Source organism: Planctobacterium marinum (assembly GCF_020687805.1).
Classification (GTDB): Bacteria; Pseudomonadota; Gammaproteobacteria; order Enterobacterales; family Alteromonadaceae; genus Planctobacterium; species Planctobacterium marinum.
In genome coordinates this window covers 1-57671 of record NZ_JAJEWQ010000005.1, presented here as the reverse complement: position 1 = coordinate 57671, position 57671 = coordinate 1, and the positions used below count along the sequence as shown (strand labels likewise).

At 46.2% G+C, this 57671-nt stretch carries 40 protein-coding genes (1 of these 40 running past the window's edge); 18 read left to right on the top strand and 22 right to left on the bottom strand.

The genetic code is table 11. The annotated features are described in order from the left end of the window. Positions 1 to 726 carry the 3' portion of an alpha/beta hydrolase-fold protein gene (locus LJ740_RS16495; protein ID WP_229530225.1) on the top strand. It extends 579 nt beyond the left edge of the window, so only the last 726 of its 1305 coding nucleotides appear in the window; its start codon lies beyond the left edge, outside the window; it ends in the stop codon at positions 724 to 726. Positions 727 to 1336: 610 nt separating this feature from the next. Then, on the top strand, positions 1337 to 3133 hold the full coding sequence (locus tag LJ740_RS16490) for a cation:proton antiporter (protein ID WP_229530224.1): 1797 nt from the start codon (positions 1337 to 1339) through the stop codon (positions 3131 to 3133). Between the two features lie 41 nt (positions 3134 to 3174). Here the strand turns inward: LJ740_RS16490 and LJ740_RS16485 are convergent, their stop codons facing one another. From LJ740_RS16485 to LJ740_RS16450, 8 genes are all read right to left on the bottom strand, one after another. Next, positions 3175 to 3828, bottom strand: a complete 654-nt coding sequence (locus LJ740_RS16485) for a TVP38/TMEM64 family protein (protein WP_229530223.1) — start codon at positions 3826 to 3828, stop codon at positions 3175 to 3177. After that, a complete protein-coding gene (locus LJ740_RS16480) occupies positions 3825 to 4574 on the bottom strand; it encodes a gamma-glutamyl-gamma-aminobutyrate hydrolase family protein (RefSeq protein WP_229530222.1) in 750 nt (249 codons plus the stop codon). Before LJ740_RS16480 ends, LJ740_RS16485 begins: the two co-directional genes overlap by 4 nt. A 306-nt stretch (positions 4575 to 4880) precedes the next feature. After that, the gene (locus LJ740_RS16475; RefSeq protein WP_229530221.1) at positions 4881 to 5024 is read right to left on the bottom strand and encodes an entericidin A/B family lipoprotein; all 144 of its coding nucleotides are present in this window, start codon (positions 5022 to 5024) and stop codon (positions 4881 to 4883) included. 59 nt (positions 5025 to 5083) lie between these two features. Continuing rightward, on the bottom strand, positions 5084 to 5641 hold the full coding sequence (locus tag LJ740_RS16470; protein ID WP_229530220.1) for a BON domain-containing protein: 558 nt from the start codon (positions 5639 to 5641) through the stop codon (positions 5084 to 5086). A gap of 70 nt (positions 5642 to 5711) precedes the next feature. After that, positions 5712 to 5906, bottom strand: coding sequence for a hypothetical protein (locus LJ740_RS16465; RefSeq protein ID WP_229530219.1), 195 nt, complete (start codon positions 5904 to 5906; stop codon positions 5712 to 5714). Positions 5907 to 5941: 35 nt separating this feature from the next. Further along, positions 5942 to 6118, bottom strand: a complete 177-nt coding sequence (locus LJ740_RS16460; RefSeq protein WP_229530218.1) for a DUF1328 domain-containing protein — start codon at positions 6116 to 6118, stop codon at positions 5942 to 5944. 161 nt (positions 6119 to 6279) lie between these two features. Next, entirely contained in the window at positions 6280 to 7293 is a 1014-nt protein-coding gene (locus LJ740_RS16455) for an AraC family transcriptional regulator (protein ID WP_229530217.1), read from the bottom strand. Beyond that, a complete protein-coding gene (locus LJ740_RS16450; RefSeq protein WP_229530216.1) occupies positions 7290 to 8216 on the bottom strand; it encodes a GGDEF domain-containing protein in 927 nt (308 codons plus the stop codon). Before LJ740_RS16450 ends, LJ740_RS16455 begins: the two co-directional genes overlap by 4 nt. Positions 8217 to 8568: 352 nt before the next feature. On the opposite strand from LJ740_RS16450, the gene LJ740_RS16445 reads away from it, so the two are divergent. The 3 genes from LJ740_RS16445 to LJ740_RS16435 all read left to right on the top strand — a co-directional run bounded on the left by LJ740_RS16445 (position 8569) and on the right by LJ740_RS16435 (position 15171). After that, the gene (locus tag LJ740_RS16445) at positions 8569 to 11343 is read left to right on the top strand and encodes a TonB-dependent receptor (RefSeq protein WP_229530215.1); all 2775 of its coding nucleotides are present in this window, start codon (positions 8569 to 8571) and stop codon (positions 11341 to 11343) included. Between the two features lie 65 nt (positions 11344 to 11408). Further along, on the top strand, positions 11409 to 13241 hold the full coding sequence (locus LJ740_RS16440; RefSeq protein WP_229530214.1) for a phytase: 1833 nt from the start codon (positions 11409 to 11411) through the stop codon (positions 13239 to 13241). A gap of 16 nt (positions 13242 to 13257) precedes the next feature. Beyond that, positions 13258 to 15171: a PhoX family protein gene (locus LJ740_RS16435; protein WP_229530213.1), complete on the top strand. Its 1914-nt coding sequence runs from the start codon at positions 13258 to 13260 to the stop codon at positions 15169 to 15171. A gap of 2 nt (positions 15172 to 15173) precedes the next feature. Here the strand turns inward: LJ740_RS16435 and LJ740_RS16430 are convergent, their stop codons facing one another. After that, the gene (locus LJ740_RS16430) at positions 15174 to 16112 is read right to left on the bottom strand and encodes a LysR substrate-binding domain-containing protein (protein ID WP_229530212.1); all 939 of its coding nucleotides are present in this window, start codon (positions 16110 to 16112) and stop codon (positions 15174 to 15176) included. Between the two features lie 120 nt (positions 16113 to 16232). On the opposite strand from LJ740_RS16430, the gene LJ740_RS16425 reads away from it, so the two are divergent. Both LJ740_RS16425 and LJ740_RS16420 read left to right on the top strand, forming a co-directional pair. Further along, a complete protein-coding gene (locus LJ740_RS16425) occupies positions 16233 to 17135 on the top strand; it encodes a pirin family protein (RefSeq protein ID WP_229530211.1) in 903 nt (300 codons plus the stop codon). Positions 17136 to 17176: 41 nt separating this feature from the next. Then, positions 17177 to 17707, top strand: a complete 531-nt coding sequence (locus LJ740_RS16420; RefSeq protein ID WP_229530210.1) for an NADPH-dependent FMN reductase — start codon at positions 17177 to 17179, stop codon at positions 17705 to 17707. Here the strand turns inward: LJ740_RS16420 and LJ740_RS16415 are convergent. Then, positions 17673 to 18380, bottom strand: a complete 708-nt coding sequence (locus tag LJ740_RS16415; RefSeq protein ID WP_229530209.1) for an FMN-dependent NADH-azoreductase — start codon at positions 18378 to 18380, stop codon at positions 17673 to 17675. The genes LJ740_RS16420 and LJ740_RS16415 overlap by 35 nt on opposite strands. A gap of 139 nt (positions 18381 to 18519) precedes the next feature. Here LJ740_RS16415 and LJ740_RS16410 point away from each other — a divergent pair, with 139 nt between their 5' ends. After that, on the top strand, positions 18520 to 19371 hold the full coding sequence (locus LJ740_RS16410) for a LysR family transcriptional regulator (protein ID WP_229530208.1): 852 nt from the start codon (positions 18520 to 18522) through the stop codon (positions 19369 to 19371). A gap of 24 nt (positions 19372 to 19395) precedes the next feature. Here the strand turns inward: LJ740_RS16410 and LJ740_RS16405 are convergent, their stop codons facing one another. Continuing rightward, on the bottom strand, positions 19396 to 19707 hold the full coding sequence (locus LJ740_RS16405; protein ID WP_229530207.1) for a DUF2218 domain-containing protein: 312 nt from the start codon (positions 19705 to 19707) through the stop codon (positions 19396 to 19398). 329 nt (positions 19708 to 20036) lie between these two features. Here LJ740_RS16405 and LJ740_RS16400 point away from each other — a divergent pair, with 329 nt between their 5' ends. The 7 genes from LJ740_RS16400 to LJ740_RS16370 all read left to right on the top strand — a co-directional run bounded on the left by LJ740_RS16400 (position 20037) and on the right by LJ740_RS16370 (position 29813). Next, a complete protein-coding gene (locus tag LJ740_RS16400) occupies positions 20037 to 21407 on the top strand; it encodes an MATE family efflux transporter (protein ID WP_229530206.1) in 1371 nt (456 codons plus the stop codon). 93 nt (positions 21408 to 21500) lie between these two features. Continuing rightward, positions 21501 to 23369 carry an IucA/IucC family protein gene (locus LJ740_RS16395; protein ID WP_229530205.1) on the top strand — a complete coding sequence of 623 codons (1869 nt, stop codon included), beginning with the start codon at positions 21501 to 21503 and terminating at the stop codon, positions 23367 to 23369. Next, positions 23356 to 25152 (top strand): IucA/IucC family protein, encoded by a 1797-nt coding sequence (locus LJ740_RS16390; RefSeq protein ID WP_229530204.1) that lies wholly within the window; start codon positions 23356 to 23358, stop codon positions 25150 to 25152. The genes LJ740_RS16395 and LJ740_RS16390 overlap by 14 nt, the downstream gene beginning before the upstream one ends. Before the next feature lies 1 nt (position 25153). Then, on the top strand, positions 25154 to 26482 hold the full coding sequence (locus tag LJ740_RS16385; protein WP_229530203.1) for an AMP-binding protein: 1329 nt from the start codon (positions 25154 to 25156) through the stop codon (positions 26480 to 26482). Between the two features lie 15 nt (positions 26483 to 26497). Further along, positions 26498 to 27817 (top strand): DUF6005 family protein, encoded by a 1320-nt coding sequence (locus tag LJ740_RS16380; RefSeq protein ID WP_229530202.1) that lies wholly within the window; start codon positions 26498 to 26500, stop codon positions 27815 to 27817. After that, complete coding sequence (locus LJ740_RS16375; RefSeq protein WP_229530201.1) at positions 27814 to 28671, top strand: sugar phosphate isomerase/epimerase family protein; 858 nt, start codon at positions 27814 to 27816, stop codon at positions 28669 to 28671. Before LJ740_RS16380 ends, LJ740_RS16375 begins: the two co-directional genes overlap by 4 nt. 32 nt (positions 28672 to 28703) lie before the next feature. Further along, the gene (locus LJ740_RS16370) at positions 28704 to 29813 is read left to right on the top strand and encodes a heparan-alpha-glucosaminide N-acetyltransferase domain-containing protein (RefSeq protein WP_229530200.1); all 1110 of its coding nucleotides are present in this window, start codon (positions 28704 to 28706) and stop codon (positions 29811 to 29813) included. On the opposite strand, the gene LJ740_RS16365 is transcribed toward LJ740_RS16370, so the two are convergent. From LJ740_RS16365 to LJ740_RS16320, 10 genes are all read right to left on the bottom strand, one after another. Beyond that, positions 29788 to 31197 carry a sensor histidine kinase gene (locus LJ740_RS16365; protein ID WP_229530199.1) on the bottom strand — a complete coding sequence of 470 codons (1410 nt, stop codon included), beginning with the start codon at positions 31195 to 31197 and terminating at the stop codon, positions 29788 to 29790. The genes LJ740_RS16370 and LJ740_RS16365 overlap by 26 nt on opposite strands. After that, a complete protein-coding gene (locus LJ740_RS16360) occupies positions 31194 to 31883 on the bottom strand; it encodes a response regulator transcription factor (protein WP_229530198.1) in 690 nt (229 codons plus the stop codon). The genes LJ740_RS16365 and LJ740_RS16360 overlap by 4 nt, the downstream gene beginning before the upstream one ends. A 434-nt stretch (positions 31884 to 32317) precedes the next feature. Beyond that, positions 32318 to 32944 carry a DsbA family protein gene (locus LJ740_RS16355; RefSeq protein WP_229530197.1) on the bottom strand — a complete coding sequence of 209 codons (627 nt, stop codon included), beginning with the start codon at positions 32942 to 32944 and terminating at the stop codon, positions 32318 to 32320. A 117-nt stretch (positions 32945 to 33061) separates the two neighbouring features. Further along, on the bottom strand, positions 33062 to 34486 hold the full coding sequence (locus LJ740_RS16350; protein WP_229530196.1) for a hypothetical protein: 1425 nt from the start codon (positions 34484 to 34486) through the stop codon (positions 33062 to 33064). Between the two features lie 71 nt (positions 34487 to 34557). After that, the gene (locus LJ740_RS16345) at positions 34558 to 35535 is read right to left on the bottom strand and encodes a TauD/TfdA family dioxygenase (protein ID WP_229530195.1); all 978 of its coding nucleotides are present in this window, start codon (positions 35533 to 35535) and stop codon (positions 34558 to 34560) included. Between the two features lie 61 nt (positions 35536 to 35596). Beyond that, positions 35597 to 45118 carry a non-ribosomal peptide synthetase gene (locus LJ740_RS16340; RefSeq protein ID WP_229530194.1) on the bottom strand — a complete coding sequence of 3174 codons (9522 nt, stop codon included), beginning with the start codon at positions 45116 to 45118 and terminating at the stop codon, positions 35597 to 35599. Next, a complete protein-coding gene (locus tag LJ740_RS16335) occupies positions 45099 to 46811 on the bottom strand; it encodes a cyclic peptide export ABC transporter (RefSeq protein ID WP_229530193.1) in 1713 nt (570 codons plus the stop codon). The genes LJ740_RS16340 and LJ740_RS16335 overlap by 20 nt, the downstream gene beginning before the upstream one ends. Positions 46812 to 46824: 13 nt before the next feature. Next, the gene (locus LJ740_RS16330; RefSeq protein WP_229530192.1) at positions 46825 to 49035 is read right to left on the bottom strand and encodes a penicillin acylase family protein; all 2211 of its coding nucleotides are present in this window, start codon (positions 49033 to 49035) and stop codon (positions 46825 to 46827) included. Between the two features lie 1029 nt (positions 49036 to 50064). Next, on the bottom strand, positions 50065 to 50682 hold the full coding sequence (gene cysE / locus LJ740_RS16325) for a serine O-acetyltransferase (RefSeq protein WP_267498337.1): 618 nt from the start codon (positions 50680 to 50682) through the stop codon (positions 50065 to 50067). Then, complete coding sequence (locus LJ740_RS16320) at positions 50591 to 50815, bottom strand: serine O-acetyltransferase (RefSeq protein WP_267498336.1); 225 nt, start codon at positions 50813 to 50815, stop codon at positions 50591 to 50593. Before LJ740_RS16320 ends, cysE begins: the two co-directional genes overlap by 92 nt. Positions 50816 to 51140: 325 nt before the next feature. Here LJ740_RS16320 and LJ740_RS16315 point away from each other — a divergent pair, with 325 nt between their 5' ends. Next, positions 51141 to 52211, top strand: coding sequence for a ParB/RepB/Spo0J family partition protein (locus tag LJ740_RS16315; protein ID WP_229530191.1), 1071 nt, complete (start codon positions 51141 to 51143; stop codon positions 52209 to 52211). Positions 52212 to 52853: 642 nt separating this feature from the next. Here the strand turns inward: LJ740_RS16315 and LJ740_RS23340 are convergent. Continuing rightward, positions 52854 to 53066 (bottom strand): hypothetical protein, encoded by a 213-nt coding sequence (locus tag LJ740_RS23340; RefSeq protein ID WP_229530496.1) that lies wholly within the window; start codon positions 53064 to 53066, stop codon positions 52854 to 52856. Here LJ740_RS23340 and LJ740_RS16305 point away from each other — a divergent pair. After that, positions 53060 to 56188, top strand: coding sequence for a non-ribosomal peptide synthetase (locus tag LJ740_RS16305; protein ID WP_229530483.1), 3129 nt, complete (start codon positions 53060 to 53062; stop codon positions 56186 to 56188). The genes LJ740_RS23340 and LJ740_RS16305 overlap by 7 nt on opposite strands. After that, on the top strand, positions 56185 to 57671 hold a 1487-nt coding region (locus LJ740_RS16300; protein WP_229530190.1), incomplete at its 3' end, for a condensation domain-containing protein. The genes LJ740_RS16305 and LJ740_RS16300, both read left to right, overlap by 4 nt.

Genomic DNA, 57671 nt, shown 5'->3' with positions numbered 1-57671 from the left:
AATCTTTTCTCGGGCTATATCGCGGTCAACGGTGCTGACTTCAATGCTGCAGGGTACGAAGGTGAGAGTGTTTTCGAGAAAGTTGTAAAATCCGTTAAGCAACAAGAGCAAAACAAACGCTATTTGTATATTTCTATGCCGAAAGGTGGAGTTACCCGAAACCCACATATTTTAGAAAAATATAATGAGCTTTCAGATGAATTAACTCCCCACCTGAATAAACAAATAGAGTTCAAATGGGAAGTGATAGACAAAAAATCCTACGCCGCAGTGCTGCCCGCCATTATGTCGGGACTGAAACTGATATTTCCTGCTGAGGAATGGGACCCGTCTTACAATAATTTTATCGCCAAAGAACCCGGTCAGACACTTGCTAATATCAAAACCTATTATGCCACGCTCAGTGATAAGTATGGCTTTACGGCGCTTCCTAAAGGTGAACGATTTTACAATCGAAACCGTTTAAAACGCATTGTTTATGTGCTCATTAACGAACAACGCTATACAGAAGCCGAAGCGGTACTCAACTACTGGTTATCTCTCTACCCACAATCCGCGAATGCGTACGACACTTATGCGGATCTTTATCGGGCACAAGATAACGCAGGCGCTGAATTGGAGTACCGTGCAAAGGCTGTGAAAGTTGCGCAGAAAAATCAGGACTTAAGGGTAGCGTTATTTGAAAGTTCTTTACGCGAATTACAAGAAAGAAAACCTGCGCCTTAAAGTTCAGGTATTCATCTGACGGTTTTTCAGACTTAATTCTGCATAACATTGATAAAATAGCAGCGCGAAGATAGCGAACAAATATGGTTTAACCTCAGCGCATAAAAAGGCGCGACTACAGAAAACTTACGCGCTGGCGCTCTTAAATTTTTGCAGAGTGCGGCGTCAGGTGAATTATGGACAATCAAGTAAAGGCATTGGCTGCAATAAAACAAGCTTCCGGTACTGAAGTTGGTGAATACAGTATCGATGAATTCGTCTCTCACCACTGAGAAGAATTACCTTGTGCGTTTTGGGAAAGACATCTGGGAACATCTACCCCTGAGGCTGCTGGTGTAATTGATTTGCTCATTTTGAGCAGTAAAGGGGACGATTCAGAAGTGTATGATTTTACGTTGCCAGATGAAGTCACAAACTATGTAGTTAGTGTATCTCTCGATGATGATGGTGAAATAGAAGATATTACAATGGAGAGTTAAATTTACCTAAAGACATGATCAAGAAAACCTATGTCTGAAGATTGGCTCGATGTTCGTTGCCCACAAACTTTCATATCTCCCAGTGGATTTTCACACGGCTGCTATACTCAGCTACAAACATCAAAGGGAAGATGACTTTGGAACCTGTGATCATCCTGGTATTGATTGGCTTTTTTTCAATAATCAGCCAGTTAGTTGCCCATCAATTAAAATTACCCGCCATCTTATTTCTGCTGCTTACAGGCATCGCACTGGGGCCGGTTACCGGGGTTTTGCAACCTGATATCCTGTTTGGGGAGCTGTTATTTCCGATTGTTTCCCTGTCTGTGGCCATCATTCTGTTTGAAGGCGCACTGTCACTGAATTTTACCGAGCTGGGCGAGCACAGGCGCACTGTGTCGAGGCTTTGTACGATAGGTGCCATTGTGGGCTGGCTGGTAGTGGCACCCGCTGCCCACTACATTATGGGGCTGTCCTGGGAAATGGCCTTTTTGTTTAGCGCTATCGTCACTGTCACAGGTCCAACCGTGGTGATCCCCATGATCCGTGCTGTGCGTCCCACCAAAAATGTCGCACAAATTCTGAAGTGGGAAGGCATCATTATTGACCCTATCGGTGCGCTCCTGGCGGTGTTGGTGTTCGAGTACATAGTGGCCAGTCAGGACGCGATGGCCAATACCTTTTTGGTGTTTATCAAAACCGTATCGATTGGTGCGATAATTGGTTTGATAGCGGGCTATTTGCTGGGGCTGGCTATTAAAAAAGGTGTGATCCCGGAATATCTGATCAACACCACGGTACTCATTTCAGTGTTATTCAGCTTTGAGGTGGCCAACCTGATGTCTCATGAAGGTGGTTTGCTGACTGTCACTGTGATGGGGATTTACCTGGGGAATAAGCGTGACATTAAAGTGGATAACATCCTGGAGTTTAAGGAAACCCTTTCGGTGCTGCTTATTTCCGGGCTGTTTATTATTCTGGCGGCGCGAATTGAATTAGAAAAACTCGCCGCTATTGCGGTACCTGCAACCCTGATCCTGTGTGTGATGATTTTGGTGGCTCGGCCACTCAATATTTATCTATCGACTTTTAAATCCAGGTTGTCCTGGCAGGAAAAAGGCCTGATTTCCTGGATGGCGCCAAGGGGTATCGTGGCCGCTGCGGTTTCTGCTTTATTCGAGTTAAAACTCAATATGATTGGCTTTGAAGATTCAGGTGTATTGGTGACCCTGGTGTTTTTTGTGATTGTGTTCACCGTCACGCTGCAGAGTTTGACCACCACGCCACTGGCAACCTTATTGAAACAAAGAGAAAAGGAGCCGAAGGGCTTTTTGATTTTTGGGGGGATTGGCTTTGCCCGTATGATAGCCAAAGAGCTGATCTCTTTGGGGTACACAGTAAGATACGCCGATACCAATTGGGAGTCTATTTCTGCGGCGCGAATGGATGGTATTCCCACCTACTTTGGCAACCCGAGTTCAGAGCATGCGACGCGCACTATGGATCTGACCGGAATTGGTAATGTGCTGGTGATGTCGGCCAATAAGCAGCTAAACCCCATTGTTACTCAGCACTTTCAATATCTGTTTGGTGATAAACACGTGATGGGCATCAGCCTTAGTGCGCAAAAAGGCTACGAAGGACACCTGCCCAGTGAGCATTATATGCAATCGTTGGGGTTATTTAGTGACACCACTTACGCAAAACTGGCCAGTCAAACGGCAAAAGGAGCCGTGATAAAACGCACAACGTTAACCGCCTGGTTTACATTTGAAGATTACAAAAATAAATATAAGGAACAGTTCACGCCGCTGTTTTTTATTGATCCCAAAGGTAATCTGGTTGCGTTTCGCAGCGGTGAAGAGAAGCAGCCCGGCGAGGGTTGCCAGATTATCAGTCTGGTAACGCCTCAGGCGAGCGATGGGTAAGGCTGCGTTGTTGCCGGTTTGAAACCAGCTGTTGGCTACGGCTATTTGGCGTGGCGCTTTATCACAAAGAACACGCTGGTTAATACCACTGCCGCAATCAGCGTGGTGGCGGCCATACCGGAGGGTTCCTTCACCATTTCCAGTGCGCCGCGACCGAAAAATACCGCGCTTAATCCCAGCGGCATAATACCTAGCACCGAACCCACAATATATTTAGGGTAATCCACCTTTAACATGCCGCTGAGCATACTGGTGATGGTAAAAGGTGGCGTTGGCGCAATACGCAGCGCCATCACGGCGTATATCACCTGGTTTTCAAGCTTACTTTTTATTTTGTCGATGTGTTTGGTGACCGATTCTCCCCACAATGAATCATCCACAAACTGTCCCAGCAAATAGCCGCCGGTTGCGGCCAGCGCAAACCCAGGCAGTACTATCAAAACACTGAGCCAGGTGGGAAAAATCAGACTGACCGCCAGAGACATGAGTGGAATGGGAATTAGCAGGGCGCCACCGAAGAAAAACAGGAGTAAAAACGCCAGTGCGGTCACCCAACTGACGGGTACTTCTTCGGTTAAATGCACCACCTTATCTATGGTTAAAAACGATTTAAGTGGTGTCAGAAAATACACAGCAAGCAGAGTTGCTGCGATAGTAACGGCTATGGTCAGGTTAATCCATTTGCGATTTTTCATGATCTTGCTTCCTCAATTAGCCAGGCAAAAATATTACGTTGGGTTTGCAGGTAAAACAGGTATTCCGGGTGCCATTGCACACCCAGTACTTTGTCGTTATCGCAAAGTTCGATAGCCTGTACGATTTGGGCCTTTTCACGGGCGGAGACCTGCAACTGCTTACCGGGTTTGGCCACGGCCTGAGAGTGAATGGCATTCACCTTAATGGGCTCATCACCCACTATCTCTTCCAGCAGTGAATCTTCTTTGGCGTAAACCACTGTTTTTCTGGGAAACGGGCTGCGAATTCTGGGTTTATCACCCAATAGCGGTAAGGTAGAGGTATACATGGTGCCGCCTAAAACGGCGTTAAGCAGTTGATGACCGCGACAGATCCCCAAAATAGGGATTTGCTCATTTAAGGCATATTGAATGCAGTCTTTTTCCATTTCATCACGGGCCTTGTCATAGCTGCCCTTGGTAAAGCGCACCATAGCCTCCATCGGAAACAGCAGAGCTTCTTTGATGCGGGTGGCCAGACTGCGTTTTACTCTGGGAAGCGGCGCGCGGGTGCGATTGTCGGGATGAATATCTGAACCACCGCCAATAATGAGGCCGTCACAATGGGGCTTACTCTTGTATCGGGCCGGTGTCATGCGCACTGCTTTGCCGCCTGCCAGCCATACCCCAAGTGCGGTGAACCACCACGCCATCAGGCCACCACTATCTGGGCCGGTGACAATAATTATTGGTTTGCTATTCGCCATTTTTCCCTCCGATTTTCAGGCGCCTGGCTGAAAATAAGGATGATCAGCTGTTCCGGGAGCCCTTTTGAGTTTGTAACTAGCAATGACTAATAGGAAATTCGTGCCAGAGTTTTAAGAACATGTAACCCATTGACCAATAAGGATAAATTGGTTTTTCATAATGGTCTTTGGGGGGATTTCTGTGGGCGGTGTCGGGTAACGTGAAAATATTACAGGAAAGTCGTTGTAGGAATTATAAGGCCCGCAATTGTGCTGAGACATTGCGGGCACTACATGACAATTGTTGTGATGGCGATTGCAGCGGTGTTAATCGTTGGCTGCATCTTGTACCGCTTCGCCGGCTTTTTCCACATCCTTGCCGATACCTTCAATGGTGGCACAGGCCGACAGCGCGCTGATTGCGCAAACCATTAGCAGCCACTTTGTCATAGATTTCATTGTATTTTTCATGGTGATACTCCTGAAAGAACAAAGGGGCCAGACGGCCCCTGAAGTACAGTTCTGCGCTGCTATGAAGCTTCTGATGTGACGGTCAGATTACTCACAACTTTTTTCACATCATCGGTTTTTTGCGCAATGAGTACTGCGAGTTGTTCCTCGGCTTCTGAGGCGACTTCACCGTTCAGCGTCACCACGCCCTTTTCGGTGTCCACATCAATGCTGGTACCGGAAACGTCTGATTCAACCAACAAACGGGTTTTTACTACCGTGGTGATTTTCTTGTCGGTGAATTCTGAGTAGCTCTTTTCAGAGGGCTGTTTTTCCTGCTTTTGAACCACCACTAACTGGTTGTCCACCGACTTAACTCCCTCGATACTCAATGTCAGTTCTTCTGCCAGTGAGCTTTCTACTTCCCGGTCCACACTACCGGTGAGTATCACTTTGCCTTCTTTAACATCAGTGTTGATATCAAAGGAATTCAGTTCAGTGTTGAGCAGCAGGGTTGTTTCCACTTTGCCGTCAATCCAGGCGTCTTTTGCATCATCCTGCCAGTCCGCCGCGCTCACCTGAGCGACTAATAACGTTGAAAATGCAGTTGCAGTCAGGGTCTTTCTGAAAATAGTCATAATAGATCTCCTCTGTATGACGTTGGTTTATTCAGTAACAGTGTGTTTTAAAAGGTATGAGTCCGGATTATCAGCAATCCGTGTCTTCAGCTTTCACGCCTTCCTTAACTTCTTCACAGGCATCTTCGATAGCGTTACTTGCATCAGTGATGGCTTCATCGATTTCTTCACCGGCTTCTTCGGCGTTGTTGTCAGCGCAGCCTGCTGTGATCAGGGCCACAAAGAACAGGGATGCCAGTAGTTTGAATAACGTTGTTAACTTCATTGTTGATCTCCTTGTTAAAATCCAGTTCGGCGCATTTACGCCTTAGGGGACTTACCACGTAGTGCGTTGGAAAGCAGCGAAATGGCAAGTAATACCACGAACACGAAAAAGATAATTTTAGCGATACCGGCTGCAGCACCGGCAATGCCGGTAAAACCAAACAGGGCGGCAATAATGGCTACGATAAAAAAGGTTAATGCCCAACTTAACATGTGAACTCCTTACGGTGTTTGAACACAGTTGAGCTAAAGCCAGATCGGTGCCAACTTTTAAGTTGTTGTTAAATAAAGAAAAAATATTTTCAGGAGGACTGGGGCAGACAAGAATGGGTAAATTTTATCCGGCAGTGGGTAAATTTTACAATGTACTCCGTCTAGCCGGACTTTAATTGGCTGGGGGTCATACCGGTCCAGCGTTTTATGGCCCGGCGAAAGTTAGGCAGGTTGTTAAATCTGGAACTGCTTGCAGCCTGTTCGTTGCTCAGTTGTCTGACTTTTAAATCAAATAATGCGGTTTGAGACTTCACGCTGTCGTGAATTTGCTGAAAACTACAGCCGTGCTGTTTTAATTTGCGCTTAAGTGTTGCCTGGCTTATCGCCAGCGCATCAGCCAGTTCTTCCAGGTTGTTGATATTTTCGCGGGTCAGCAATTGTCGGGTGTATTGCAGTAATCCGATACGCTGCGGGGTTTTATGCAGTTGTGCGGAACACTGCAGGCGATGATGTTGTCTTGCCAGTGCACTGCTGTTGAGCAGTTTTTTGTTTAACCACTGGTTGTCTACCGCAATCATGTTTAACGGATAATTGAAGGTCAGACGGTGACCCAGGTTTTCTTCGTATTGATAGATATTGCGTGGTCGCTTTTGTCGGAAATAAAAATGCAGTGGTATCTGATGACCAATGTGCCATTTACAGGTGGCGTTGACAGCGGTGTAAAGCATTTCGTAAAAGAACAGTTGCTGCGCAGACTCTGCAATTGCATTGTCGACGATCAGCCATGTTTTGTCCTGATGTTGTCGTACTGTGATAAACAACCAGGGGAACATCAGATATTGATAACAGCGGCACAAGCGCAACAAGTCAGCTAATGATGTGGCATTGTAGATGAGTTCGCTAACATCGGGATTCTGATTGGGGAACAGGCGACGGCCCAACAGAAAGCTGAGATCGCTGCTGTTTACCTGTTTTTGTGCATTGCTTAACAGGGTTTCAATTTGAGCAAAGCTCAGGTAGTTCTGGCGACGATATAGATCTTCGTAAAAAATGCCTGTGCCGCGCAATAAAGGCTCGATATCCGCGCCGCGATTGCGACAAAGATCGATCAATTTGACCACCATGCTCTGGCAATCAAATTGTTTGTCTTTGTTCTCGAACCAGGCGCGTGTCATGCGGCTTGTGCTGCTCTTTTACTTAATTTTAGCGCTTCCATCTGGCTATTGAGTTGGCCGAGTAACTGATCGGCCTGGGTGGCCTGGCGCGCTTCGCTGACACAAATGCTGACCTGACAGTGAAATTCATTGTCTTCAGCCAAAGGATTAAAGTTGCGTTTGTGCAAGGCCTGCTCCAGTTGTCTGGCAATGGCTGTGGCGTCAGACTGACTGGTTTGCGGCAACATAATAATAAACCGATCACCGGCGTAACGACTGGCCAGATCCGTGGCGCGCAACTCTAACATGATGAATTCAGCTATTTCGCGTAAAAACTGATCACCGCGGGCATCGCCAAAACGGCGGTTAAATGCGTCAAAGTGGTCAATATCCAGCAGCAACAGGCTAAATGGTGCCGCACCGTTGTTCAGTGCGTTTAGCTCCTGCTCTATCTGATGCTTCATATATTCAGCGCTATACAGGCCGGTGATAAAATCCATCAGACCGTGTTCCCGGTAAATCCGCTCACGTCGGCGCAACTGTTCATTCACGGTAAGTTGTTCTTTGTGCCAGTGATACAGGCCTACGGTCATTAATATCATGCCGATAGGAGCCGGAATGGATTCATAGGCGGTCAGCCAGGCATGGTTATCCGGATACTGAAAAAACTCATCCAGTAAATCCAGTAACATACTGACATGCATAAACAGCAAGCCCACAATGAGTAACACTGTGACCTTTCCGGCGGGGCGACTAATAAGGGTGAAAAAAATCCAGGCCAGGGTCATCAGGGTGATACCCCCTTCACCCAGGGTATCCGTCCACTCGAATTCGGCGGCGGGTTTCAGGTCACCGATATTTGCTGCAAAGACCACGGTTACGCTGATAAATAACAATACCAATGCGATGAGTTTGCTGTGCAGCTTTAACAGTTTGAAGTTCATGGTTTGTGTTCCTGAATGAATTCGCGCGTATTTTAATCTAAGGCGGGGCGCGGCAATAGGGTCAAATTAGCTCACTGATTTGTGGTGGGGAATATTCGCCGCGCTGAAGTTAGCCGGGCAGGAGCTGTCTCAGGGCCGGATAAACGCCTGTTGAAATAACTTAACACTATGAAAATTAAAGATAATTATTAAAGAATCAAATCAGCTCAAAACGGTTGTCTGCACCCGGCTAAAGCCTGTTGAAGAGGCCCGGTTCCTGCAATTTGTCATAAATATGCAGCCTAAGTGTCATATTGCCTCATTACTTTGCGCCCAGTTTTTATCGTAAACACAACACATCATAGGCAATACGATGCAACACACAACATTTCGTAAAAGTATTCTTGGGCTGGCCTGTGGGCTGGTGCTGTCGGGCGCACCTGCACACGCCGAGGGCGATTTGTCCGGCAAGGTGACCAGTGCCGATACCAGCATTGTACTGGAAGGTGCATTAGTGGAAATTCCGGCGTTGAATCTCAAAGAGGTAACCTCGCGCGATGGTCGTTTTCGATTCCACAACCTGAAAGATGGCCTGTATCAGGTTCGCATTACCTACCTGGGTGCGGAAACCAAAACCTTTCCCATTGAAATCAAAAATGGTGAGAACCTCAATACCCAACTCGCCATGGGCGGGACTGAGGCAGCATTAGAAGAGTTATTGGTGGTGGGGCAACGCGCTTCTCAGGCCAGTGCGTTAAACCGGCAAAAAAATGCTAAGCGCGTAACGTCGATTGTTTCTGCTGATGCAATTGGTCAGTTTCCCGATCAAAATGTCGCGGAATCTTTGCAGCGTCTGCCGGGTATGTTTATTCAGCGCGATCAGGGTGAAGGCCGCTTTGTAGGTATTCGCGGCATCGATCCCAATCTGAATAACCTGACGATTAATGGGGTAAACATTCCGTCACCGGAAAGCGGCGTGCGCAGTGTTGCCATGGACGTGATCCCATCGGAATTGGTGGACAGCCTGGAAGTCAGCAAAACCGTGACACCTGATATGGATGCTGATGCCGTGGGTGGCTCGATTGAAGTAAAAAGCCTGAGCGGTTTAGACCGCCCGGCAAACTCCTTTAGTTTTACCGGGCAGTTGAGCCAAAGTCAGTTGCGTGATGAAACCAGTCCCAAATTGTCGGGCAGTTACAGTACCGCCTGGGATTTACAAGGTGGTAACCGCTTTGCGCTTGCCACTGCGGTTAGCTGGGCAGAACGCAAATTCGGCTCAGACAATATGGAAGTTGATGGTGGCTGGGGACACTACGATATCGAAGATGACACCAGCGGTGAAGAGGTTGAGATATTTTCTGCCGAAGAAATTGAACAGCGAGCCTACTGGATCAAGCGTGAGCGCACGGGACTGGCATTAAACCTGGATTATCAAACCGCTGACAGTGACTATTACCTGAGAACGCTGTACAGCGTGTTCTCTGATGATGAGTATCGTCTGCGCAACGAATACAAGCTGTCTGATGGCAATCTGCTGAGCTACAGTGACAATGCTGCCCAGTTTATTGATGCTGAGATGGATCGCGATACCAAAGATCGCTTCGAAGAACAGAAAATCTGGTCCAGTGTGCTAGGTGGCGAAACCCGGGTGGATAGCTGGACGCTGGAATACAGTGTCAGTTACGCTAAATCCAGCGAAGATGAGCCTGGAGCGGTTGAAGCGGACTTTAAAGGCGAAGAACTGCAACTGGGCTACACCGCACTGGGACAAACCCCAACCCTGACTCAGTCAGCTAATGCCCATGATCTGGCAAACTTTGAACTGGATGAAATTATCTGGACTAACAACCTCACCGAAGACGATGAAGTGAGCTTTAAGTTTGATGCCAGCCATGACTTTGTCTGGAACAACCACAATGCCACCTTTAAAACCGGGATGAAGTACCGCAGTCGCGAGAAGTTTCTGGAAGCCAATGTGACGGTGTTTGATGGCGGCTTTAATGATGCCACCGGCGCTGATTTTGCGTTAGCTGAGGTGGACTGGGGATTAGGCAGTTTTGGCCCGGGTATCAACCGGACGCCACTGCGCAACTTTTTCAACAGCAATCTGTCCGGATTTGAAATCAATGATCTGGATACCACTATCGAATCCAGTGGGGCATCTTATGAGTCTGGTGAGGATATCTTTGCGGCTTATGCCATGTTGGATCTGGACCTGGACAAATGGAACATCATTGTTGGTTTGCGTTACGAAGACACCCAGTTTACTACCTCGGGCAATCGGGTTGAATTAATCGTAGACGACGTAGCGGATATTGAGGAAGTGGTGGTGACGCCCTGGAATGTGGAAAAGGATTACGATCACCTGTTGCCCAGCCTGAATGTGCGCTACGACTTCAACGACAAGCTATTAGCCCGCTTTGCCTATACGCAAACCATTGCCCGGCCCAGCTTTGAAGATTCCGCGGCATTTCAGTTGATTGCCAACGAAACGGAAGAAGACGATGGCGAAATCGAAACCGTTGTTGAGGCCGAAGTGGGCAATCCGCACCTGGACCCGTATGAGTCGCAAAACCTGGATCTCTCAATTGAGTATTATCCCGGTCACATCGGTATTTTGTCTGCCGGTTTGTTTTACAAAGACATCGACAACTTTATCGTGCTGACCGAAGTTCAGGACAACGGTCAATGGGACGGATTTGACGAAGTTCTGCAGCCGGTGAATGGCGGCAGCGCCAGTATCACAGGTATTGAACTGGCCTGGGCAAAAACCTTTCAAAATGGCCTGTTATTCAGTGCCAATGCGACCTTTACCGATTCTGATGACGCCTTACCCAATCAGGCCGACAGGGTAGGGAACCTGGCGATAGGTTATGAAAACAATCAGCTCAGCGCCCGGCTGACCTGGAGTCATAAGAGTGAGTCTTTTCAGTTTGATGACCAGGACGCCCCCGTGTATGAGGATGTGCACAATCAGCTGGATTTAAACGTCAAATATTACATCAACGACAACATGCATCTGTATGTAAATGGCGTCAATCTCAATGATGAGCCGCTGTATCTGTATCACAACAACAGCCGTTATGCCTATCAGTATGAAACCTACGGCAGAACCTTTGAAATTGGGTTCAGCTGGAACAGTTTCTGAGTGGCATTGGGGGCTTTCAGGCCCCCAGGTTGAGCTTTTAGTTATCTCGTATTAAGTGGATTATCATGTTAATTAACAATTTAAATATCAAGCAAATTTTGTTGTGTCTGTCTTTGCTGGTGCTGTCTTTACAGAGTCTGGCGGTGGAGTTTTTATCAGGCTTACCGCAACAATACTGGCTTGTCAGCACAGCCCAGAACGGCCTGCAGGTTTTGGATACTGAACTTCGGATGGTGGCCCGGTTGCCGGGGCGATATGGGCAAACTGACGCCATCACCACCGCGGATGGCAAAGTTATTATTGCGGCACTAAACCAGAACGAAAACAGCCTGGATATTTTGCACTGGACAGGTACGCAATTAACCCTGTTGCAACGACAGCCTGAAACGCTGCTGGCGCTGGAAGGTGTGTGTCTGTATCAGCAAAATCAGAGCGCTGATGTGCATGCGTTTTTGTTGCTGGAGCACACCGAAATTGAGCAGCGAATTATCTATCATGCCGGTCAACAGCAGGTACTCAATCAGCCGGTCAGACATTTGCCTGTGCCCGACGCCGTGACGGCGTGCGCGGTGGATAGTCAACGGGACAGATTGTACTACGTAGAAGAAGGGGTTGGGGTCTGGCATATGAGTGCTCACCCGGAAAGCGATAAGGGACGGGAGGCAGTCGCCATGCAACAGCCTTTCGGGCATCTGAATGAATCAGTGGAAAGACTGCAACTGCTTGCAGACGGCAGCCTGGTACTGCCGCAAATTGAGGGTGGTAGTTTGCAAATCTACTCGCCTCAGGGGGAATGGCAAACACAATCAGTGGGTTTTTTGGCAGAAGCCCTTGCCCTGCAAATTGTGGCTGACAATTCCCTGCAATTGCTCACCGGTGACAATCTCAATGAGCTGGTGTTGAACAATATTGCTATGCGTCAAAACGAAATTCCGGTAGTGAGGGGGTTTCCACAAATAATGCCCTCTGCAGAAACCGATACGATGCAAAAATACGGTGATGCAGCGGATGATCCGGCTATCTGGTTTAACCCAAAAAATCCACAGGAAAGTCGGATACTGGGCACCGACAAAAAACGCGGTTTAGCCGTATTTGATCTAGCGGGCAATGAGTTACAGTTTCTGGAAGTTGGCCGTATCAATAATGTTGATTTACGTGCCGGCTTCGAATATCAGGGCATAACTCAGACGTTGGCGGCAGCCAGTCAGCGGGATAATAACAGTATCAGCCTGTTTTTTATTGATGCCGGCGGTCATGTCACCTCAGCCGGGGAAGTGATGACCAGTCTGGATGAAGTCTACGGTCTGTGTATGTATCAGGGCGAAGGACAACATTATGTGTTTATCAATGATAAGGACGGCCGTTATCAGCAGTATCAAATCAACCCGGATTTAGGCGGGAAACTGGTGCGCGAATTTAAACTGGACGGCCAGCCTGAAGGCTGTGTTGCCAACGATGCCAGCCACGAGTTGTTTGTGGGCATTGAAGACAGGGGGATTTGGTACAGTTCAGCCAGGGCTGATACCCGTCAGGCGCCACAGAACATCGTACAGGTGGGTGGACCCCTGCAGGACGATGTGGAAGGCATGGCTCTGTACCTGACCGAAAAGGCACACTATCTGGTGGTGTCCAGCCAGGGGAACAACAGTTATGCGCTGTATCATGCGCAGGCACCGTTTGATTATGTCGGTTCGTTTCAAATCGCAGCCAATGTCCTCGCGGGTATTGATGGTGCTTCAGAAACGGATGGACTGGATGTGTCCAGCGCCAACTTTGGCGGCGCCTATCAGGATGGCTTGCTGGTGGTACAGGATGGGCGCAATGTGATGCCTACTCAGCCGCAGAATTTTAAACTTGTGGCATTCAGTGACATTGTCGCTGGCCTGAAACTTCAGTAAATTGCAGGGAACCACGATGAAACCAGGTAGTCATGATAGCAGTCAAAATTTTCAGACTGTGTTGCAGGCGCGCTTTCCCCGGCGGACGTTTTTGCAATATGCCGCAGGAGCCGGTACCGCGACGTTGTGGGGAGCCCTGCCGGGGTGTTCTTCTGAGTTACAGCCGCATACTCATGACACCCTGTCAGGCGCTGCGCCTGCCTGGCAGTTCGACACTGTACCCCAGGGACTGGATACCCGGCTGACATTGCCTGATGGTTATGACTACCAGGTGTTGTTGCGCTGGGGCGATCCCTTGTTCCCTGACAGTGCCAAATTTGATCCCTTGCAACAAACCGGTGAAAAACAGGCGCGTCAGTTTGGTTTTAACAATGATTATGTGGGATTTTTACCCCTGCCACTGGGGTCTGACAACAGTGAACATGGGTTGCTGACCATTAATCATGAACATACCAAAGCCCGCCTGATGCATCCGGGAATTCGCAGTGAAGGTCAATTAGATCAGGAGCAAACCCGGGTAGATATCGCTGCCCATGGGTTGTCAGTCATTGAAGTTAAAAAGCAGCAATCCGGTTGGCAGGTGGTGAAAGGTTCGGACTACACCCGGCGCATAACCCCTGACACACCAATGCAGTTAACAGGCGCGGCAGCAGGACACCCCTGGTTGCAAACGCAACACTCCGAGGATGGCATTGCCACCCTGGGTACCTATGGCAACTGTGCGGGTGGGATAACGCCCTGGGGTACCATTCTCACCGCAGAGGAGAACTTTGATAAGTATTTCAGCGGAGATGTCGACAAATTAGCGCAAAAAGACAACTTCCGGCGCTACGGGTTTAGCGGCGAGCAGGAAAAAAACTGGAGCCAGTATGAGGAACGCTGGGATCTCAATAAACACCCAGGTGAAGCTTTTCACATGGGCTGGATTGTAGAGATAGATCCCTACGATCCCAACAGTGTACCGAAAAAACGCACCGGGTTAGGGCGTTTTAAACACGAAGGTGCGAATGTCACGATTGCCCCTGATGGTCGCGCTGTTGCATATAGCGGAGACGATGAAAAGTTTGAGTATGTGTATCGATTTGTCAGTCGGGATACCTATAAACCCGGCAACGACAATGCCAGCAGAGCCCACAATATGCAACTGCTGGAAAACGGGGTGTTGTCGGTAGCGAGGTTTTCTGAGAATGGCACCTTATCCTGGTTGCCACTGGTGCATGGCAAAGGCCCGTTAACGGTTAAAAACGGCTTCAACAACCAGGCCGAAGTACTCCTGAATACCCGAAAGGCAGCGGATTTACTGGGGGCAACGCCAATGGACAGGCCGGAAGATGTGGATATTAATCCGGTTAGCGGCAAGGTGTATGTGATGCTCACCAAAAACGACAGCCGCCAGCCGGATGCGCTTAACGGCCCAAATCCGCGGGCCTACAATCGCGGGGGACAAATTATTGAATTGTTGCCCCCTGAGAGTTCAGCCCAACAACGGGACCATTGTGCCGATGAATTTCGCTGGGAAGTGCTACTGCTGGCCGGGAAACCCGAGCCCCATAACGCACAAAACGTGACGTTTTATCATCCCGATACCGATGAAAACGGTTGGCTGGCCTGCCCGGATAATTGTGCGTTTGATACCCAGGGCAATATTTGGGTTACAACCGATGGCGCAGAGGATTTTGGCGTCGCTGACGGTGTGTGGTGGGTGGTGGCAGAAGGTGAAAAAAGAGGTTATGCCCAGCGATTTATGCGGGCGCCGGTTGGCGCTGAAGTGTGTGGCCCCTGCTTTACCCCGGATAACCGGAGTTTTTTCTGCGCTATCCAACACCCGGGTGGTGACTCCAATTTTGATCAGCCCGATACCCGTTGGCCCGATTATGCTGCGGAACTGCCGCCAAGACCGGCGCTGATCGTTGTTACCCAAACGCGATAACATCACAGTGAGGGGATTGCTGAGTCAGCTTGCTGGTCATCGCCGATGCTGGCGTTGACATGTTCAAACAGGTATTTGTGCAGTGCCTGCACCGGTGGAGTGGCAGACCGGCGGGAGGGGGTAATTAAACTCAGTTGTGCCTGACCGGTTTTCCAGTCGGGTAACACCCTGACCAGACTGCCTTCAGTGAAGGCCTGACGACAGGTATAAGCAGGCAAACTGACGATTCCCAATCCCTCTTGCGCCGCCTGAATCAGCGTATTCATATCATCACTGTAAAATTGCGGTTTAATGGGGATATTTATATTGCTCCCCTGATGATGGGTGAGTTGCCACTGATTGCGGGTAGGTTGCCAGCCCAGTTTCAGACTTTGATGTTGCTGCAAATCCAGCGGAACCCTGGGCATGCCATGCATTGCCAGATAGTCGGGGCTGGCCACCAGACACCAGGAAACCCTGGCCAGTTTGCGCTGAATATTGCTGGAGTCCGGCAGGGTTTCCATATGGCCCCGAATGGCCAGGTCAACGCCCGCTGCCACCAGATCGATGTTCTGGTTTGTTACCTGCTGCACCACTTCGATGCCGGGGTGTGCTTTCAGGAATTGCAGTAACAGATTTTTTATCGCGTATTGTGCCACACCAATAGAGCAACTCAGTACCACGCGACCGGTAAACAGTTGCTTCTTTCTGAGCATGGCAAATTCAGTGCTTTCGACTTTTTCTACGACAGATAAGGCGTGACGATAAAACTCCTCACCGGCGTCGGTAACACGAAATTGCCGGGAAGTTCGCTCTATGAGCTTGATGTCCAGCCGTTCTTCCAGTTTCGCCACATGACGACTCAGACGTGATTTGGGCATATTTAGTGCCAATGCCGCGGCACTAAATCCCTGTTTTTCCACCACATGCACAAAATAAAAGTAGTCATTGATATCGATCATCGGGCAAAACCATCCAGCCTATCGTTCTATAAATGAAACATAGTTTTCAGATTTTGGCTATAGAAGAATTTTTTGTTCTATTTATAGTGTTATTAACAAGGCCATCGGCAAGGAGATTTTATGATTTTACAAGCAGCCAATACCCTTAATACAGACCGCAGCCCACAACCAGCGCTGTCCACAACAGGCGTGAAAAATGGTAATCCTTTTGCCATTGGGGATGGATTCAGCGCACTGTCTTTCAGGGAGAAAGACTTTTCCAGGATGATGGACCCGTTAGTGATGGTGGACCACTATCGCATGACAGAATCGACATTCGGCATTCACCCTCATGCCGGATTATGCGCTTTGTCTATATTATTTGAAGACACACAGGGGGGGGTTCACAACCGGGACTCACTGGGCAACGATTTCGATTTGCTACCCGGTGATGTTTACTGGCTGAATTCAGGCTCAGGTGCCCTGCACGACGAAGCGCCAAGACCAGGCTCGGCCATTCATGGATTACAGGTTTTTGTAAATCTTCCGCAGTCCCGCAGAAGTGAACAACCCGCTTCTTTTTTGCTCAGAGCCGGAGATATTCCTGTTATCGAAGATGCTAACGCCCGGATAAGACTGCTCCAGGGGCAATATCAGGCAGTGCAGAATCCGGTAACGCCGGTGTTACCCATGACCATTTTAGAGGGAAAAGTGAATCCCTTACGGCACATTGATATTGATGTTGCCGCGGGCCAGAACGGCTGGTTGTATGTGGTATCCGGTGAGTTGCAACTGCAATCAGAACAGCACAATGGCGTTTTGCAGCAGGGGCAGGCAATGGCCATCAGTCTCAGTGATACAAGTGCAGAGTCGGCCATTCAACTGCACAACCTCGCTGACGAGAAATCCCATTTTGTGTTTTTTTCGGCCAGCCCCATCAACGAGCCCTTTGTTCAGAAAGGCCCCATCATTATGCAAACCCACGAACAAATTCTGCGCAAGGAGCAGGAATATGCTGCGGGTAAATTTGGCTCAGTTGGTTGATATCACACTGAGATTACTATGGTTTTAATCAGGAGAAAACAATGAAGGTATTAGCGTTTGCAGCAAGCAATAGTCGCAACTCAATCAATAAAGCGTTAATCAGTTACGCTGTGACACTGCTCCCTGAGCATGAAGTAGAAGTGCTGGATATTAATGATTACCCCTTACCCATCTTCAGCGTGGATCTGGAGCAGGAGCAGGGCATACCGGAAGTCGTTGGTGATTTCCTGGATAAAATAGCCGGTGCGGATGCGCTGTTGATATCCTTTGCAGAGCACAATGCAAACTATACAGTGGCCTACAAAAACCTGTTTGACTGGGCGACCCGAAAGCAATTAAAGGTGTACCAGGGCAAACCCATAATCATGCTGTCAACATCGCCGGGTAAAGGTGGGGCAGGAAATGTGCTGGCCATGGCCCGCACATCCGCGCCTTATTTTGGTGGTACTGTGGCCGGTGCTTTAGCGATCCCGGCTTTTTTCGATAACTTTGATACAAAGACCAATCGTTTGACGAATACCGAGCTGGATAAACAACTCAGGCAGACACTGCAACTGCCTGAACCTCAGTAACCTCTTGGGTTTGTTGAGCCAGTTGTTGGGCCAGTGTTGTCGCCGTTGCCAGTGCATTGTTAAGGGATGCGATGTGCCTCTCATCATTGAATTCCTGATATTCGGAGGCAATTTCGTGGATCTCTTCTACGCCGAGGTATTTGCTCAGGGTGCGTAAATGGGGGGTGAGATGGCTTTGAGCCTCTCTGATGCCGCCCTGTTCAAATCCAAATTCTCCGCTGGAGGTGATAATGATCAGGGTTTTACCCTGTAACAGAGGCTGTAACGGGAAGTCTCCTCTGGCCAAATCAAAATCAAAGGTTTTATTGATGCGCACTACCTGATCAAACCAGGCTTTTAGTTGTGCAGGCATACCGTAGTTGTACATAGGTGAAGAAATAACAATCACATCAGCCTGTGCCACTTCCTGAATTAACTGATCTGATAAAGCCAGCAACTGCTTTTGCTCCGGGCTTTTATCTTCATCCGCTGTAAACACTGCGGCAATCCATTCCTGAGTGATAAAGGCGGGCGGATTTACACCCACATCGCGATATGTATACTCATCTATGTGGCGAGTTTTTTGCCAGCTGTCAATGAATTGATGGGCGATCCTTTTGGATATGGAACTGTGTCGGTTTTGGTTCTGATCAAAACATCTTACGCTGGCATCGATATGCAGTAACTGGGTCATGGTGTTATCTCCCGGTGTTGATTTGTACCTGAACTATAAAATCAGCACCATTGGGCGACAAACGAATAAAATAAGATTATAGATGAGTTTAAATCATCTATAATAATGGCTTTGCGGAACCACAAACAGGCAGGTTGTGATGCAGGTATCGTTACAGGCGCTGAAAGCATTCGAAGCAGCGGCACGACACGGCAGTTTTAAAGCGGCGGCCGAAGAACTGTCACTGTCGCCTACAGCTATTTCTCACCATGTTCAGAACCTTGAAAGCAGGTTGAGTCTCTCGCTGTTTCATCGCAGTGTCAGAAAGATCCAACTGACACAGGCCGGAAAAAGGTTAGCTGACGCTGCCAGCCGGGGCTTCAGAACGATTGAACAGGCGCTGGAAGAGATCAGCCTGGCAGGCAGAAAGATTCAGGTTGCCACAACCACTTCTTTTGCCTCTTTGGTATTGATCCCCGCACTGGATGACTTCCAGCGACAATTCCCCAGTATTGCTGTGAAGGTCTCCAGCGGAGAAAGCATTGAAAATCAGCTCTACTCGTTGCCGATCCGTTTTGGCAATACTGAGAGCGTGGCTGCTGAGGATATTCTGTGTCGCGAAACATTTGATGTTTTTGGCGCACCATCGGCTGTGCCGGCATTGATGAGTAACAACGCGCTGCGAATTGCGTTAACCAGATGGAAAAACCCGGCACTGCAGGCGCCACCAATCGACAGCTGGTTGGCTAATAACTTCAACCTGAAACCCGATATTGAGTTTATCAGCCATGATCAGGAGCTGATCGGGATCCAGCAGGCCGTCATGGGCAAGTGCCTGGTGTTTTGCTCCGCAACACTGAGTAAACCTTTTGTGCAAGGCGGCCTGTTAACACCGGTCGGCAGCCATTCTGTAGACACAGGTTATTGTTATTATTGCCCCGACAAGTCGCACTACGACAGTAACAACAACCAACTTTTTTTGCATTGGCTACAGGCCCTGCTGGTGGCATAGCGTTGGCGTTGCAGCCTATCTGGTTTATCTCAGTGATTGTGAATGCCAAACCAGGTTGGGGGCTTCGGCTTTGGCAAAGCGGATAAAATGCCGATCAAGGGTATCGACTATTTCGGCCAGTTCCTGTTCGGAATCGGCCCGGCACACCATCTTCAAAGACCGGGCATCAGACCATAAGGTGCAGGTTCCCTCGGCAAAATTAACATTGCCCTGATGCTCGCTCCATTTGGCAGTGACCCTGTGGGCGAAATGTTTGCACAATCGCTGCAAATATTTACTGCCGTTGTGGGTTTGTACCTCGGCAGCGCGATGAAATTGAGATTGTTGTTCAGACATATATGGTTCCTGAATATTGGCATACAACGCAGACGGAAAAGCCATACGGGCTATAACAGGCCGGTGTTGCAGGTTGAACACTTAAATGATAATAATTATTATTTACGATGCATTATGGGAATTGAGGCCTCAAAGGAAATAAAAGTTACAACTGTTACATTTGTCTCCGGGAATTCTTCTGTCAGCGACTGGGGGCAGGAGTAGATATCGCGAACCTGTTTCGCCAAATGTCACAATTGTAACCTTGATTGCTGAACGCTCAGTGGCCGCGTAGCATCCCAAATCCTCAATAAATTTGTCGCCATCTGATACAGGGAAGTACCTCATTTATGAAATCACACCACACCAATCCTGCCCTTGATGGCCCGATTTTGCGCACCTTTTTTTATTATGTTGTGCCTTCGATGGTGGGTCTGGTGGCCCTGACTACGGCGAATCTGGTGGACGGTATCTTTGTGGGTAACTATGTGGGAGCCGAAGCGTTGGCGGTCATTAGTTTGCTGTTACCCTATTTTAGTCTGTTGATTGCTATTGCCCTGATGCTGGCCATCGGAGGGGCCGTAACGGTCGGAAAATACCTGGGACAGGGCGATGTGGCAATGGCTTGCGGGGTGTTCAGTAAAGTGCTGATAGTGACCGTACTGCTGAACAGTGTGTTTGCCATTGCCAGTTTTGTCGCTGAACCCTGGTTGTTGTGGCTGCTTAATGCGCCGGTTGATGTTCAGCCTCTGATGCGGGAATACCTGGCGGTGATCCGCTGGGTATTTATCGGACAGTTAACCACTATGGTCCTGTATTATTTTGTGCGTATGGACGGCCACCAGGTGTTAGGCACCTGGGCGCTGGTGGTGGGGGCCCTGACGAACATCGTTTGTGACGCCCTGTTGGTGGTGCATTGGCAAATGGGCCTGGCCGGGGCCGCTTATGCCACGGCAATTGCTCAGTTGTTGCAATTCGCGGTACTGTCAGGTTGGTTTTTCAGTCAGCGTCGAAGCCTGCGCTTTTCTCTTTTCCAGCAACAGTGGCGAACGCTGTGGCGCACCGCGTACAATGGTTTTTCTGAGTTCATTAATGAGATCTCAGTCGGGGTGTTGTTTCTGTTACTCAACTGGTTATTGGTCAGGCAATTAGGGACCTCGGGGGTAGCGGCCTTCAGTGTCGTGAACTACCTCATCTTCCTCAGTATTATGCTGAGCTACGGTGTGGCGGATGCGCTGCACCTGTTGGTCAGTCAAAATTTTGGTGCCGGTCATCGGCAGCGTATCGGTCAGTTTTTGACCTTGTCGTTGGCCACGGCCTGTGCCATTGGTGGTGCCCTGGTGTTAGCCGTGGTTTTCGCTCAGAGCACAGTTATCAGTTGGTTTTTGGATGCGGAAGCGGTGGCCGTGGCATCGTTATCCGGGAATATTATGCTACTGCTGTGGCCGTTGTTTCTGGTCAATGGTTGTAATATTTTGCTCAGTTGTTATCTGACCGCAGTGCATCAACCCGGGGTATCCGCGACGCTGGCTTCTTGTCGCAGCATCCTGTTGCCCGCCATGATGTTGTTGCTGTTTTATGGGGTTTTTTATCACACCAATTTATTCGGACCGACACCGTCAGATTGGCTATTTCTGCTGGGACTGCCGGTGGCAGAATGGTTAACCTTCTTGTTGGCATTGAGCTTTGCCTGGCGCTTTCGACCTGCACGCCTGTTCTGAGATGTAACAATTGTAAATTCAATTGAAGATGATAATGGTTATCATTAACCTGTTGGGCAGTTTAATAACCGGCGCAAGCTTCAGGAGTTATGCATGGCATTTCAGGCCAGGCAAGTGGCAGACGATGCTTCCTTTCAGGCGTTCGCAAACGCTTATCTCAGAGAAATTCAGCCAGGTGTCTGGCATCCTGCCGACCGATGGCAGCGGTGTTCGGGTCTGGAACCAGAGCAACAAACACAATTTATCAATGAACTACAGTTGGTCAAAACCGGACAGAGTCTGGCCATTGCCGTAACTTACCGTTCATTGGTGGGACGACACAAACTGGCTCAGTGCTATCAACTGCAACCCGGTAGTATGGACTGGCATCCCATTGATTCAATATCCGCCATTATGTTGTTGATTCAGGAGATTTATGCCCAACCGGACGGTGCGACACCAGTCAGTGATCAGCAACTGGAATTGACCTCCCGCACCCTGGAAAGCCATCAGATTATGGCGCACTATCTGCAAGCCAGACATGATGATGCGGCGTTGCAAAGTGGCCGGTTTATCGATACTGAGCAATCTATTTTATTTGGCCATTGGTTGCATCCCACCCCTAAGTCACGACAGGGTATGCACCAGTGGCAGCACGCCCGTTATGCCCCGGAACTCAAAGGGCGTTTTAAACTGCACTTTTTCGCAGTGGAAGCGGATTTAGTGATACAGAATTCGGTATTAGCGCACAGCGCTGAACACATAGTGGCAGATATCGCTAATCGCGAAGCGGATGAGGCACTGCGACAGTGTGCAGAACAGCAACGCGATCAGGGCAGAGTGTTGCTGGCTGTACACCCATTGCAGGCAGCCTGGTTGCTCAATCAGGATTACATTCAGCAACTTATTCACCAGCACAGATTGTTTGAAGTGGGTCCACTCGGCCCTTACTTTACTGCCACGTCGTCTGTACGGACCTTATATTGCGACGAACTGGACTATATGGTGAAGGTGTCGATACCGGTTAAAATCACCAATTCAATGCGTATTAACATGCGTCACGAACTGGCGGCCGGGGTTACGTTGGCCCGCCTAATGACTGACAATGGCTTCAGTCAGAGCCACCCTGATTTTAGTTTGATCCGCGACCCGGCTTATCTATCTCTGGATTTACCGCAGCGGCAGGAGAGTGGTTTTGAATTTATTATTCGCGATAACCCCTTTGCAGCACAGGCGGGTGATACCGGGCTGGCAGGTGTGCAATCACTGGCAGCTTTGCTGCAGGAGCCCATTCATCCCGGTGGGCTCTCCAGGCTGGCACAAATCATCACCAAACTGAGTTTGCAGCAAGGTAAATCACTGGCGCAAACCAGTATGGATTGGTTTAGCCGTTACTGGCAGTGCGCTATTGAGCCCGCCATTCAGTTGTTTGATCAGTTGGGGATCGCGCTGGAAGCACACCAGCAAAATTCAATATTGGCACTCAGCCGCGGCTACCCGGAACGCTATTATTATCGGGACAACCAGGGGTTTTACCTGGCTGAATCTCAGCGCGAAATCTTACTGGATATCGAACCCGGTCTTGAGCAATGCCCGGAGTTATTTTATGCCGACAGTATGATCTTCGACCGCTTCAGCTATTACCTGGTTATCAATCAGTTGTTTGCGGTTATCAATCGCTTCGGGTTGGATCAACTGCTCCCCGAATCGGTGCTGCTGGAAGAAACACGTAACCGGTTATTGCGTTTGTTGCCGCGTATGTCGGGCCGGGGTAGCGCGCTGATTGAGTCGATTTTGTATCGAAAAACAATTCCGTGCAAAGGCAACCTGCTGACCAGGGTGGAAGATGTTGATGAACTGCAGGCAGATAACGAACTGGCAGTTTACACTCAGATATACAACCCGTTGTATACCCGCACCAGCCTGCCCCACAATGCCGCTAATATTCTGACCGAAGCTGAGGTTGCGCTTGAGTCTGTCTGAGGCCGGTTTATCAGCGCCATTGAGCAGCACAGCACAAAGCGAAATGGTTTGCCGTCATCGGGCACGGGTGATACGACAATTGCTGGAAGCAGCATTGTTCGAAGGCCTGTTGCCTTATCACTTTGATGGCAACTGGTTTAGGTTTAACGGCAAAACGCTGAGCTATTGTGCCCGCGGCAACCTGTCCGGTTTTGGCCGGGTACGCCTGATACAGGAACAGATTTGGCAATGCCACGCCAGCGAGCTACATCCGGTGGATTTGGCTGAGTTGGTGGCAGCACTACCTGGGCAGGCAAAGGCGCGCCAACGCTTACTACAGGAATTGCAACAAACCATCGCGTTTTGTCGCTGGAACCAGGACAACCTCGTCAGCGCAGAGGATCGTCGAGGTCTGGATTACGTGGCGCTGGAATCCGCTATTCTCGAGGGACACCCCTACCATCCTTGTTTTAAAGCGCGCACCGGCTTTAGCTTTAATGATCATGCTCAATATGGCCCCGAAGCTGCTAACCGCTTTCAGCTTTGTTGGTTGGCGGTAAGGAGGTCGCTTCTGGCTATGCGTCTGGATTGTCATGACGAAGAGGCGTTTTGGCAGCGGGAACTGGGCAGCGAATGCTGGCAGCAACTTTGCGATGCGATGGATACTCAGGGTATCGGATCGGAGGAGTACACCTGGTTACCTATTCATCCCTGGCAACTTGCCAGGTTGCATACGTCGCTGGCACCCGCCATAGCAGAGCGCCATGTGCTTCTGCTGGGCAAGGCCGGTGATGAATATCAGGCCAGTATTTCGTTGCGTACTTTGTTGAATGTCAGTCACCCTGAAAAGGCCAACATCAAGGTGCCGCTTAATGTGGTGAACAGCTCATCGTTGCGCACCATTGAACCTCATTCGGTGTGCACCGCTCCGCTGTTAAGTCAGTGGTTGCACACAGTGATTGCGCAAGATCCCTGGTTTGCTGAGCACAGTGCGTTGCTGATTCAGCGTGAATACGCCGCGATGGTGCTGCAAGACGACAACAGAGTAAATCCGGATGCCAATACTGACCACCCGTGGCTGAAAATGCTTGCCCCCTCGTTGAGTGTCATCTTTCGCGACAGTATTGCCACGGTGGCGGATGGTTTTACTGCGACGCCTTTTGTGGCCTTGTCCCTGACAGAAGCCGATGGCGATGCCTTTATCGCCCCCTGGCTGCATCAGTACGGGATTGAAACATGGCTACGGCGTTTGTTGGAGGTGGTTGTCTGGCCAGTCTGGCATTTGCTGGTACGCCATGGCATTGCGCTGGAAACGCATGGGCAAAATATGACCTTACTGCACCACAATGGCTGGCCGCAGAAACTGGTGCTACGGGATTTTCATGAGAGCCTGGAATTTGTCAGTGAGTTTTTGGCGGCACCAGAGCTGCAACCGGATTTTGCCACATTGCACCCGGATTATGAGCATGCCGAAGCGGATCGCTTTTACTGGATGTCTTCGGTGGAGGCCCTGCGTGAGCTGCTGGTTGATGCCCTGTTTGTGTACAACCTGAGCGAGCTGGCGCAGTTGTTAGAGCTGCAATTTGATTATCCGGAAACGCAGTTTTGGCAGCAGGTTGATGCAGCGTTGCAGGGTTATGCCGCAACGGCACACAACTGGTCAGAGCGTCTGGCCCGGATTGATGTTTCCCGGCCGAAGATCCGGACTGAATCGTTGTTGCGCAAAAAGCTGAGTGGTCAATCAGACCGTGAATTTCACCATACCATACCTAACCCCGTTCAGCCGATTCGGGGTGGAGTCTAACATGCTATATATTGATGATACCTTCTACGCCCGTCAGGCGCTGGAGCAACAATTTGCAGAGTTTGCCGACCTGGCGCCGTTACAGGAGCCGGGTGGGCACATAGCTATCTGTGTACCTGATACCTTTTTGGGCCTGGCGATGTGCCTTTATGCCAGAGAACACAAGCTGTCTGTGTTGCCTATTCACGGCAATACTCCCGAAGCACTCGCAAAAAACTATGCCGTAAAGGCGGGTTGTGGATGGTTGTTTTATGGCGATATCAATAATCCGTTGAGCCTTACCGTGGCCGCCAGTGAACCCTCAGAAGCCGGGTTGATTCAGATGAGTTCCGGCACCACGGGTGCGTCAAAATGTATCAAGCGCAGTTGGTCGGATATCACCACAGAAATTGACAGTTACTGTCAGCATTTTCCCGAAGCCCGGCAGATGAATCCTGTGGTGGCCTGCCCGGTTACTCACTCTTATGGTTTGATTTGCGGTGTGCTGGTGGCGCTGGCCCGTGGTCAGATGCCCAGAGTCGTTACCAATATCAACCCTAAATTTTTGCTGAAGCTGCTTTTGGCCACCGACAAACCCTTGTTATATACCTCGCCCGCCATGCTCAGTACCCTCATTCAGTTTTGGCCGAAAGGCAGTCACCTGCATGCCGCGATGATTTCGGGCACGTTAATGTCAGAACCGGTGTTTAAGCGGGTGCGTTTGCAGGTGGCGAACCTGTTCCAGCAATATGGTTGCTCTGAAGTGGGCTGCATCAGCCTTAACCGGGATACCCAAAGTGCGAATGCGGTAGGCAGCATTTTACCTCACCTGCAAGCCAGCGCAGGAAACGAGCCGGGTGAGCCTCAGGAGATATGCGTCAGTCAACGTATGTCCGCCGATACCGCACCGGTACGCACTCAGGATTTGGGCTATTTTGCACCGGCGCTGAATGGCGAGTCACTACTGCATTTTGTCGCCCGACAGGACGACACCATCATTGTGGCGGGTATGAATATCTATCCGCAAGATGTTGAAGATGTGGTGTTGTCGCATCCGCAGGTGCGAGATGCCGTGTTATTCAAAATACCGGATGCACAGGCCGGTCAGCGGGCATGTTTGCAATTTTGCACAGACAACACGTTGCAGGTTGATGAGTTGCGCCGCTGGTGCGGCCAGCGACTGGCCGACTGGCAGGTGCCCCATCTGGTGGTGGCCGTGCCTGAAATCGGGCGCCTGGCGAACGGCAAGGTCAATCGCAAGCAACTGGCAGCAAGTTGGCTGGCTTCACAAGGCACTTCATCCGAAGGTCAGCCATGCCAGGAGAATGACCCCAGGTTGACAGCAGGCTAGTACAGGAATTCCAGCATGAACAAAGATAAAATTATTGCGGCGATCAGACAGGTGTTGCAGCAAGAATTGCAATGCCAGTACCTGGATCGCTTCAGTGCCAGTGCCCGTCTCAACGAAGATTTGTATCTGGACTCGGTGTTGCTAATGCAGTTGCTGTTGCACCTGGAATTATCACTCGGTGTCCCGGTGCCTGACAGTGCCCTGAATAAAGAGGATTTTGCCACGGTTGACAGTCTGGCGCAGTTTTTACTTCGTCAGTCCGCCGAAACAATGCCCTCAGGCACTGACTCAGCTGCGCCTCAGGAGGAATTCGAAGACATCAAGGTACACTGCTTTGTCAGTTGCCTGTGTGAGATCATTAAAGCCGATGAGCGGGTTGATCACCGGCCGTTTTACTTCGGGGTTTGGGATGCTGAGGTGCTGATTGATGAGCAGTGCCGCCTTGCGTATCACGCCCCCACGCTCAATCACGACTTCTTTCGCACCTGGTTCCAGCGTATTTACGGTGTGGCGGTGAATCCCTGGTATCGCCCTGACCTGAGTAAAACACAGAACCTGGAGATCATGCAGTCGCTGTTGCGGCAAAAAAGTGCCACTCAGCAACTGATGGTGATGCTGGATATGTATCTGCTACCGGAACGGGAAAATAAGTTTAATCAGAACCCCTTTCCCCATTATGTGATGTTGGCAGAAACGGACGATCCCTTGCAGTGGTTTATGTATGACCCTGATTTTCGGTGGGAAGGCGTTCAGGCCAAACAGCAGGTTCTTCAGGCGGTGGCGTCAGAAGCGGTAGCTGGTGGTTATATTTTTGATAGTAAGCAAATTAAACCTGCGCACAATCAGGTTATTGCGGACTATTTTCTGGCCTGTATCCGGCGCGACACCAATCCAATGACTGACCGGGTGCGACAGATTGTTAAGCGTCACGAAGCGCAGGCTACTGATGGGCCCGCGTTAAGTCACCTGGGCACGGCGTTGCAACAATTGCCGGTTCTGGCAATTCGCAAGTATGCCTATGAGCATGGATTCGCTTTTTTCTGGCTGGATATTGGGTTTCCTGAACCGGAGTTTGAATTTTGGTGTGAGGTCATCGAAGACCTGGTCAGTAGCTACAAAAAGATTCAATACCGGGCCATGAAACTGGCCAGCGGACAACTGTCTGTTACTCAACAGGCGCAATTGTTTGCCGAAATTCATCAGTTGCTGAATGAACAGGACGACAGGGAGTTTCGCATTAAAACGCGATTGTGGGAAGTGTTTGAACAGTGGCGACTCAAGCACCAATTGAGCTCGGTTGAGCCATTGGCCGATGCCCGGGAGGTGAACCTGTGAACTTATCAGTTTGTACTATTACCTTTCGTCATCAATTAATTTCTATTGCTGAGATCGCCAGTTGGGCGCAGCGCAATCATTTTCAGGGTATCGAATTATGGGGCGCTCATGCTAAAAACCTCGTGGAGCAGGCGCAGTATGATCAGCACTGGTTAGCGGATTTTGGTCTGAAAACCAGTATGTTGAGTGATTACTTGCCGTTACTGGCGGAGGAGCGTGTGCTGTATCACAAGGTACAGTTGCTGGCGCGTCTGGCACGTCACTGGGGCAGTCGAAAATTACGCACCTTTGCCGGTTCTGACGGTAGTGCTGATCTGAATGAACAACAGCGGGATCAACTCTTTGCGCGCCTGCAGTTGGTGTGTGACTGGCTGGAACCTCATGGTATTAATCTGGTGATAGAAACGCACCCGAAAACCTATGCAGACTCGGTCGCGGCGACTCAGGAATTATTCGCCGGTGTAGACCGAAACAATATGCAACTGAATTTTGATGTACTGCATGTATGGGAGTCGGGGGCGGAGATAATACCGGCACTGGAAGCCCTGCTGCCGCTGATCAATCACTTTCATTTTAAAAATATCAGTGACGCCGCCCACCTGAGTGTCTTTGCCCCAGATAATGTTTATGCGGCAGCCGGTACCAGAGAGGGCATGGTACCCATCTTTGAAGGAGCAGTTGACTACGCCGGCTTTATTGATTACCTGCAGCAACACCCCAATCCCAGATTGCACCATATGGACGCTTCTCTGGAATGGTTTGGCAATCATTGTAAAAAGGTACTGGGACGAGATCGCTACCTGCTGCAATTGCAACAGCAAAATGCGCTGTCAAACCGAGGCATAGCTGGCTGAGCCTCAGCCGGATAACACAACGAGGAGTCGTTATGTCTACGTTTATTCAACAGCAACCGAACCGGGTTTTACCCGCCGCCAGACGTATCGCCGCTTTTGATGTGGCAAAAGGGGTGGCAGTTGTTTTAATGATCATGATCCATGTACTGGATTTTTACGGATTGCCGGAAGTGCGTTTCGGGGTGTTTGGTTCTACCCTGAAATTTGCCGTGGGCTGGCCGGCCGCCTCGATGTTTGTATTTGTGATGGGGCTGTTTGTCACCTATACCGGCAATCACAGTTTGCGTCAGGACCTGATGCGGGCTGCGGGGTTGTTTGCACTAGGGTACTTACTGAATCTGACCCGCAGCACCATCCCTATGTGGCTGTCCATTGAAATCGGCCTGGTGACGGCTGCCGATGTTGCTCCGCATACACCGTTGTCGGAATTTTTGATTGTTGATGTATTTCAGTTTGCCGGGTTGGCATTGCTGATATGTGCTTTGTTGAAACACTATTTGCCGCATCCGGGATACTGGTTACTGGCCGCTCTTGCTGTGGCTTTTGTATCACCGCTGCTATGGGATATCAGCAGTAACAACGTCGTATTGAACGAAGTGTTAAAACTACTGGTTGGCAACGAAGCCCAGGGAGCGATGTTCCCACTGTTTCCCTGGTTGGCTTATCCGCTGGCGGGTATGGCGCTGGGATACGGTTTGCGCCGCACCGGTGATATTGATAAGGGGCTGCAAGGATATATGTGGCTGGGGTGGGTATTAATGGCCGGAGCGGCGGTGTTAATGTACAGCAATACCGGATATCACATAGCAGACAACCTGCGCAGTGGACCCGGTCTGATAGTGTTTTTTAGTGGTCTTATTCTGGTGTTTTTATGGGGTTGCCACACCCTGACAAAGCACGCCTCAAAGCACAATTCTGTGTTGTCGTTGATACGTTTTTGGGGAGAACGGGTAACGGCGATGTACGTGGTGCAGTGGTTACTGATTGGATGGGGATTGATGTTGTTTGGCCTGCAACAAATGAACCTGATACAAAACGTGCTGGCCATGGTTGGGGTATTACTGTTGTCTGATATGTTGGTCAGAGCCTGGTGCAGTTTACGCAAGGTTCGCCGTATTAGTGCCGGGGCAAGCGTATCCTGATTTGCAGACCGGAGGTCTCTCCGGCATTATTGCGTTGATTACTGGCGTTGATGGTGCCACCAACGGCCTGCACCTGTCGTTGTGCCAAGGCCAGGCCAAGGCCAAACCCACCGCGTTTACCGGTCTGGATAACTGCCCCTGACGTTGCTCCCGGGGTCGCCAACGTATTGTGATTACTGCGAGCAGCATCTACCCGAAAAAAGGGCTTAAAAATATCCAGTAATAGCGGTTCCGGTACTCCTGGCCCCTGATCACTGATAACAAGCTCGAACTGTGCTGCTGACTCGCTAAGGGTCACATCCACAGTGCCTGTTTTTGGAGTATGGCGCAGTGCATTTCGCAAGATATTTTCTATGGCCTGACCCAATGCCTGTTGATTGCTGTGGCTCAGCAGGGCTTCTTTGGGCAGCTGCATGTGCAGTCCCTGATCCGGAAATTCAAAACGGGCATCGTCGGCAATCACCTGGAGCAATTCCACCAGATCGAAACTATCGCCGTTAAGTTGCGGTGATTCGGTATTCAGCCACGCCAGGGTCAGGGTATCTTCTGCCAGTTCCCGCATCGTTTGTGCTTCGTAACGCAGTCGCTGCAATGCCTGTTCAGCATTGGGTTGCGCCTGTAACAGGTCAATGGCCATATCGATTCGGGTTAGTGGAGTACGTAGTTCATGGGACAGATCTGATAACATCTGTCGCTGATTATAGATGAGCTGGCTGGTGCGCTGGGCCATTTGATCGAATGTCAGGGCGAGTCGAGCCAGTTCATCTTCCCGATCCTGCACGGCACTGTATACCCGCACTTCCATATTGCCCATACTGAATTCCCGGGTTGCCGTTTCCAGTTTTCGCAAGGGAACCATCACGTGCTGATAAAGAATATAACTCAAAGCACAAAGTACCAGTAAGGGAAGGGCGAACTGCAGTAACAGCTCCATTTGCAAAAGCCAATTGCCGGGGCGCATTCGCTGCGGTAAGCGGATCAGTAAGTGTGTATCAGCATCCAGAAAGGGAACTTCCATGACCGGGTTATAATTAAAATCCAGATGCACTTTCCATTCGACACTGCGCCCTATCTGATAACGTTCCTTGTATTGCGCTGGAATAACACTGTCAGCCAGTGGCACAATACGGGATGAAACCACCGCAGCCCAGGTATCTTCTTTGGCCTGCAGTGCTTTGAGCCATTGTGCCAGTGCTGCTTCCCCCTGGGTTAGCCAGGCTTGCTCTGCCTGTCGCCCGTAATCCAATAATTGCTGTTGGTGCTCCTGAGCGAGATAACTCATTTTGGTTTGGGTTTGTTCGGTCAGCCAACTAATTGCCCAAAACAACAGTACTGTGCCCACACCGATAGTTGCCAGCAGCTTCCATAGCAAGCTATTTTTCATGCAAATCGATACCCTTTGCCATGTACTGTAGCCAGCCTGTGCGACGCCATGCCTGCATCTTCCAGCTTTTTGCGCACCCGGCTCATGTGCATGTCGAGGCTGCGATCGTAGCGACTAAATGGACGGTTAAGCACGGTCTGGTAGAGCAGAGGTTTGCTCAGTACCTGTTCCCGATTTTCTAACAACACCCAAAGCAATTTAAACTGCAACGGCGTAAGGCTAACATCTTTGCCGCTAAACGCCGTTTGCTGCGTACTGCGGTTGAGCTGCAGTTGATCTATGGTGAGGCTATTACCCGGTACAGAGGCTTTGTGATACCCAAATGAACGGCGCAACAGCGCTTCAATGCGAACCAGCATCTCGGTAAAGTTAAAGGGTTTAGGCAGGTAGTCATCAGCCCCACTACTGTAGCCCTGAATGCGTTCTTGCTCGGCTCCGCATGCGGTCACCATCATTACCGGGGTGTGTTTGACTTTGCGCAACTGTTCGAGAATCGAAAACCCGTTCATGCCGGGCAGCAACACATCCAGTAAGATTAAGTCAAAACGTTGTTGCAATGCGGCCAACAAACCTTGTTCGCCATCCTGACATTGTTGGGTCTTAAATCCTCTGCCTTGCAACAGTTCTGCAACCTGTGCACTGAGGGTCACATCATCTTCGATAATTAAAATTCGGCGGGCATTCATGGTATATAAATTACGCGAAATGAATTTACGCTATATTATTGGTAATGATTCTCATTTGCAAGTTTGTTTGGGGAAATATACAGATCACGGTTCCGTCTGTCGGCGACAATGCACTCCATCCAAAGGTGCGTTATGTTGCAATTGAATGTTGGAAAGCAGTGAGCCGCAAATAACAGGCACTTCTGGGCATTTGGGGATATCTGGTCGTTAAGGGCGATTACTGATGCAATGCAAAGAAACTTTAGTTACTGGACAACAGTGAAGATTTGGCTGTCCACTTCCCTGTAATGGCACAGCTAAAAATCTGAGTTTTTAGTTTCGCACTGTATGGCAACGAAGGCAGATTCCCGAGACTTTCATGTGGTCTTTTGTTAGGGCGTTGTTATGAATTTTTTGGTAAGAAGTGTAGTACTTTTGAATATTGAGCTCACATTTCAATCTAATTCAACGAGCCAAAGAATTAACTTGGTCATATCTTCCATAGTCATACCTCGTGAGAACAATACTTTGTACTTATCGTTAACGATAAAGGTTGGCACGGAGTTAAAATGTGCTCTGTATTTTTGAACTTGTTGTTTGTTTTTTTCGCTCAAGTCGTTGAAATCAATACTATTGGTTGCTTTTTCGAACATCTCAATAGTGATACCTAATTCAGCGAGCAAATGTTGTGCGTCTTGCAGGGAATCAAGTCTGTTACGTTTTTCGTGAATGGATTCGAAAATGGCCGATGTAATCTCGTCTTCCTTCGCTTTCATTCTGCCGTATAACATCAGATTCGTCATGTTTTTCTGATTTTCCTGATTGGTAAATGGCATAAAATCAACGTGAATTTTTTCCAATTTAACGTTTTCGGGTAATTGTCTTTTGAGGTCTTTAACAAACAATGATTCAACTCTGTAACAATGGGCGCACCAATATGAGAAGAATTCCTTTACCACGGGCACTTTACTACTGTGTTGCGACACAACTTTGTAATGTATGTTCTCCTCGTATTGCTCCTGGGCAAAAACATTTGGTGAATTTACTAATAAGAATAGAAAAGTGAATATTTTATAGTTCATAGGGCATAAGTCCTCTAAATAGATTAGTTTCTAAGTTTTATCCGGAGAGTGTTTTTGTTAAACGTTTTAAAACTCGCCAATTCAGCGCAAATCTTTGCTTCTGTTTATGTCGGTTTGCTACAGCATTAAGCGTTTTCTTTTTACCGGGTTCTCTTCGAGCACCATAAATTCAATGGCGCCATTGCTTGAATTGATGACACCATTTTGGGAGTCTGTTAATTCTGCCCTGAGAAAGGCACCGGAATAGGCACTATCTATATCGAAAACTCCCCAAACTGGTTTGGTGGGGAGCAGCTTGCCATCCGCATCTAAACAAAGGAATTCATCCGATTCACAATATTGCTGGACAATCCAGTCGTGCCCTTGCAATGCTTTCTCTATCGCTTCATTCCATTTGCCTGGGGAGCAATAACGTCCCACATATACGTCCTTACCTTGTTGCGAGCGAGCCTTCTTTACTACCAATTGCTCTTTTTTGTCCTGCAAAAACGAAAGTAATGAGTGGGGTGTGCCTTGCCATAATATTTCCTTATCCTCAACTTTACTTGTCCAAGGGATATGGCTTTGAATGAAGGACACATCCTCTTGGTTTAATGATGCAAGAAACTTAGTTTCGTGGACAAGTGCTAGTACAGACTTGTTGCCAACAATAGTAATGGCTGGATTATCTGGAAAGACCAGGTTATTGCGCATTGAACAGGTGAGGAGTTTCAACATGATTTCGTTTGGCACAAAAATGCCTTCAGCCATCGTTAGCAAGATGGCGTCGATTTTTTCACCCTCGAAGTGTAACTCCCCTTGGTTTGTGAAAACTAAATCATCGAAGTTGTCAAAGAAGTATAGTTGTCCGCGCAGACTCTGTTGGGTGTTAGCCCATACTTTTCGGTATTCTGCTTTGAAGCTTTCCGTCTGGAAGTCAGTTTGTTCTGAAGTGAAAATCAGTACGTTTGCACTTGTTCTTGAAGCATCCTTGCTGATTTCCTTGTACAACGAAGAAAACATAGCTTTGGTAACATTGTGATGAGAAACGTTTGAGCGATCTACGTCCGTGGCATTGTGCAGGTTTTCAATAGTTACCGGGCTCAACCAATCGTGTTGCCATCCTCCAACCGTACTTCCTACATTTATCTCCAGTACTTTGAATTCATTGTCTGAAAATAACGCATCGTAGCGTATGAAAAACTTACCCGGTTCATATGGTGTATTTAAAATGAGAGGCAACAAAAATTCGGGTTCATTCAAATAACGTGAGAATAAACTTTCGTCACCTTTGAAATACACATCCAGGGCTCTATAAATCAGTGGAATAATTCTTTCTATAAAACGGTTGTGCTTTTTAATATCTTTCTGAGAGATAATGACAGGTACTGCTGACACCGGATACTCATAATGCTTCATGAAATCCGGTATTTTCTCATCAGCATAGTCAAATGACATGCTCATTACTTTGTTTTTATTGGCCAGAGAGTCTGCTAAATTGCGGTATGTCTCAGAGTAGTTAGAAAGCGTCTTGAGTCTGGTGTATGCGTCTTCTGTTTTCATATAATTGCCGTGTATTCAGGTTACCCTTTAGGTAAATTCTTATTATTAAAATGCTAAAGGAAAGGTCATTATCACTGTGATAAGTCGCTAAATTGTTTCGCCCCAGACATGCCTACTAACACTTTTCTGTTGCCTTGATATGGCTCTCGCCCATGGGTGTACCTGAGGTTATCAAGGATCATTAAATCACCGCGTTGCCAGTCGAATAGGATTTTGTTTTCCTGGTACAGATTTCGAATTAAGGTCAGGTCTGCTTCATCAATCGAGGAACCATCACCGTAATAGGTATTTCGCGGGAGATTCTCTTCACCTAGATTTTGTAGCTGAGATCTGACGTCGTTATTGAGAGCTGAAACGTGAAACAAATGCGCTTGGTTGAACCAGATAGTTTCACCTGTATCGGGGTGAACAATTGTTGCCGGTAAGATCTGCTTAGTACGCAAACAATTGTCGGGTAGCCATTGCCATGAAATGTCATTCATTTGGCAATATTTCTCGACATCATCTTTGCTATTGGTTTGAAATACTTCTTCCCACGGCAAATCAAAATTAGAATAATTGCGTACGTATAAAATGCCTTTCTTTTCAAAGTTGTCTCGTATCGCTTCTGGAATTTGATGATATATTTTCCTGCTATCACAAATCGGTGTTTGGCCGCCATGTTGAGCCGGTGTCATACAATAAAAGCCAAGGTCGCTGGGAAACGTATTAGAGTAGGCATTTTCATTGTGCTGCAAAATGGTTTCATCAGCGTAGTATTCAGTAGCGGTATACACTCCGCCTTTTAATCCTTTTCTGGGCGTAGACCTGTAGGTGTATTCCAATAACTCAGCACCAATAATTTGCGACAGCGCTTTGCCAAATTGATTACTGCTGTGCAAAGGTAATTTGCGAAGCAGTAAACAGCCGTGTTCTTTAAACTGGCTTCTAATGTGGGTGATATTGTCATCAATCCACTGTGCGACTGTTCCACTATTGGTATCCTTGGTGATGAATATAACACCGCTTTCTAGCCTCGATACTTGCTCTACTGAAGCTAATCCAGACATCATCTACTCCCCCTTAGTTTGCATGAACGATTACTATCGTTGTCTACTCGTGATTTATTTTTTAGATAACCAGCTTATTCTTGCTCGAATGCTTCGTTTTAATTTCCTTGAGCTCAATTAGACACTCGATATGTTTTGCGACCTCTCTTATCGAGCTGTTGTGATACAGAGTTTGGAAATCGATATTAACGTTAAACCTGTCATTAATTCGGGACACTAATTTGGTCACTAGCAGCGAATGTCCGCCTAAGCTAAAAAAGTCTTCCTGAACACAAAGTTCGTCATTTTTTAGTACCGAAGACCATAATTCATGGAGTTGTTTTTCCATTTCTGTTGCTGGCTTCTGAATATTTTTGGGCGTGTTTTGCGCATGTCTGGCAAGTGCATATTCGTCAATTTTTTGATTTGCAGTCAGAGGCAATTCATCCAATACAACAAAATGCGATGGCATTTGGTTAGTGTCGAGGTAGTCTTGTAAATGCCGTTTTAAATTGGCGATGGAGAAATACTCGTTTGCTGTTTTCGCCAAGGTCAGATAAGCGACAAATTGCCAATTCCCGTTGACAGGCTTGTATCGAACAGCACACTTGTCAACATATTCGCAGGTTTCGAGTGCTTGCTCTATTTCACTTGTTTCAATTCTGAAGCCTCTTACTTTTACCTGGGAATCTTTTCTTCCTAAGTGATGTACGCTGCCATCTTTGAGATAGAGACCTAAATCACCGGTGAGGTAAATTTTGTCAGACTTGTCGTTTTCATTTTTTGAGAGTGGATTGATGATATAGCGTTTTGTTGTTTGCTCAGTATTATTCACATACCCATCAGTTAGATATCGACTACGAATCCCTATTTCACCAACCTCGCCTACGGCACATTGTTGGTTATTATCATTGAGCAGAATTAACTGGCAATCATCGATGCCTTTTCCAATTGAGACAGAATCAGATAAGTCTTGTTGTTCGGATGAGTCTGATACATCAAAATAACTGAGTGCTCTGCAGGATTCCGTTGAGCCATAAAGGTTGATAATCTTAAGAGCGGCGTTGTTTTGCTGTAAGTTATTAACAACATAACGAGGCAGTGGCTCTCCGCAGAAACAAACCAGACGCAGGGCAGAGATCTTCGGCTTCTGACTTCCCCAGAGGAATTTAGCCATGCTTGCAGTAATGTTCAACGTACTAATGTTATTATTGATTAACCAATCCCCAAGAGCTTTTGGGTCTGTAATTGATTCGGGAATGCTCAGTTGTGCACCTGTACTCAATGCAGTAAATACATCTCTTTGCGTTGGGTCATGCGAGAGGCCTGACAACATTCCGTAGTTGTCTTTACTCGATAAAGAAAATGTCTTGATTGTCCAGGGCAGGAATTGGGATAGTGCTCGTTGGTTTCCAATTACACCTTTAGGCTCGCCCACTGTACCAGATGTAAACGCTATGTATGCGGTTTGCTCTGCTGAAATTACAGGGCCATCAAATGTTTCAGGGTAGGCTTCTGTGCTTTCTATCACTGCAGAAACATCGATACCGGGTATTTTACTTGCGACTGAATACTCAGTTACGGTTTGGCTGACAGTGATGTTTCCATCGGTAAATAGAATAGCATCCGGTTGGGCTACGTGTAGTTGCTGACTGAGTTTTTTGGGTGGGGTAATGTCCGTTAACATAACAAAACGTGCCCCGAACTTTAAGCAACTCATCAACGCAATTACGGTGATGTCATTGCGATTGGCCATGATGGCTATCGAATCGCCTGTTTTAACACCGCAGTCAGTGAGGTAATGGCAAACGCGATTGATAGTGATGCTTAGCTCATGGTATCGCCAGGTTTTCTGTTTGTAGGAAATGGCAATATTATCAGGAAATTGAGACACGGCTTGTTCAAAGCACTCACTGACGGGGCCAATCCAACTTTCAGATTTGTATGTATTTAACTTCGCGTCGGGAATAAGCACTGTATCCTGTTGCAACAGCGGCAAACTGATGACTGGCTTTTCATGGTATTCAACGATGTTTTCCAAACAGTTAGCAATTTGATTTAGCATTAATTGCATGTAGTCAGAGCAAAACTTTTGAGCGGAATAGTTTATTCGCAGCTCCAGTTCTGTTGCTGTGTTGGATACGTATACGGTGACGTCGAATTTGTTGGCGATTGTGGGAGGCGCGTCCAGGGACATTTGCAAATCGTCATGCCCGGTCTGCATTTCAGGTAGATTTAGATAATTGAGCATGACGTTGAACAATGAATCTGATGCCTCTTCTCCTGATTCAATTAGCGCTTCTTGCACCAATTCATAGGGTAGCTCCTGATGCAGTAACACCTGATTCATACTTGTTGTCAACTGCGTTAAGAGTTCAGAGAAAGTCGTGTTTTGCTGAAACTGGCTACGCACAGGTAAATTATTGACAAAAGGTCCCAGAATATTTTCACTGCCCGATAACATGCGATTGGCAATAGGGATGCCTAACACAAAATCATAGCGATTTGTGAGTCTCGCTAAAACCACTGACAACGCACAATGAACAATATTAAACAAGGTTGAATTATTGACTTGGGCGTATTCTTGAAGAGTCTGTTTTAGTCTTGCGTCAATAACCAAATTGCAATCACTGTAGCTCGAGTTAGGCTTTGGTTTAGGAAATGGTAATTGCAGTTTGGTTGGCAACTGTTTGAGGTGAGTCTGCCAGAATGCGCGCTGTTTTTCTGCGGCCGAAGAGGCCAAAAATGCTTTTTGCCAGACGACGTAGTCGAAATAATTGGGCTGCTTAGCACTAGCGTCGTTCGTTGTGTTGCCATTCAGGTAACGTTGAAAAAACTCGTTGAACAGCAATGATAAGGACCAACCATCAATGACGATATGGTGGACATTCAGGATGATCTTAAAGTGATCTTCGGAATACTTAATTAACATCATCTTGATCAATGACGGCCGTGTAAGATCGAAAGTTGTTTTAGTAAACGCATCAACATGAGCGTCCAGATTGATATTCGTCAAATCAACCGATACATCTACATATTCATAACCGGGGTCAGGTATTTCAGAGGCTTGTTGAAGAACCTCGCCATTTTCTGAGTTGCCAAAGCAAACTTTCAATATAGGGTGCGCATTTACCAGTGCGACAAACGCGGCTTTTATTTTCTCTGATGACAGCGCACCTCGTACAGACATACTGCCGACAATATTGTGTTTGTTGGATGCTCCCTCTATTTGCTCTACAAGCCAGATGCGTTGTTGTGTGTAGGATAAGGGCTGAGGGGTTTTTAAATTAATACCTGATGATTTTCTAAGTAACAGATCGGCGAAACTTTCCTTCTCCTTGTCTTCAATGCAATGAGCTAAATCTTTAATACACTGGTGCTCAAATAACTCTTTTAACGATATAGAGATGCCCTGTTGCGCATTGAGTCTGTGTATCAGGGATGCCGATTGCAGAGAGTTACCGCCAACGGAGAAAAAACTGTCGTAGATACTGAGGGTTTCCGGGGCAATACCAAGCAGATCACACCAGAGTTTATGCAACAGGCTCTCCATCTTAGTGACCGGAGGGATGATACTTCTCGACGCCACTGGAAGTGCAATAGACATGAGCTTTTTGCGATCTATCTTGGCATTTGGGGTCAGTGGTAGTTCAGCCATCTGTATATATGCATTTGGTAACATATAGGGGGGCAATACGTTGCCAATGAACCCTTCTATCTGTTCTTGCAACTCTTTGCTGAGTAATTGCAAAGGACTATCGAGACTTTCACATGTACGCTCTGTCTGTAAAAATGCGACTAATTGCTTTTGGTTGTTACTTGTGGCTCTGACCAGAACGACGGCATTTTTGACAACCGGAGAGCTGATCAGTTGATGCTCTATTTCACCCAGCTCAATCCTGAAGCCACGTAGCTTCACTTGATGGTCTATTCGCCCTACATATTCAATATCCCCTTCATGATTGTATCGAACTAAGTCTCCCGTTCGGTAAACTCGTTGCGCCAGCAAATCAGGTGCATAATGAACAAAGGGATTCGCTGTAAAGCGCTCTTCGGTTAAGTCAGGCTTATTAAAATAGCCCAGTGACAATCCAGAACCACCTATCAATAGCTCTCCTATGGCTCCTTTGGGTACGAGTGTGTTTGCCCCATTAACGATGAAAAACTGGGTATTGTCGATAGGACGACCAATTGCTGGCTTTTTCCCGGATTCGCGCAACTTATAGCTGGAATAAGTCGTATCTTCACTGGGGCCATATAAGTCATAAACTTTGCCAACACCGGCTTCGTAAAGCTTGTTCACCAGAGATGTAGATAAGGGTTCGCCAGCACAATTCACCACTTTTACTGATGCCGGCAACGCGTCATTGCTCAACAGGTTTTCAAGCGCAGAGGGCACGCTATTGATCAGGCTTAGCGGTTTGCCGTCAGGAAATTGCGATCTGTTTAGAATGTTGCTGACAACAGCAATTTGTCCTCCACAGGTAAGGGGTACAAACATCTCATAGATGGACAGATCAAAACACACTGATGTTGAAAAGAGTACAGATGCCAGTTCTTCTTCACTGTAAGTGTTATGTGACCAGTTAATGAGTGTTGCCACATTTTTTTGACTGATCATTACCCCCTTGGGGTTACCGGTAGAGCCGGATGTATAGATGATGTAACACAAGCTATCATCAGCACTATCTCGTAGTTTATCTGCCACAGGATGAGTACTAATATTTCTGCCTGAAATATCCAGGTTATCCAGACAAATCGTTTCTACAGTCTCGATTGAAATCTGCGCTCGGATGCTTTGGGTAGTAAGCAATTGGGAAATCTGACTGTCTTTAACTATGTATTGTTGGCGAGACTTCGGATAGTTGGGATCGATAGGCACATAGGCGGCGCCTGTTTTGAGTACTGCCAAAATGGCGACAATTAAATCTATAGAACGGTCAAGGCAAACACCGATGGTGGGGGTTTCGCGGTTGCCGTTGTTGGCGTATAGAATTTGAGCTAAACACTCTGCTCTTTCATTGAGCTTGCTGTAACTAATCGTTTGGTGCTCGAAGGTGACAGCAGTCGCTTCCGGAGTTTTTCTAACTTGACGTTCAAAAAGGTCAATTATGGTGGGTAATTGGTCATCGCTTATTGCGGGGTTCAATTCAGTCAGTAGATGTTGCTTCTGGCGTTTCGACAAGAAATCCAAAGCCAATACTGGTTGCTCAGGTGCCTGGCAAACGCATTGTGCTAAACGCTCGTAATGATCCGCAAATTTTTTGATAAAGTCTAATGAAAACAGTGTTTTATTGAATTCCCATTCCAGTTTCAAAGCACCATTTTGTTGTGGGTGAACAATTAGCGACAAGTCGAACTTTGCATAGGGGCTTGGCGAGTCTAACTCTTCAATTTCAATGCCGGGCAAAGCCAATTCTGTATGAGTATTGGATTGAAAAACCAACATCACTTGAATTATTGGGTTATAACTGAGGCTCCTTTGAGGGATTACTGAATCTACTATTTTGTCGAAAGGCACTTGTTGATGTTTAAAAGCATCCAGAACTACGGTTCTATTTTGTTTCAGTAGTTGTTTAAACCCCGGATTTGTACTCAGATCACAACGCAATACCAGGTTGTTAACAAAGAAACCAATCAGAGATTGCAACTCTGATTGTTGTCTGTTGGCACTTGGCGCTCCAATGACGATATCTGTTTCGTTGCTGTAGTGGCCCATGAGAACCGACAGCAAGCTGTACAAACCCATAAAAAGGGTCGCGTCTTGTTGTTCACACAAATGTTGTAAAGACTGGCGTTCACTCGGCTGGATAACAGTGAATACTCTATCGCCTGCAAATGTTTGCGTTGCAGGGCGCGGATAAGAGAGAGGCAAAGCATGCACCGGAGGTATATCCTGGAGTTGTTTTTGCCAATACTTGAGTTGCTGTTGGTAGTGTTCACCGTTCAGCCAGTCTTTCTCCCAATAAATATAATCAGAGTACTGAATATCTAATGGCGGTAGCTGTTGTGATTGAGTGTTGCTCGTTGCCTGATAAAAGTGATTGAATTCTTTGATAAGAATAGCGATTGAGTACCCATCGGAAACAATATGGTGCATATTGCAATACAAGATGCCTTCTTCGTCACCTGTTTCGTTGCTCAGTGCAATGTAGCCCATCCGCAACAAAGGTTCTTGTTCTAGTTGAAAAACATATCTGTGATTCTTGTCCAGTAATTCGTTAGCTGCCTCTGTTCTGATGGGGGCTGGCAAACTGGTCAAGTCGTGGAAGTCGAGCGCGAAGTCACGGCTATTGGCTATGCACTGGCGTGGCTTACCATCAAGTGAAGTCAAACGGGTATTCAGTATTTTGTGGCGACGCTGAATCTGGGTTAGCGCTTGCTCTGCTGCAGATACATTAAACACCCCTTTAACCAGAAAAGCCTTGGCCATATTGTATTCTGCGCTAGCGCCATTTATTTGATGGAAAAGCCAAAGCCGCTGTTGTGCAAAAGATAAATCGAAGTCAGTAGTTTCTTCTGGCCTTTGTCGAATTTGAAGTGCTGTTTCGCAGGGAGCATCGCTTATAAATTCGCTGATCTGCCCGACAGTGGGGAACTCAAATATTTTTTGAAACGGGAAATCAATGCCAAAAGTATTGCGAATTTTGTTAGACAGCTCAACGGCTAATAGCGAGTGTCCGCCTATGGTGAAAAAGTTATCATCGACGCCAATGGACTCAGGTGGCGCGTTCAACACGTCACCCCATAACTGTGTCAAAGTGCGCTCTGTATCATTACTTGGTTTCGCGATCGAGGAGCTGCGTTGTGTCGAGGTCGGAAGAGGTAATGCTTTTTTGTCAACCTTTCCATTGGGTAACAGCGGTAGTTCTTCTAATTCTATAATAACCGACGGAACCATATACTCAGGAAGCTTGCTGGACAGCGCCTGCTTGATGCTTGTACCCGCTTTATCATGAAGTGTGATATAGCTGGTAAGAGCGTCTGCCATCACGACGGTGACAGCATCTTTAACGACTTCTATGTCGCGTAGATGAAAGTCGATATCGCCCAATTCAATTCTATGGCCTCTGATTTTAACCTGGCTATCATTTCGTCCTATGTAATCCAGCGTTCCGTCATGATTCCATTTGACCAGGTCCCCGGTTCTGTAGGCAAGTCCTTCACAATAATCGAGCGGTAAAAATCGCTCAGCAGTCAATGCAGGTTGATTGAGGTAGCCCTGACTTACACCTCGCCCGGCCAGGTATAGTTCGCCACAAATGCCGATTGGAGTCGGCTTTAAGTGTTTATCGAGTACGAAAGCTTGCGTGTTGTCTATTGGCTTACCGATATGGGGTTTTGTGCTGATTTTTTTTGTAAAAAGCGCGTTAGTGGAGTACGTTGTATCCTCTGAAGGCCCATACAAATTATGTACACTCTGACAGCTTGTTGTCATCAATAAATCGTTGACTGCTTGTTTTGGAAGGGGTTCACCTGCCAGATTGACGGTGTTCACCGTTTGAGGAATAACCTGCATCTCAGTCAACGTCTTTATAGCCGACGGTACGGTATTGATGAGAGAAACATCATATGATGTGTGCAACAAACTCAGCGCGTTTTCTACAACGACTGTAGTGAACCCGTAGCTCAACGGAACAAATATCTCGAACGCTGATAGGTCAAAATTTATCGACGTTGATGCTAATACCGATCTGAGTTGATCGTCGCTGTAGGTTTGTCGAGCCCAACAAACTAAAGACATAAGATTGTCGTGGCTGATTAATACTCCCTTCGGTTTTCCCGTAGAGCCTGATGTGTAAATGACGTAGGCAACCGGATTCTTAGGAAATTCAATACGTGGGTTTGCGGTAGATTGGTTGTTTACGCAGTCACCAGTCATGGCAATTATTGTGGTTGAATCATTCACCTCAAATTCAGAGTTTGAAATTATCCAGCTCAAATGACTGTCGGTTACAATAGCCATTATGCGCGATTTGGGATACTTTGGATCCAGAGGAATATAGCTGCCGCCGATCTTTAACACTGCGAGCAAAGCTACAACCAAAGACTCCCCTCTTTCAAGGTGGATGCCTATGTAGTCACCAGGTTGGCATCCCATTACCAGTAGATAGTGGGCAAACTGATTAACCTTTTGGTTCAATTCTTTGTATGTAAGGGGTCCTTGGTCGCTAATCATAGCCAGGTTGTCAGGGGATTCTCCGGCTTGCGTTTCAAATAATTGAGTAATGGGAACACCGAGCGGGTAGTCGGCAACAGGACCTTGCGAAAAAGACCTGAGCAGTTCGAACTCGACGGGAGGCAATATTTCAAGATCGGTACCTAAGGTGCAGGAGTCACTATATACCACCTGATTAATCATATGTTCAAGACGGCTGGCCATCAGGGTAATATCTTGAGACGAAAAGTAGGATAAATTGTGATCTATTTGCAGTTCGACCTTACCACTATCTCCATATTCCCAAATGGTAAACATTATGGGGGTTTGCTCATAGTTGTGACTGGTATAAACCAAATCACACGCATCTTGATTGAAGTTGAGAAAACTATTCAGGCTGAGATAGTTGAAGCCGATTTGATAGAGCTCCTGATTGGCCGCAAAATCTCTAATCGTATGGCCGATGGGATATTTTTGGTGTTTGAATCCACGGCGCATGGCGTTTTTTATGCTGTGATAAAGCGATGCTAATGAAGAGGATTTATCTATATTCAGTACCATTGGACTAATGCCGGTAAATACGCCAACAGTGTTTTTTTCCAATGCATTATTTCGATTATGGAGCGGGCAACCTACCACAAAATTATCTGTGTCGTAGTTTCGGGCAAAATAGGACAGAATCAAACCGAGATATACTTGTCCAACTGCGACATCGTTGGTTTTGGCTACCGTATGTAATTTATGGTGTATATCTTCCGGGATGGTGGTGCAATGTCGCCTACTTGGTGTTGGTTTTTTGTCGGGAAAAAGATGCTTGTATTGGGGATGTAAAAAGGGTTTCGGTGCAGACTGCATCGTTTCTTGCCAATAGCGTTTATCGCTTTCTCTGCGGCGGCTTTGTTGATACTTCAGATCTTTTTCGATAACACTTTGCCAAGATAATGCAGGTGGGGCGGGTTGGTAGTTGTATGCTTCACTTAGCTTTTTAGCCCAATTGGCAAAGCCAAAACCGTCGATCATTAGATGGTGAGCCAATCCAACATAGTAATAGCTATGTTCAGAGAGTTTTAACAGGTAACTATTATACAGGCTGCAGTTTTCGATAGGTAAGATGGTGGCGAACAAATCTGCTATCCAATTTTCAGCTGCAACTTGTGGGGTGACCACGTCACTCAAATCAATCACAGATAGTTCTGTATCGCGTTCTTCAACAATACACTGATAAACCTCATCATCATCAATAATAATTCGCAGACCGAAAACATCGTTTTCCATGATTAACTTTCGGTGAGCCTGAAAAAGCCGTTGAGCATCAATAGCGGGTAGTTTTATGTAGCCACCTATGTTGTATAAGGGACAGTCCAGATTGTGCAACTGATCAAAATAAATATCTTGCTGGGCTTCGGTCAAAGGCAATAAATGGGTTTTAGACTGTAAGTGTTGCATTCCTACCTACCTGTAATAATTGTTTTTTTTCTGAGGTGTTTTTGACAAGTAGCTGCCCTTGCTCCATGACCCATATTTTGTCTCCGACATCAAAATATCTCTCGTCGTGGCTGATAATAAGCAGTGTCTTACCGCGACGCTGCAAATCCTGAAGGATACGGGTGTAGAAAACCTTCTTGAAGACAGGATCTTGATCAGCGGCCCATTCATCGAATAAGTAAATGGACTTATCTTCCAGAAATGCTACCAGTAACGCCAGGCGCTTTCGTTGGCCATCTGATAGTGATGTGGTAGAAAACTTGCCATCAACTATGGAAACTTTTTTATCCAGCTCCAACAGTTTAAGGTAATCGTCAATGAACGCTTTTTGGGTGCTAGATATATCAGTGAATAACTTGTCGAATAAGTAGTAGTCAGTATATATGGCAAAAATTTGTTGCCGATAACTAGCAATATTCTCCTTTGTTACCGGATTTCCATCGAATTTTTGTTCTCCAGAGGTCGGACGATAGTGCATGGTGAGCAACTTACTTAAGGTGGACTTGCCTGAACCATTGGCTCCAATAATGAAGTAAATGCCGCCCTTTTCTATGGTCAGGTTTATAGGACCAACTTTGAAACCTTCTTCATCTGCACTGTCGGGGTATTGATAATAAACATTCTCAAAACTAAATGAAGTCCAGTCCCCCTGTTCAGTAATTTCGGTATTGACTTTTTCATCTGCAATTGAGGACAGTACCTCGTTTAATTTACGCTGAGAGACCGAAGACATCACTAGCTGTGGCATGGAGTTGATCACGATGGAAATGGGAGTTGTGATGTAAAGCAAGGCCATAACAACACCCACTAATTCTTGTTGGGCTATGGCGTGGTAGTTTACGAATACGTAGCATACAAAACCGATCACAAAGAAACTAATCAAATCACCAATACTGACAGTGGCACGCATAATTGTTTGTGCCTGCTTTTCTGTTGAGACCACTTGGCTCTCAAGATTTGACAACTGTTGTTTAAGGTAGTTTTCTCTTTTAATTCCGTCGAGTTTTAGTTCTTTGGCACCGTAAACCAGCCCTCGAATCGACTCTTGTAATTCATCCGTCAGGTATCGGTTTACTTTGAATATGCGTTGACCAATCATCATCGGCAACTGATAGAAGACGATACCGATGGCTATGGCATACATGACAAACTTGAATACTTCAGTATTTAAGTAAATCAAAAATCCAAGCATTCCAAGTAGCGTGACAATATTTATAAAAATCGCAGGTAATAACCTTGCACCGCCCACGATTCTTGGAATATCGATATTTATTGCTGCAATTAGCTTAGCATGACCTATCTGCTCGATTGAATAAAGTGGTGCTGTACTGATCTGACGATAGAATCGGGTCCTGATGTCACGTGCCACATCTGAACCTATGTTCATTAACATTATTTCTGATACAGTCCGGGTAACAAGTACCAGTAAACAAGCGAAGAAGTAAACTAAGGCAAGTTTATAGTTGGCGATTTCAAATCCAAATATTGTATCTAGTTCGCTGGAAACTTGCTCAATCCCGGTATCACTGGTGGTGATGGATTCCATGACTAAAGGAATAAGCAGTGAGTAACATATTCCTGCCGCGGCCCCAAACACAATGGATATAAATACACGATTTGGTGCGATGTTGGAAAAATAATTTAGTATTTTCATTTGGTTACGCTTTTTATTGTGTGGAGAGTTCCAAAAACTGGTTGTTGTGAAACAGTTCGAACATGTCACTGTAATGAGGGCTTGAAACCTGTCCTGATTGGCCCGTGGAGTTGATGTATTGATGGCGCCGGTCATCTGGATGCATATTTATTATTTGCCTGAATCCAGCACCAAAAGTGCTTTCTAAACCCACAGATGGTACAAATCTTCCAACCGAAACATTGACTGTGTGAGTGGCTCCACCAGATTCATACTGACGCTCGAAGTATGTATCAAGAACTTTGAAATTACTGAATGGTAAATGGCTATAAATGGTGGATTGTAGGCTTCCGAGTTCCCAAGATTCTATGTCATTTCCAAGAATTTTTGTGAGCTCTCTAATCGCGCTATCCAGCGAAGTTGATAATGTATCATCGCATGTCTCAACAACTGATGTGTTAGCGTCGTCACACCATTTTTCTTCTGCAGTTATGATACTTGCAATCTGATCGGCGGAAATGTTACCTGTCAGGTTAGCGAGTAAGTTAGCTTGATTTGGTTTATTCCATACACCTGATAATTCATCGGAAAACATCGACTTTCGAATATGCCTTAGCCAGTTATAGTAAAGCGTTGCGCCAACTTCGGATGACGCTGCATTTCCTTGCCACTTTGCCAGCAATTCAATTACTTCTCGTTGTTCAGGAGAGCGTGCTTTAAAATCACTTAACTTTTTCAGAAGAGCTAACGCGGACAAGTCAAGGACGTCAGTCTGCATGACTTGCACATCTGATATTTTTAACTTCTGTTGTTGATGGGTTCTTGCCTCTATCATTTGTTCTATTCGATTAGCGCGATGTGGGGCAGCAAAGTCACTACTTATATAGTATGGGTATTCGTCTGATGCCATGTTATTGTTGGCGTTTATTATGTAGCCTGAGGGGGGATTGCTGATACGCGGCATCTCGTCAAAGGGGATAAAACCACTCCATGAGTTGCTTTTTCTTAAGGGAATTCTCCCAACTGCTTGAAATCCAATATTATTGTCGGTATCTGCGTATAGTAAATTCAAAGGTGGAGCAACAAACTGCTTAGCTGCGGCTCTAAACTCATCCCAATTACTCGCTTTATTAATGCGATATAACGATTCGTAGGTGGTGTCATTAGATGAATGTGCCGTCCATTTCAGGCTGAGTACCGAATCAGAACCAGGAATTGCATCACTGACAACAGGCCCGTTGCGTGTCTCGCGAATCAGAATTTTTACCGGCTTTAACTCGGCTCTAAAGCTTGCTGGAAAATCTGGCTTGACCTTAATATATTCAACTCTTTCGTTCATTTCCAGCCACTTTCCCTGGTATCTATACTGGCCGTAAACCCTGGGATTGGTTTCTTCCACAATAAGGTCTTGTACATCAGCCATCATATTGGCACCACCCCAGGCGATATTGTTGTTTTGCCCAAAAACAACGAGAGGTAGCCCCACGAGGCTCATACCTTTTACCTGAAAACTATCAGCTTGCTGAGCAACTGCGTACCATAGAGATGGAATTTGCAAACCTAAATGAGGATCGTTTGCGAGAATCGGGAAGCCATTGTCGGTGTGTTGCCCACCGATCACCCAGACATTGCTTCCGACATTTTTGCCGCCAATTTTAAGGTCTTCAATTAATGATGACTGAGTCCGGGCGAGTTCCTCGAAACTACTTATGGTAGATGACCGAGCGAGTTGTTGAGTAGATGGGTGATTCGGAAATAAAACTTGCATCAGATCATCTGAGACGTATTGCGCTGCAACCTGGACATCCAACTCCGTTTTTAGGTTTCCGGATAGATTCAGCGCAAATACCTTTGACCAGGCTAGCGAATCAACAGGAGTCCAGGGTTCAGGTGTAATATTAAGTAACCTGAATTCAACAGGTAGATCATGATTTTCTTCAAGCCATTGATTAATCCCTGCACTGTACGCTTGCAACGAATTCAATGCTTCTTCGCTTAGGATTTTTGTAACTTTGTCGGCCGCTTTGTAGAGATTCAGTGTACGCATCCAAATATCTTGATTTACTGATTGTGCGCCAAAAACTTCGCTAAGAGTACCTTTTGCTATTCTCTTCTGTATTTCGAGTTGCCAAAGTCTGTCTTGAGCGTGGACATATCCCATCGAAAAATAAATATCTTTTTCGTGTTTAGCCAAAATCACAGGAACGCCTTTGTCATCTCTTTTTATAGTGGCAATACCTTCCATTGCTCTCATAGAAATGGGGTTCTCAAGATCTGGTAACGGTTTCCAAAGATAGGCGTAGACCAGAAAACATACTAGTGCACACATCGGCAACACCAATAGAAAGGTGATCCTTGTCAACAGTCTCATAAAAACTTCTCACTAAATTGTACTAAATAGATTGCTTGTAAGAATTACTCAACATACCTGAGAAAATGATCATACGGGATGCGTCATTATTGCTGGTATCAACTCGGTATTTTTAGCAGTTACAGGCTTTTACTTCGAGCGTTTCGCTCGGGCAAATTGATAAAGATTATGTTGCCGTATCTTCACAGAATTGTCGACAACATTTTTATTTACGCCAGTTAATAATAAATGATACTTGCGGATTGAGGGCTGTATTTTCATTTTTCGATTGCCCACTGATGACGTTGAGGATTTGACCTTCGCAGTTTAGGTGTATGATTAAGAATCCCGCTGTGACCATGGCTTGGTTCAGATCTTCGAAGTGGGAATGTATTGTGTATACGCTTAAGACATGGCGCTCCAGAGAGAAGGTTAACAGTCAGAATAAAAAAATTACCCTTTCGCTATATACTTCAATTAATTTATTTGGTAAGTTTTTGTCTCCTTAAATGCATAATAATAAGAACGGTATGGGCAGAGAAAAAAGGATGGAATTGAGGTTTGACAGGGAAAACATCGAGCAACTTGAAAAGGCGGAACTTCTAAAGTTATCGTTTATGGAGGGGTACAAATATGGAAGTCAAGATGCCCTCAATGGGGTGTTTTTGGACCACAAGTCCTTAGCTGAAGACTTCGTAAGTTCTGTATTAGAAGATCGCTATTCTCATTATGGACGAAAGCCCAGATTGGTAAAATAACGAGCAGTCAACGAAATTCGTCTCACACGTGAGACGAAATCTCTACATGCAGTTTTTTCTCTTTTACAATCACAGAATCGTCTGTCGATTTGGATAAGTCCCAGTACTAAATTTGTTCAAAAATATCGCTGATTGCAGACTTCTGGTCCCTCAAAAACAGCAATGTCTATGTCATTTGAAGCGGTTTAAACTCGCTCAGGTCTTTAGCAGGAATTCCTACTACAGTAGTATTAGCTTTGATGTCATTGAGTACTATACTCCCGGCTAATATCGTGACATTTCTGCCGACTGTGATATTTCCTAAAACTTTTGAACCTGCCCCTATTGTAACCTCGTCACGGATTTTCGGGTGACGATCACCCACATCGTTTCCGGTACCGCCCAAAGTAACCGATTGCATAATTGTTACATTGTCACCAACTACCGCTGTTTCTCCTACTACTATGCCGGTTGCATGGTCAAGCATAACTCCCTGGCCGAATTGTGCTGCAGGATGGATATCAACAAGGAAAATTTCGGAACATCGACTTTGCATAAAGAGTGCTAATTCTTTTCTGTCGTTCTTCCATAGGTGATTTGCAATTCTGTGTATTTGTAAGGCCTGGAATCCACTCAGGTTGAGTAATACCGACATCAATGACTTTACAGCCGGATCGCGCTTAAACACGGCTTGGGCATCAGTTATTGCAGCATCAACTATCCACGGAGCTGTGGCATAGTTTTGTTGAAAAATTTCTCTTAATGGCATGGCTCCCAGGTGATTGTTTGCTATTTTTTTTCGCAAGAATGAAACTCAGTGCCGCTTCAAAGCTGTGTTGTGACAGGACACATGAATAAACAGATGTGCACAAAAATGCCTCTGTATCTATCAGTTTTCGTGCGTCATTGGTGACCTGTGTCCAGAAATCAATATCCATTGTTCTCCTGCTATTGTAAGTTTTTATTACAGAATTCAACAAACACTTAGTTGTTGGAAGATTTATTTTGGCAGTGCCCAGGCAACACGTCAGTATTTTTAATGAATCCAAGGTAGCAGGCGTAATTAGCCTGTATTACGCTTGACACTAAACATGAAACCGATGATTCAAGAAGAGCTCATTTAAGGCTCATATAACGAATTTTCGAAGCATAATACGTCTATTTATGGCGCAATATTTGAAACTGTCGCATTTTTTTAAAAGGCAAAGTTAGCTATACTATGTCACAGTATTAAATAGTTTGTGAATTGTTTTGCAAAAAAATATGATTAAACAGCAGTTTGTCGCCGCATTAAACTCTGGGGATGGAGCACTTCCTGGATCAGAAACTTTCGATTATGTCGCACTTTTTTTAAATAAAATTGTACCTGATGAAGAGAATGCCAGATTTTTTCCTACGGTAATCATTGATGATGAATTGGCAAAACAGTTTTCTACCAGAAAGATAACGAAACCTACACTCGTCCGTATTGCAAATGCCGAGAAAAAAGTAATTGTCGGAAAAGGGGTATTTGTCAATTGCATGGAATATGGGAAACCCGAGTGGAGTGAGATTAATCGAACTATACAGACAATAGTAACTCTTGCTCAGAGCATAGAGTTATCAGAGCTCATTCAGCCTCCTACTGTTTACCCTATTGAGGATGGACGATACAAAATTCTTACCGGGCATCGACGTTTTTTTGCCATGGTTTATTCTCAGGGTATCAGTCAGGCGGCCAAGATAAAGGTATACAACAAGCCTCCTTTACTGAAGAGAATTAAGCAGTTTCAGGAAAATGCCAACCGAGAAGAATTGTCACAAAGCGGCAAATTGGAAGCGTTCATTGCAGCAACAAGAGAATTGGAGACGCTCGAGGATGCGCAAAAATTAGTTGGTCGTACTAAGATGTCCGTCAGGGAATCTGTTGGTGTATTAGGAATTTCGGCTGGTGCCTACGATAACTATAATGTTCTTACGAGATATCAGGAAGTGATTAAAGCTTACAAGTCGGGTGCAATGATCCCATTTGTAAAAATGAAAAAGTTGGTGCTGGATGTCGAAAAAAACTATCGGACAGAGACCAACAAGACACGCTTTAATATTGACGATAAAAGAGCTATAGGGAAGCGCATTGAGAGCCTGATAAACGGTAAACAAAAAAGAAAAGAATCAACTGGCGCAGTAAATTATGTAATCAAGAACATAACGCGCCAGGAAACGATGAAAAAACTATTGACCACCAACTTTACAGAAATGGATATCGGGATTGATTGGGATAATGTTGATTGGTCTAGTAAGCCCCAGGTAGAAGAAATATTGGTCAAAGTCATCGATCATCTTGAAAGTGATTAACAACCAATCCTCCCTTAATAGATTCGGCAGAGGAGTGGCTTTGTGAAAGAAGCGTCATCGCAACTCTGCTGCTAAACAGCATCAATAAAAGGATTGATGCTTGCAATCTTTTTCAATGAGAAATAGGTCACATGCAAGCCCCTATTTAGTAGGGTATCTAAGCACATCATCCAGAGACAAAAAATATTTTGCGTTCAATATGATGGAAGTATTTGTGTAAAAATTTGCACCAACATATTTCACTGCTCCCAAGACTGTGTTACTTTTCTTCGTACGTGAGTTGAACGAGCGATGCCTCTGTTGCATCGATTGACTATTGGATGTTTTTATCAGCCAATGTCTGTTTGTCGATTCCTTTAAAAAGCGAATTCATTCACATAACGTGACTACGACTGAAGTTGAATTTGGGTCATCCATAAACGCAATGAAAGAGGTGCTGTAGAAAACTGCAATGTGGTTTTCACTCGCACATCACTTGTTGCAGGTATTGCTCATGACACCAAACGCTTGATACAGGTTGTGAATGCGCAATCATACTTACTTTTTTTTGACTAGTTTAAGTTGGTCAAAAATTCAGGTTGTTATCATGATTTAGTCCTGATGACTATGGGGCGATCTGAATAAAAAATATAATCGTTAGAATTAATGAGGTTCTTCTACAAATGGAAACTGTTCTCCAAATACTTCGTGAGTGTAAAGCTCAGGATATTGAGTTGTCTGCGAATGGTGGTGATCTGGAAGTCGTCTTCGATGATGCTCCCTCGGATGAACTTGTTGCTCTGCTAAGAACACATAAAGCTGATGTTCTGGAATTCCTAATTCAATCTGAAACTGCTGAGCAAAAAGAAGTGCCACTGCAAAAACTTAAACACTCCTGTGCCCCCTTATCTCTTGGTCAACAGAGGCTTTGGTTTTTGGATAAACTAGAAACCAGTAGTGCTCACTACAATATCACTAAAGCTCTGCGGCTATCAGGTGAACTAAACACAGTTCACCTCAAGACGAGCCTGGAAGCCATAATCCGACGCCACGAAATTTTGCGTACTATTTACGTTGAAGACTCAGAAGTTAAGCAATTAGTGCAGGAGAATCAGACCTTAGACTTCGCAGAAGTCGACCTGTCGGATGTTGGCAACATAGACCAGGCTCTTGAAGACTTAATCAACGCTGAGCAATTAAGAAATTTTGATCTGAGCAAGGATAGTATCTTAAGAGCGACGTTGATAAAGACGGACAATTCAGAATGGGTTTTGGTAATTTCTATTCACCATATAGCCTGTGATGGGTGGTCTCTCAATATTGTCGTTAACGAACTTCTCAAGTCCTACCGTGATCTTGCGACGGGCCAAACTATTGAATTACCGGAATTGCCATATCAGTACACCGATGTAGCCATGTGGCAGCAAAAAAACATGGACAAGTGGAGAGTGAATAGTGATTTTTGGGTGGGTTACCTGAAAGATGCACCAAAAATTCATGAATTGCCTACCGATTATGCTCGACCTAAAGAGTTAAGCTTTCATGGTGCAAGTATAGAAACTCTCATTGAAAAAAGCGTTAATCAATCAGTTACTGAAATATGTAACAAACTGGGGGTGACACCATTCTTATTCTACTACTCAGTGTTTGCCCTTATTGTCAGCCGCTGGAGTGGTCAGGAAGATGTTGTTATTGGAACACCAGTAGCGAATCGTGAAGTGTTGGGAGTTGAATCACTTATTGGCTATTTCTCAAACACAATGGTGTTGCGAACCAGGGTAGAGACTGAAGACTGTTTTGATGCTTTACTGACTAAGAACAAAGCAAACTTCCTTGATGTTTTTGCCAAACAGCATGTGCCGTTCGAGCTAATTGTCGATGCGCTGGAATTACCCAGAAACTTGAGTCACTCTCCCATCTTTCAGATTTTCTTTTCATACCATTCTCAAGCAGACTCTCAGCAAACACTAAGTCTTCCAAATCTTGAATTGGAAAATGTAGGGCTAAAATCAGCTTTGTCTAAATTTGATTTGGAGCTGTCAATAACGAACGCTGATAGTTGTCCCAAGTTGAATTGGATTTATTCTACAGAGTTGTTTGATGAATCAACGATTACCAGACTGGCGGATAGCTACATCAAAGCGGTAAACACATTAGCGGACAATGTGTCAGCCAAAATTGGTGCGATAGACATCATACCAACAGTGGACCTCAATTGTTTGAGCAGGCACTTTCAAGCTGTTCCTCCATCAAGTGAAGCGTCAGATTTATCTTTGGGTATTGAGCGATTTAACGCTGAAAACCATACCGCGTTAATATGTGGAGATAACACTTTGAGTTACCAGCAACTTGATCAACTGGCTAATCAGGTTGCTCACTGGTTGCGCGCAAAAAAGGTTGCCCAAAACTCTGTGGTTGGTGTCAAGTTACCGCGTTCCGTAGAGTTGGTGGCGGTCATGCTAGGCATATTACGTGCCGGAGCCGCCTATCTTCCTTTGGAGGCAGGATATCCGGAACAACGACTGAATTTGATGGCTGAGCAATGCAAACCTTTGTTAGTCATCGATAATATTGATGAGTTATACCGGTCGATTGAATCACAGCCGTTGAATAGCCTCAGTGATGTGGAGATTTCTCCAGAATCTTTGGCGTACGTCATCTTTACCTCTGGCTCAACCGGGACCCCTAAAGGAGTCACTATTTCCCGTAAAAATATGGCGACCTTCCTGGCTTCGTTTAGGGAAAGGTATCCATTAAAATCGGGTGTCTGGCTGGCAGTAACAGGAATTGCTTTTGACATATCCGTGCTGGAAATCTTTGGGGCACTTTCGTTTGGTCACACCATCATAATGACACCTGATGGCAATGTGGAGGACAAAACGACCCTGAATATTCCCGCTTTGATTCAACAATATCAGGTGACAGAATTACAGTGCACTCCCAGTTTTGCGGCGATGCATTTGTCACAGGCAGACAATGAACAATTGCAGACTTTGAACAATATATTCTTTGGTGGAGAAGCATTGTCTGCCAGTCTGGTACAAGAGATGAGCGGCTTAACTACAGCCTCAATACACAATATGTATGGGCCTACAGAAGCAACAGTGTGGAGTACCAGTAGCAAAGTTACTCCCTCTGATGGAGAGCCGATGATCGGTAAGCCATTAGTGGGATATCAATGTTTTGTATTGGATCGCAACAAGAATCGTGTTCCAGCGGGAACTCCCGCAGAACTGTTTATTGCAGGAAACGCCGTATCGGCTGGTTATATTAACAACAGCGAGGAAACCTCCAGGCGATTTTTCGACGGAACTGGTATTACTCAACAGAAGTTATATGCCACGGGGGACATCGTCAGCTGGACATTGGATGGGAACCTGAAATACAAGGGCAGGTCAGATAATCAAGTCAAATTGCGTGGTTATAGAATTGAATTGAGTGAGATTGAGCATGTTATTAATCTGCACGAATCGGTTCAATCTTCCATTGTTGCCGTAGTTGGTGAAAATGAAAACGTTAATTTGGTTGCTTATATACAGCTCATGGACGCCACGATAAACCAACAAGCTATTGAAGATGATATCAAACAATCAGTGGCAGCGGTGTTACCGCATTTCATGATTCCATCTCAAATGATGTTCCTCGACAAGATGCCACAAACACTAAATGGCAAGATCGACCGAAAGGCCATGCCAGAATTCAAAGCCGCAATCTCTGGAGAGACAGAAATTGTTACTAAAACGGAGAAAGCGCTAGCGGTTATGTGGGCTGAGCTATTACAGATCCCTCAGAATCAAATCTTCCAGGAATCTAACTTTTTCTCGTTGGGAGGTCATTCTCTTTTACTGACCAAACTGGTGACAGTGTTGAATGAACGCATGAGCTGTGAAGTAACGGTTCGGGATGTTTTCCAATATCCCGTTCTTAAGCAGTTGGCAGAGCGATTGGAACAGTTACAGGAGGTTGAAAATAGTGCTGAATTGGAGTTGATCATATGAGTATCAAAACCTTCATTGCGGCATGTGAGGCTCAAAATGTTAAATTTTCATTGCACGATGACGAGCAACTTAAGATTTCAGCTGGAAAGAGTATCAGCCCGGAATTGTTAGCCGAAATCAAACAAAATAAATTAATGATAATGGACTTCCTGAAGAAAAAGTCCATCACCTCACAGCATAGAAAAAATGAGTCCGGAGACATTATTCCTCTCTCCTTTCAACAGCAACGACTGTGGCTTTTAGACAGAATTGAAGGGGCCAGTGTCCATTACAATATGCCTGTCTCAATGCGGCTTGAAGGACAGTTAAATGTAGCAGCTTTATGTGATGCGTTTAATACCATACGAGAGCGTCATGAAGTGTTGCGCACACATTTTAAAGAAGGTGAGATGGGTGAACCTTATCAGGTAATTTCCCTTTATAAACCGGCTCAATTTCCCGTCATTGATCTGTCTGGCGAAACTGAAGAGTCAAAAGCTGAAAAGACAAGAAAAGCGATTGATTTCGAAGCTATTAAACCTTTTGATTTGTCATTCGATGACATGATTCGAGTGAGTATAATTAAGGAAAGTGAAACCAAACACTTAGTATTAATTACCATGCATCACATCGCATCAGATGGTTGGTCCATTGGTGTTTTAGTTAAAGAGTTAACTACGCTTTACATGGCTTACTCATCAAATGAGTCACTTACTCTGCCGCGATTGAATATTCAATATGCTGACTATGCCTTATGGCAACGTGAAAATTTTTCAGACACTTCTGCTGACAGTCAAATTAAGTATTGGCAAAGTCAGCTTGATGGGATACCCGATAGTCATAATTTGCCCACTGACTATTTACGGCCCTCACAGCAAAGCCATGAAGGGAAAGTACTGTTCTCCAGCTTGGATAAGACTATATCGGAACAGCTTCGTGAACTTTGTCTGGAAAGGGACGCCACATTATTTATGGGCGTCCATGCTGTTTATGCGTCGCTGCTTGCGCGTTACAGCAATGAAAAAGATATTGTTGTTGGAACACCGGTAGCAAACAGGCCACAGAAAGAAACCGAAGAGCTAATTGGATTTTTTACTAATAATCTGGTCTTGCGAACGCGTCTGCAAGAAACGCAGTCATTTGACGAATTGTTAAAGCAAAACAAGCAAATGTTTAGTGAAGCTTATGCCAATCAGGACGTACCTTTTGAACATCTGGTGGAACATCTAAAACCAGCCAGAAGCCAAAGTTTTCATCCAATTTTTCAGCTTGTAATTGTGATGCATAACTACGGAAGCACAAAATTATCGCTACCAGGTGTTTCTATTAAAACAGTAGAACAAACAGACATCCTGGTGAAATATGACATTTTATTGAACGTATATGAAAAGCCCGACGGAATAGAGTTAGGTTGGGAATACAACAGTGATCTGTTTAAGGCGCAAACGATTGAAACCATGGCGCGTCATTTCAATGCGTTGTTGACGTCGATGGTACGCTCACC

Bases quoted from the DNA above. Each gene is read 5' to 3' on its own strand.
- LJ740_RS16445 (WP_229530215.1), top strand. From the start codon at position 8,569: ATGCAACACACAACATTTCGTAAAAGTATTCTTGGGCTGGCCTGTGGG.
- LJ740_RS16360 (WP_229530198.1), bottom strand. From the start codon at position 31,883: ATGAATGCCCGCCGAATTTTAATTATCGAAGATGATGTGACCCTCAGT.
- LJ740_RS16485 (WP_229530223.1), bottom strand. From the start codon at position 3,828: ATGAAAAATCGCAAATGGATTAACCTGACCATAGCCGTTACTATCGCA.
- LJ740_RS16475 (WP_229530221.1), bottom strand. From the start codon at position 5,024: ATGAAAAATACAATGAAATCTATGACAAAGTGGCTGCTAATGGTTTGC.
- LJ740_RS16455 (WP_229530217.1), bottom strand. From the start codon at position 7,293: ATGACACGCGCCTGGTTCGAGAACAAAGACAAACAATTTGATTGCCAG.
- LJ740_RS16465 (WP_229530219.1), bottom strand. From the start codon at position 5,906: ATGAAGTTAACAACGTTATTCAAACTACTGGCATCCCTGTTCTTTGTG.
- LJ740_RS16315 (WP_229530191.1), top strand. From the start codon at position 51,141: ATGATTAAACAGCAGTTTGTCGCCGCATTAAACTCTGGGGATGGAGCA.
- LJ740_RS16400 (WP_229530206.1), top strand. From the start codon at position 20,037: ATGAAATCACACCACACCAATCCTGCCCTTGATGGCCCGATTTTGCGC.
- LJ740_RS16425 (WP_229530211.1), top strand. From the start codon at position 16,233: ATGATTTTACAAGCAGCCAATACCCTTAATACAGACCGCAGCCCACAA.
- LJ740_RS16480 (WP_229530222.1), bottom strand. From the start codon at position 4,574: ATGGCGAATAGCAAACCAATAATTATTGTCACCGGCCCAGATAGTGGT.
- LJ740_RS16345 (WP_229530195.1), bottom strand. From the start codon at position 35,535: ATGTCTGGATTAGCTTCAGTAGAGCAAGTATCGAGGCTAGAAAGCGGT.
- LJ740_RS16430 (WP_229530212.1), bottom strand. From the start codon at position 16,112: ATGATCGATATCAATGACTACTTTTATTTTGTGCATGTGGTGGAAAAA.
- LJ740_RS16380 (WP_229530202.1), top strand. From the start codon at position 26,498: ATGAACAAAGATAAAATTATTGCGGCGATCAGACAGGTGTTGCAGCAA.
- LJ740_RS16410 (WP_229530208.1), top strand. From the start codon at position 18,520: ATGCAGGTATCGTTACAGGCGCTGAAAGCATTCGAAGCAGCGGCACGA.
- LJ740_RS16340 (WP_229530194.1), bottom strand. From the start codon at position 45,118: ATGCAACACTTACAGTCTAAAACCCATTTATTGCCTTTGACCGAAGCC.
- LJ740_RS16440 (WP_229530214.1), top strand. From the start codon at position 11,409: ATGTTAATTAACAATTTAAATATCAAGCAAATTTTGTTGTGTCTGTCT.
- LJ740_RS16350 (WP_229530196.1), bottom strand. From the start codon at position 34,486: ATGAAAACAGAAGACGCATACACCAGACTCAAGACGCTTTCTAACTAC.
- LJ740_RS16385 (WP_229530203.1), top strand. From the start codon at position 25,154: ATGCTATATATTGATGATACCTTCTACGCCCGTCAGGCGCTGGAGCAA.
- LJ740_RS16395 (WP_229530205.1), top strand. From the start codon at position 21,501: ATGGCATTTCAGGCCAGGCAAGTGGCAGACGATGCTTCCTTTCAGGCG.
- LJ740_RS16420 (WP_229530210.1), top strand. From the start codon at position 17,177: ATGAAGGTATTAGCGTTTGCAGCAAGCAATAGTCGCAACTCAATCAAT.
- LJ740_RS16415 (WP_229530209.1), bottom strand. From the start codon at position 18,380: ATGACCCAGTTACTGCATATCGATGCCAGCGTAAGATGTTTTGATCAG.
- LJ740_RS16470 (WP_229530220.1), bottom strand. From the start codon at position 5,641: ATGACTATTTTCAGAAAGACCCTGACTGCAACTGCATTTTCAACGTTA.
- LJ740_RS16365 (WP_229530199.1), bottom strand. From the start codon at position 31,197: ATGAAAAATAGCTTGCTATGGAAGCTGCTGGCAACTATCGGTGTGGGC.
- LJ740_RS16405 (WP_229530207.1), bottom strand. From the start codon at position 19,707: ATGTCTGAACAACAATCTCAATTTCATCGCGCTGCCGAGGTACAAACC.
- LJ740_RS16335 (WP_229530193.1), bottom strand. From the start codon at position 46,811: ATGAAAATACTAAATTATTTTTCCAACATCGCACCAAATCGTGTATTT.
- LJ740_RS16355 (WP_229530197.1), bottom strand. From the start codon at position 32,944: ATGAACTATAAAATATTCACTTTTCTATTCTTATTAGTAAATTCACCA.
- LJ740_RS16370 (WP_229530200.1), top strand. From the start codon at position 28,704: ATGTCTACGTTTATTCAACAGCAACCGAACCGGGTTTTACCCGCCGCC.
- LJ740_RS16320 (WP_267498336.1), bottom strand. From the start codon at position 50,815: ATGGATATTGATTTCTGGACACAGGTCACCAATGACGCACGAAAACTG.
- LJ740_RS16435 (WP_229530213.1), top strand. From the start codon at position 13,258: ATGAAACCAGGTAGTCATGATAGCAGTCAAAATTTTCAGACTGTGTTG.
- LJ740_RS16490 (WP_229530224.1), top strand. From the start codon at position 1,337: ATGACTTTGGAACCTGTGATCATCCTGGTATTGATTGGCTTTTTTTCA.
- LJ740_RS16330 (WP_229530192.1), bottom strand. From the start codon at position 49,035: ATGGAAGGTATTGCCACTATAAAAAGAGATGACAAAGGCGTTCCTGTG.
- LJ740_RS16460 (WP_229530218.1), bottom strand. From the start codon at position 6,118: ATGTTAAGTTGGGCATTAACCTTTTTTATCGTAGCCATTATTGCCGCC.
- LJ740_RS16450 (WP_229530216.1), bottom strand. From the start codon at position 8,216: ATGAACTTCAAACTGTTAAAGCTGCACAGCAAACTCATCGCATTGGTA.